Annotated in this window: 49 protein-coding genes (2 of these 49 only partly in view); 12 read left to right on the forward strand and 37 right to left on the reverse strand. The window is 47.1% G+C overall.

Features of this window, described 5'->3' with window-relative positions:
• Window positions 1–24, forward strand: partial view of a winged helix-turn-helix transcriptional regulator gene (locus LLH06_RS14250; protein ID WP_228169962.1) — the 3' end only. The gene continues 354 nt to the left of window position 1, outside the view; the window shows 24 of its 378 coding nt (coding positions 355–378); its start codon lies off the left edge, out of view; its stop codon occupies window positions 22–24.
• Window positions 25–176: 152 nt separating this feature from the next.
• On the opposite strand, the gene LLH06_RS14255 is transcribed toward LLH06_RS14250, so the two are convergent.
• The 5 genes from LLH06_RS14255 to LLH06_RS14275 form a co-directional block, all read right to left on the reverse strand.
• A complete protein-coding gene (locus LLH06_RS14255; protein WP_228169963.1) occupies window positions 177–1,211 on the reverse strand; it encodes an LLM class flavin-dependent oxidoreductase in 1,035 nt (344 codons plus the stop codon).
• Window positions 1,212–1,221: 10 nt separating this feature from the next.
• Window positions 1,222–2,199: an ATP-grasp domain-containing protein gene (locus tag LLH06_RS14260; RefSeq protein ID WP_228169964.1), complete on the reverse strand. Its 978-nt coding sequence runs from the start codon at window positions 2,197–2,199 to the stop codon at window positions 1,222–1,224.
• A gap of 235 nt (window positions 2,200–2,434) precedes the next feature.
• Window positions 2,435–5,128, reverse strand: coding sequence for a M14 family zinc carboxypeptidase (locus LLH06_RS14265; protein ID WP_228169965.1), 2,694 nt, complete (start codon window positions 5,126–5,128; stop codon window positions 2,435–2,437).
• Between the two features lie 21 nt (window positions 5,129–5,149).
• The gene (locus tag LLH06_RS14270) at window positions 5,150–6,487 is read right to left on the reverse strand and encodes a RagB/SusD family nutrient uptake outer membrane protein (RefSeq protein ID WP_228169966.1); all 1,338 of its coding nucleotides are present in this window, start codon (window positions 6,485–6,487) and stop codon (window positions 5,150–5,152) included.
• A gap of 17 nt (window positions 6,488–6,504) precedes the next feature.
• Window positions 6,505–9,576, reverse strand: a complete 3,072-nt coding sequence (locus LLH06_RS14275) for a SusC/RagA family TonB-linked outer membrane protein (RefSeq protein WP_228169967.1) — start codon at window positions 9,574–9,576, stop codon at window positions 6,505–6,507.
• A gap of 10 nt (window positions 9,577–9,586) precedes the next feature.
• On the opposite strand from LLH06_RS14275, the gene LLH06_RS14280 reads away from it, so the two are divergent.
• The 3 genes from LLH06_RS14280 to LLH06_RS14290 all read left to right on the forward strand — a co-directional run bounded on the left by LLH06_RS14280 (window position 9,587) and on the right by LLH06_RS14290 (window position 11,864).
• Entirely contained in the window at window positions 9,587–9,877 is a 291-nt protein-coding gene (locus LLH06_RS14280) for a hypothetical protein (protein WP_228169968.1), read from the forward strand.
• A 311-nt stretch (window positions 9,878–10,188) separates the two neighbouring features.
• Entirely contained in the window at window positions 10,189–10,929 is a 741-nt protein-coding gene (locus tag LLH06_RS14285) for an SDR family oxidoreductase (RefSeq protein ID WP_228169969.1), read from the forward strand.
• Window positions 10,930–10,958: 29 nt separating this feature from the next.
• Complete coding sequence (locus LLH06_RS14290) at window positions 10,959–11,864, forward strand: helix-turn-helix domain-containing protein (RefSeq protein WP_228169970.1); 906 nt, start codon at window positions 10,959–10,961, stop codon at window positions 11,862–11,864.
• 24 nt (window positions 11,865–11,888) lie between these two features.
• Here the strand turns inward: LLH06_RS14290 and LLH06_RS14295 are convergent, their stop codons facing one another.
• The 5 genes from LLH06_RS14295 to LLH06_RS14315 all read right to left on the reverse strand — a co-directional run bounded on the left by LLH06_RS14295 (window position 11,889) and on the right by LLH06_RS14315 (window position 15,066).
• Window positions 11,889–12,464 carry a Crp/Fnr family transcriptional regulator gene (locus LLH06_RS14295; RefSeq protein WP_228169971.1) on the reverse strand — a complete coding sequence of 192 codons (576 nt, stop codon included), beginning with the start codon at window positions 12,462–12,464 and terminating at the stop codon, window positions 11,889–11,891.
• A gap of 12 nt (window positions 12,465–12,476) precedes the next feature.
• Window positions 12,477–12,833, reverse strand: a complete 357-nt coding sequence (locus LLH06_RS14300; RefSeq protein WP_228169972.1) for a DUF1330 domain-containing protein — start codon at window positions 12,831–12,833, stop codon at window positions 12,477–12,479.
• Between the two features lie 75 nt (window positions 12,834–12,908).
• Window positions 12,909–13,817 (reverse strand): helix-turn-helix domain-containing protein, encoded by a 909-nt coding sequence (locus tag LLH06_RS14305; RefSeq protein WP_228169973.1) that lies wholly within the window; start codon window positions 13,815–13,817, stop codon window positions 12,909–12,911.
• A 13-nt stretch (window positions 13,818–13,830) separates the two neighbouring features.
• Complete coding sequence (locus LLH06_RS14310; RefSeq protein WP_228169974.1) at window positions 13,831–14,184, reverse strand: hypothetical protein; 354 nt, start codon at window positions 14,182–14,184, stop codon at window positions 13,831–13,833.
• Between the two features lie 78 nt (window positions 14,185–14,262).
• A complete protein-coding gene (locus tag LLH06_RS14315) occupies window positions 14,263–15,066 on the reverse strand; it encodes an SDR family oxidoreductase (protein WP_228169975.1) in 804 nt (267 codons plus the stop codon).
• A 164-nt stretch (window positions 15,067–15,230) separates the two neighbouring features.
• On the opposite strand from LLH06_RS14315, the gene LLH06_RS14320 reads away from it, so the two are divergent.
• Together LLH06_RS14320 and LLH06_RS14325 are read left to right on the forward strand one after the other, a co-directional pair.
• Window positions 15,231–16,235, forward strand: coding sequence for an aldo/keto reductase (locus tag LLH06_RS14320; protein ID WP_228169976.1), 1,005 nt, complete (start codon window positions 15,231–15,233; stop codon window positions 16,233–16,235).
• Between the two features lie 8 nt (window positions 16,236–16,243).
• Window positions 16,244–17,131, forward strand: a complete 888-nt coding sequence (locus LLH06_RS14325; protein WP_228169977.1) for a helix-turn-helix domain-containing protein — start codon at window positions 16,244–16,246, stop codon at window positions 17,129–17,131.
• Window positions 17,132–17,260: 129 nt separating this feature from the next.
• On the opposite strand, the gene LLH06_RS14330 is transcribed toward LLH06_RS14325, so the two are convergent.
• Entirely contained in the window at window positions 17,261–18,037 is a 777-nt protein-coding gene (locus tag LLH06_RS14330) for an SDR family oxidoreductase (RefSeq protein WP_228169978.1), read from the reverse strand.
• Between the two features lie 52 nt (window positions 18,038–18,089).
• On the reverse strand, window positions 18,090–18,668 hold the full coding sequence (locus tag LLH06_RS14335) for a TetR/AcrR family transcriptional regulator (RefSeq protein ID WP_228169979.1): 579 nt from the start codon (window positions 18,666–18,668) through the stop codon (window positions 18,090–18,092).
• A 118-nt stretch (window positions 18,669–18,786) separates the two neighbouring features.
• Between LLH06_RS14335 and LLH06_RS14340 the strand changes: the two genes are divergently transcribed.
• On the forward strand, window positions 18,787–19,185 hold the full coding sequence (locus tag LLH06_RS14340; protein ID WP_228169980.1) for a VOC family protein: 399 nt from the start codon (window positions 18,787–18,789) through the stop codon (window positions 19,183–19,185).
• A 107-nt stretch (window positions 19,186–19,292) separates the two neighbouring features.
• Here LLH06_RS14340 and LLH06_RS14345 read toward each other — a convergent pair whose 3' ends face one another.
• The 3 genes from LLH06_RS14345 to LLH06_RS14355 are packed head-to-tail and all read right to left on the reverse strand — an operon-like array spanning window position 19,293 to window position 23,064.
• A complete protein-coding gene (locus LLH06_RS14345; protein ID WP_228169981.1) occupies window positions 19,293–21,539 on the reverse strand; it encodes a xanthine dehydrogenase family protein molybdopterin-binding subunit in 2,247 nt (748 codons plus the stop codon).
• Window positions 21,540–21,554: 15 nt separating this feature from the next.
• Window positions 21,555–22,574 carry an FAD binding domain-containing protein gene (locus tag LLH06_RS14350; RefSeq protein WP_228169982.1) on the reverse strand — a complete coding sequence of 340 codons (1,020 nt, stop codon included), beginning with the start codon at window positions 22,572–22,574 and terminating at the stop codon, window positions 21,555–21,557.
• Window positions 22,567–23,064, reverse strand: coding sequence for a (2Fe-2S)-binding protein (locus tag LLH06_RS14355; protein ID WP_228169983.1), 498 nt, complete (start codon window positions 23,062–23,064; stop codon window positions 22,567–22,569). Before LLH06_RS14355 ends, LLH06_RS14350 begins: the two co-directional genes overlap by 8 nt.
• 218 nt (window positions 23,065–23,282) lie before the next feature.
• Between LLH06_RS14355 and LLH06_RS14360 the strand changes: the two genes are divergently transcribed.
• Both LLH06_RS14360 and LLH06_RS14365 read left to right on the forward strand, forming a co-directional pair.
• Window positions 23,283–23,849 carry a Crp/Fnr family transcriptional regulator gene (locus LLH06_RS14360; RefSeq protein WP_228169984.1) on the forward strand — a complete coding sequence of 189 codons (567 nt, stop codon included), beginning with the start codon at window positions 23,283–23,285 and terminating at the stop codon, window positions 23,847–23,849.
• Between the two features lie 104 nt (window positions 23,850–23,953).
• A complete protein-coding gene (locus LLH06_RS14365) occupies window positions 23,954–25,021 on the forward strand; it encodes an SDR family oxidoreductase (protein WP_228169985.1) in 1,068 nt (355 codons plus the stop codon).
• 150 nt (window positions 25,022–25,171) lie between these two features.
• Here the strand turns inward: LLH06_RS14365 and LLH06_RS14370 are convergent, their stop codons facing one another.
• From LLH06_RS14370 to LLH06_RS14410, 9 genes are all read right to left on the reverse strand, one after another.
• Window positions 25,172–25,477: a hypothetical protein gene (locus LLH06_RS14370; protein WP_228169986.1), complete on the reverse strand. Its 306-nt coding sequence runs from the start codon at window positions 25,475–25,477 to the stop codon at window positions 25,172–25,174.
• Between the two features lie 309 nt (window positions 25,478–25,786).
• Window positions 25,787–26,311 carry a DUF3347 domain-containing protein gene (locus tag LLH06_RS14375; protein ID WP_228169987.1) on the reverse strand — a complete coding sequence of 175 codons (525 nt, stop codon included), beginning with the start codon at window positions 26,309–26,311 and terminating at the stop codon, window positions 25,787–25,789.
• 12 nt (window positions 26,312–26,323) lie between these two features.
• Complete coding sequence (locus LLH06_RS14380; protein ID WP_228169988.1) at window positions 26,324–28,789, reverse strand: zinc-dependent metalloprotease; 2,466 nt, start codon at window positions 28,787–28,789, stop codon at window positions 26,324–26,326.
• A gap of 3 nt (window positions 28,790–28,792) precedes the next feature.
• Window positions 28,793–30,226: a RagB/SusD family nutrient uptake outer membrane protein gene (locus tag LLH06_RS14385; RefSeq protein WP_228169989.1), complete on the reverse strand. Its 1,434-nt coding sequence runs from the start codon at window positions 30,224–30,226 to the stop codon at window positions 28,793–28,795.
• Between the two features lie 13 nt (window positions 30,227–30,239).
• Window positions 30,240–33,851: a SusC/RagA family TonB-linked outer membrane protein gene (locus tag LLH06_RS14390; protein ID WP_228169990.1), complete on the reverse strand. Its 3,612-nt coding sequence runs from the start codon at window positions 33,849–33,851 to the stop codon at window positions 30,240–30,242.
• A 59-nt stretch (window positions 33,852–33,910) separates the two neighbouring features.
• Window positions 33,911–35,071 carry a FecR family protein gene (locus tag LLH06_RS14395; protein ID WP_228169991.1) on the reverse strand — a complete coding sequence of 387 codons (1,161 nt, stop codon included), beginning with the start codon at window positions 35,069–35,071 and terminating at the stop codon, window positions 33,911–33,913.
• Between the two features lie 84 nt (window positions 35,072–35,155).
• A complete protein-coding gene (locus LLH06_RS14400; RefSeq protein ID WP_228169992.1) occupies window positions 35,156–35,737 on the reverse strand; it encodes an RNA polymerase sigma factor in 582 nt (193 codons plus the stop codon).
• Window positions 35,738–35,961: 224 nt separating this feature from the next.
• On the reverse strand, window positions 35,962–36,549 hold the full coding sequence (locus LLH06_RS14405) for a PAS domain-containing protein (protein WP_228169993.1): 588 nt from the start codon (window positions 36,547–36,549) through the stop codon (window positions 35,962–35,964).
• A 221-nt stretch (window positions 36,550–36,770) separates the two neighbouring features.
• Complete coding sequence (locus LLH06_RS14410) at window positions 36,771–38,045, reverse strand: hypothetical protein (RefSeq protein WP_228169994.1); 1,275 nt, start codon at window positions 38,043–38,045, stop codon at window positions 36,771–36,773.
• A 433-nt stretch (window positions 38,046–38,478) separates the two neighbouring features.
• Here LLH06_RS14410 and LLH06_RS14415 point away from each other — a divergent pair, with 433 nt between their 5' ends.
• Complete coding sequence (locus LLH06_RS14415; RefSeq protein WP_228169995.1) at window positions 38,479–38,724, forward strand: hypothetical protein; 246 nt, start codon at window positions 38,479–38,481, stop codon at window positions 38,722–38,724.
• A gap of 344 nt (window positions 38,725–39,068) precedes the next feature.
• A complete protein-coding gene (locus tag LLH06_RS14420; protein WP_228169996.1) occupies window positions 39,069–41,069 on the forward strand; it encodes a right-handed parallel beta-helix repeat-containing protein in 2,001 nt (666 codons plus the stop codon).
• 20 nt (window positions 41,070–41,089) lie between these two features.
• Here the strand turns inward: LLH06_RS14420 and LLH06_RS14425 are convergent, their stop codons facing one another.
• From LLH06_RS14425 to LLH06_RS14470, 10 genes are all read right to left on the reverse strand, one after another.
• Window positions 41,090–41,695, reverse strand: coding sequence for a WecB/TagA/CpsF family glycosyltransferase (locus LLH06_RS14425; RefSeq protein WP_262909342.1), 606 nt, complete (start codon window positions 41,693–41,695; stop codon window positions 41,090–41,092).
• A 436-nt stretch (window positions 41,696–42,131) separates the two neighbouring features.
• The gene (locus LLH06_RS14430; protein ID WP_228169998.1) at window positions 42,132–42,683 is read right to left on the reverse strand and encodes an acyltransferase; all 552 of its coding nucleotides are present in this window, start codon (window positions 42,681–42,683) and stop codon (window positions 42,132–42,134) included.
• A complete protein-coding gene (locus tag LLH06_RS14435; RefSeq protein WP_228169999.1) occupies window positions 42,680–43,789 on the reverse strand; it encodes a glycosyltransferase family 4 protein in 1,110 nt (369 codons plus the stop codon). The genes LLH06_RS14430 and LLH06_RS14435 overlap by 4 nt, the downstream gene beginning before the upstream one ends.
• Window positions 43,764–44,336, reverse strand: a complete 573-nt coding sequence (locus tag LLH06_RS14440; RefSeq protein WP_228170000.1) for a serine acetyltransferase — start codon at window positions 44,334–44,336, stop codon at window positions 43,764–43,766. Before LLH06_RS14440 ends, LLH06_RS14435 begins: the two co-directional genes overlap by 26 nt.
• Window positions 44,314–45,360, reverse strand: coding sequence for an acyltransferase (locus LLH06_RS14445; protein ID WP_228170001.1), 1,047 nt, complete (start codon window positions 45,358–45,360; stop codon window positions 44,314–44,316). The genes LLH06_RS14440 and LLH06_RS14445 overlap by 23 nt, the downstream gene beginning before the upstream one ends.
• Window position 45,361: 1 nt before the next feature.
• Window positions 45,362–46,546, reverse strand: coding sequence for a glycosyltransferase family 4 protein (locus LLH06_RS14450; protein ID WP_228170002.1), 1,185 nt, complete (start codon window positions 46,544–46,546; stop codon window positions 45,362–45,364).
• 14 nt (window positions 46,547–46,560) lie between these two features.
• A complete protein-coding gene (locus LLH06_RS14455) occupies window positions 46,561–48,009 on the reverse strand; it encodes an oligosaccharide flippase family protein (protein WP_228170003.1) in 1,449 nt (482 codons plus the stop codon).
• Entirely contained in the window at window positions 47,969–49,300 is a 1,332-nt protein-coding gene (locus LLH06_RS14460) for an O-antigen ligase family protein (RefSeq protein ID WP_228170004.1), read from the reverse strand. The genes LLH06_RS14455 and LLH06_RS14460 overlap by 41 nt, the downstream gene beginning before the upstream one ends.
• Window positions 49,301–49,355: 55 nt before the next feature.
• Window positions 49,356–51,764 (reverse strand): exopolysaccharide transport family protein, encoded by a 2,409-nt coding sequence (locus LLH06_RS14465; protein ID WP_228170005.1) that lies wholly within the window; start codon window positions 51,762–51,764, stop codon window positions 49,356–49,358.
• Window positions 51,765–51,766: 2 nt separating this feature from the next.
• Window positions 51,767–52,561, reverse strand: coding sequence for a polysaccharide biosynthesis/export family protein (locus tag LLH06_RS14470; RefSeq protein WP_228170006.1), 795 nt, complete (start codon window positions 52,559–52,561; stop codon window positions 51,767–51,769).
• Between the two features lie 391 nt (window positions 52,562–52,952).
• Here LLH06_RS14470 and LLH06_RS14475 point away from each other — a divergent pair, with 391 nt between their 5' ends.
• Window positions 52,953–54,236, forward strand: coding sequence for a right-handed parallel beta-helix repeat-containing protein (locus LLH06_RS14475; protein ID WP_228170007.1), 1,284 nt, complete (start codon window positions 52,953–52,955; stop codon window positions 54,234–54,236).
• Window positions 54,237–54,311: 75 nt separating this feature from the next.
• Here the strand turns inward: LLH06_RS14475 and LLH06_RS14480 are convergent, their stop codons facing one another.
• The 3 genes from LLH06_RS14480 to LLH06_RS14490 all read right to left on the reverse strand — a co-directional run.
• The gene (locus tag LLH06_RS14480) at window positions 54,312–55,880 is read right to left on the reverse strand and encodes a family 43 glycosylhydrolase (RefSeq protein WP_228170008.1); all 1,569 of its coding nucleotides are present in this window, start codon (window positions 55,878–55,880) and stop codon (window positions 54,312–54,314) included.
• Between the two features lie 309 nt (window positions 55,881–56,189).
• Complete coding sequence (locus tag LLH06_RS14485; RefSeq protein ID WP_228170009.1) at window positions 56,190–57,449, reverse strand: M14 family metallopeptidase; 1,260 nt, start codon at window positions 57,447–57,449, stop codon at window positions 56,190–56,192.
• Between the two features lie 8 nt (window positions 57,450–57,457).
• Window positions 57,458–57,671, reverse strand: the final stretch of a protein-coding gene (locus LLH06_RS14490; protein ID WP_228170010.1) for a RagB/SusD family nutrient uptake outer membrane protein. 1,286 nt of this gene lie beyond the right edge of the window; only the last 214 of its 1,500 coding nucleotides appear in the window; the start codon falls outside the window, past its right edge; it ends in the stop codon at window positions 57,458–57,460.

Below are 57,671 nucleotides of genomic sequence, written 5' to 3' on the forward strand. Positions count from 1 at the left end.
GAATTTGTACAGGCAGATAGGTAGCTAAGTATTCGACACCTGAATGCTTAAACAAGAGGAAGAAGCCGATCTCTGGAGGTAAAGACTATGCTTTGTCGAGCATGTTCAATAAGCTATCTTATGTTCATGGTTAACTTTTAAACTGATTTTGAACCCGGCTAGATCTTTGGCCTTTGTCAGGCATTGGCTATTGTGGTGATGACCTCTTCCGCGAATCGTTCCATCTCCTCTAATTGAGGGCTGCATTGCAGCAGAAAAAAGTCAACGCCTATCTTTTCGAACTCTGCTATGCGATCCTGTACCTGCCATGGTGTACCAATCAGGCCCGAACGCAATCCCCTGTTGGATACAGAGTAATCCTGCAAGGATACCTGTTGTTCGAGCTGTGTGCCTGACAACCATTGTTGATAGTTCTTGTATCCTGATGACCCCTCCTTAACGTTTGTGATCCGTTCCAATTCTTGCTTCACCTCTACGTCGCTGTTGCGTATAATGCTGTAGGCCGCCACGCCGAATTTCATTGGCGGTAAGCCTTTTCTATCGCGTCGTTCACGCAGGTCATTGATCCGCCGTGCGATGAGTTCAGGCGAATCACCGTGCATCACATAGCCGTCGCAAGTGGCTGATATCAGCTCCTTAGCGGCCTCTGACTCGCCACCGGCATATATATTAGGGCGCGAACGGTTAGCGACCGGTTTGGGTTGAAGCACATTGTCTTTAACATTATAGTAGCTGCCGTTAAAGCTGAAATGATCCTGCTTCCATACATTGTCCACCACCTTGAGCCACTCGGCAGTGCGGGCATAGCGATCATCATGCTGCTTGAATGAAATACCGTATTTTTCGGCTTCGTCCTTCCACCATGATGAAACCACATTTAGCGATAACCGGCCACCACTGATGTGATCGATGTTGGCGGCTTGCTTTGCCAACAAGGCTGGGTTATGAAAAGTAGGCCTAACGGCTACCATCAACTCCTGCTTTTGTGTAACGGCCGCTAAAGCAGCAGCTGTGGACCAAGCATCCAACGAAGGTGCTTCTTCACCTTTTATATCGTTCAAATATAATTCGGCAATAAGGGCAAGATCAAAACCGATCTCTTCACTCCTTACAGCCAACTTCTTTACGTATTCCCAGCTGGGCGCCATGCCCTCGTCCTCAACATTACGCAGCCAACCACCAAAAATGGGCAACCAATATCCGTATCGCATATCGTTATATTTATTGTGCTACCGCTTCGTCAACGGTCGAGCGTACCGCTTCCTGTTCTAAATAATCTACCAATCGCTCGTGTGGGTTAAAGCCGATCACGTTCACTGCATCGGCTACGAAATTCGATAGCGCATTTACATCATAATAAAGCACCTCTCCGTCGCGGTCATCAATAATATATTCGATACCGCCTACATCGATACCACTCTGTTGTACAATGGTCTCTATATTTTGGATAACATCAGCCTGAGGTGTATCGGCTTCCACTTTTAAGCCGTTCTTGGGAGCGTCCACCGCACAGGCGTTACGTACCAGGTCCTGCCCCGTTGTGGTTTGGCATATATCTGCCGGGCACAAGTTGAAACTTTCGCCTGATGTGTACACCTTAATAGCATATAAATATTTGCCTCCTAGTGTCTCCACCCGGGTGATGTGACCGCCACGGGCAGGAATAAATTCCTGCACCAACGCCGTATGATCGATACCAAGATCGATCTGTCCGTTTTTGACCGCCTCGCGGACCTCTTCGATGTCATTGAATTTTTCGATACCTGCACCGCTACCGCCAATATTGGCTTTGACCACGATCGGAAATCGTAACCCCTCCGTAGCCGCCTCCAACTGCGACGCATGGTTGATCACTCTTGACTTAGGATATTTGATGCCAAGCTTTTGCAGCAATTGTAATTGTAACGCTTTCGAGGTCTCATATACAAAGGCCTTGTATCCATTGATCACCCTAACACCATTCTCTTCTAAATGCTTCAGGTAATTTAAGGTGTAAAAGGTGCCTTGTACGCCACCACGTAGATAAGCCGACGGGCTCATTCGGTTAAAAAATAACGATATGCCACCCGCGCTCTCTTCGATCGCGTAATGATGCTGGGTGGGATCCGCGGTCTCGTAGCTCAGCCCTCTTTTTTCCAGTTCAGCGAACAAAGGTTTGAACCAATCAGGATGTTCATGTGAAATAACGATATTGCTCATGATCTATAAATTCTATTTATTTAGTAGACATTGCAAATGTATACGTTTTGAGCTTGATCAGATCAACTTAGTTCGTTGTATTTATTTTTTTACAAAAGGCTTTATCAGTTCAGACCTGGATGTAACAGGAAGCGTTGAAACATTTGTATACAACTTTCATTCCTCTGCCTGATTAATTGACCTTGCCGCCTTTAAAAGCTGCACCTGAGGCGAACAGGTGCAGCTTGGATATCGGTCACTCCGCACCGAAGCCTCCCCCACCGTTAAGCAGGTTGGCAAAGAAAATAGCGTTGAGGAACAAACGGTTAGTTCCCAACCAGTAACCCCGGTAAGTAGGGTCATCAGCAAATAGCACCACCTCGCCATTACCGCTTGCGGCAGCAATGATCGCGGCGGAATTAGCCACTCTGTCAATATTCAATTTGGATGAATAGCCATTAATGAACGGCTTGCTGTTATACTGTGCCACCGTTGCGTATTTGTTAGCGCTCGGTACCAATATGGTAGGCCCATTCTTGTTTATGAATAATTTACGGCTCGTAACACCAAAAGCTATCGGGTGTGTGATATCCAGATCGGCCTGAAAGATGGCACCGTTGATCCTTCGCGAACCTTCCACATCCTCCTGCCGGGCGTAGTTCAATCTTTGCTGTTTTTCTTTCTTAGGTTCTTCATTCCCTATAGGCCTTGACGAGTTAGCAGCACGTGTCGTGCCAGGGCCAGTGGCCGCATCTTTGGCATCTTTTGGTGCTGGTGGAGGAATGTCGCCGCGGCCGCCCCGGTTAGCGAAGTCAGCTTCTACCAGTTTCTCTTTTACCAGGCCTTGCTGCACCGCCCACGCTGTAGCGGTTTGAAAAGTGATCAGCGTGCCTCCATCATTCACCCAATTCTTCAACTTCTCAATAATGGTGTTATCCCAGGCGCTGTAGTTGCCAGCAGGTAATACCAATACATTGTATCGTTTCAACGATGCCCTCGCAAAGCTGCTCAGGTCGATCTTGGTGACCGGCAGGTCCAATTGCTGGTTCAGCAAGAACCACACCTGACCCGCCTCTGATGCCGTTACGCCCTGACCGAACGCCAGCGCTACTTCCGGTTTTCGTACCGCTTTGATGTTGCTGCTTCCCAGGTCGATACCTTCGGCGCTAAAACCGCCATTTACAGCCAACACGTTGATATGAGTCTCTGCAGCTACATCGCTGACAGCTTTATGCAAAGAATCGGCTGATATGGTTTGCCCTGCTACAGGTATCACTAACGATCCGGGTGCAAAGCTACGCTTGCCACTACCTGCATTCACAACGAAAGACTTGAAGGCCGTTTTCACCAGCACGTTCCTGATCAGCAGTTTATATAAAGCTTTACTTGCATTGTAATCACTATAGTTGAGCAAGTAAGCATAACTCGCGCGATCGCCCTCGATTAGGCCTTTAGCAAGGCTTACATTGCCGACCTCCGATCCCTTTGCTATGACTGTTGGCACCTTCGCATATTTTAGCCCGTACGCATGAATGATGCTCCAGCCGGTGTTATCATAATAGATACTGTCGCGCAAGATGTTCTCCTCAAAGATAGAGTGTACTAGTAAGAAGTTCGGCTGGGCCGAAGGCACCACAAAGGCTTTTCCCTTTTCAAAGGTTTTACCATCCTGGCTGTAATTGTCGGTGAGCCCGTAAACCTTTATGCGGTGTTGTAGTAACAGTCCTAAAAACTTTTGCGTAAGGTTCACGTCCTTACTATCGCCAAATATATAGGACTTGGCTGTGTTCTTTTGACCTTGCTCCAAGGCATATTTAAAGAAGTCTTTTTGTACTTTGAACAGACCGGTCTTTTCGGCCACCGCGCCACGTATGGTAGAAAAGCTGGTGGCTAAATGGTTACGGATAGTGAACGCAAAAGTGACCAGACCATTGCTCGATTCCTGTTGAATACCGCGTGAACTAGCCTGCTCGAACGTGGCCGCTACCGACCCAAAGAACTTAGGATAAGTAGAACCATAGATCGGCGACAGGTTATCGTAATTTTCCTTAGTAAAATAGAATGAGCCGATATCATCCAGCGCTTTTGCATGGTATTTGGCCAATATAGCTTGGTACTCATACAAAAACTGTGGTATAACCGGGCTCTCATGCCTTTTTGGTGTAGGCTCAAAATAGTAAGTGGCATTGGTACCCTGCTCGTGGAAATCGATCTGCACGTTAGGATACCATTTGTGAAAGAACTCGATGCGGTTGCGGCTTTCCACCTGCACTAAATTTAACCAATCGCGGTTAAGGTCGGTAAAGTAATGATTGGTGCGACCAGCCGGCCAGCCTTCAACGTGTTCCTTATCAATGGGGTCACCCACCGGCGGGAAAGAATGATAAGCATTATGCCAATTGGCCGCGCGGTCGCGGCCATCAGGATTTAGTGCTGGGTCAATGAAGATCACCGACTCGTTCAACCATTTCTGTGTCTCGGCATCATTGCTGGCTGCCAGGTAATACCCGGTAAGTAAGCTCACCTCGGTACTCGATGTCTCATTGCCGTGCACACCGTAGCCCAAATGGACAATGATCGGGGCATTGCTGCTTAGTACCGGTTTGGCCGGATCGGTCTGATTCAGGTGTTCCTGGCGTATCTGTTCCAGTTTGTTATAGTTAGATGGCGACGTAATGGTCACGATGATCTGCTCACGCTGCTCGTAGGTCTTTCCTATGGTTTGAACATGCACCCGGTCACTTACGCGGGCAAGCTCTCTAAAGTATGCATTCACCTGCTCTATACGCGTGAAATACGAACCTATGGGATATCCTAAAAATTGTTCAGGAGTTGGGATCTTGCTATCTAACGCGGTAGCTTTCGGGAAATAGTAACTATTCTGCGCCTTGATCTGTTGCGCAGGTGCGGCTAATGCGGCCAATAACAGTATTTTGTATAAGGTCTTCATCTATGTAATATTTAAATTCAATTAATAACCTGGATTCTGTGTAACGTCGGGGTCTGATAGGATATCGGAGTAAGGTATAGGGAACAACCAGTAATTGCGGTTGGTTAATCCTAATACTGCCCCGGCACGCTCTGTGCGGGTAAGGTCGAACCAGCGATGAGCCTCGAACGCGAACTCTACCCCGTTCTCATCCTCGATGGCCTGCATTAGCTGGGCTTGCGTAGTGGCGGTTGTCGCTGCCACATCTGCTCTAGCGCGAATGATGTTCAGATCTGCGGCTGCATCTGCCAGCTTACCTTGCTGGGCACGTGCCTCGGCACGGATCAGGTACAATTCGGCTATGCGGATCAGGTATGAGGGGTCGACGCTGGTAGATGTGGTATTGTATAAAACGCCATATACCGAACTTCCAGTGCCAGCAATTAAAGTATTCCGGCTGCCACCAATAGCAGGATTATTCAACTTGGCCACCAAAGCATCAGAAGGCTTTAAAGTGTATTGACCACCGGCCGAACTTGGATACCACAGATTCCAATAGGTGTTGCGATCGTTGACCGAGTAAGCCAGTTCGAACACCGACTCGGAAGTTTGAAAAGGGGCGGTAAAGAAACTTTTGTAAGGTTTTACCAATGCATATTTGGTATTGCTGATCACCTGAGTGGCATAGTTCTCGGCATCGGCCCATTGCTTACGATACAAATGCAGCCTTGCCCTTAAAGCCCGGGCTGCGCTTTTTTGTGCCCTGTTACGTGTCGTAGCATCTTCGGGGAGCAACTGTTCGGCCTGAACCAGGTCAGCCTGCACCTGGTCATACGTTTGATCAAGTGTACTGCGCTTGATGCCTTTCAACACCGAAAGGTCAGTGGTCGGCTTAAGTTGTAGTTGTACACCGCCCCAACCTCGGGCAAGGTCAAAATATCCCAATGCCCTGATAAAATAAGCCTCGCCCAGTATCTTATTTCGTTCAGTATTGGTCAGTTGAGCGTCCTGAACACCCGGCACATAGGCTATCACGCTGTTAGCTGAGTTAATAGCACGATAAATGCTTTGATAGGCCGATACGGTGATCACATTATCGGTCGGTACGGCGTTCTGGTCTAGTTGAAGGTATTCGCTCAGGGTACCGTTAAATATCACGTTATCGGTAGTGATGGTGCCCAGGGTCGGGTAGCTTGAAGCATAATATCCCTGTACCCGGTCATAGGCTCCAATGATGGCTGCACGAGCGGTGCCAGCGTCAGTAATGGCGCTCTCCGTTGGTAAGGCGTTGTTAGGAACGACCTCCAGATATTTCTTGCATGATGTGGCCACTAATAAAGCAGCGATCAGGAGTGTATTTTTAAGATATGCAGTTTTCATGATGTCCATTTTACTTGTTAGAAGGTTACGTTAGCGCCGATCTGGAAGGTCTTAGGCTGCGGAACGGTCGCCCAATCATATCCTGCGGTGTTCTGGTTGCTGCTTTGCGAGCTTACCTCAGGGTCGAGGCCTCCATAACGGGTGAAGGTGAGCAGGTTGGTAGCTTGTGCATAAAGCCGGATCTTGTTCACTTTGATCTTTTGTAAAAATGCCGATGGTAGATTGTAGCCCAAGGTCAGTGTCTTTAACCGGATGAACGACCCATCTTCCAGATAGCGTGAGCTTAGATTGGCTACATTGCCACCATAGTTGTTGGCAGCACCTCCATTCACTGCCGGATTGCGGCTGTCGGTGGTCAAGCGCGGTATGTCGGTCTGATCACCCGGCTTTTGCCACCGTTCCAATTGCCGTGGCAGGAAACCGATGTTAGCTTGTAAGCCACCATGCACCATGAAGAAATCGTTCATGTTCATGATCTTGTTACCCTGCTGAAAGTAAAAGAAGAAGCTAAGGTCAACATTTTTATAGCTGAGGTTGTTAGTGAAGCCACCGGTGAACTTCGGTAGAGCATTGCCTACGATCTGGCGATCGGCCGAGGTGATCTGACCATCCTTGTTCACATCTTCATATACAGCGTTACCGGTTTGCGGGTCCACATAAAGCTGTTTGTATAATTGGAACGAGTTGACCGCAAAGCCCTGCCTTAAAATGGAAATGTTACGGCCCGAAGCGCCCAAGGCTATATCTGATGCTAATTTCTCGATCTTGTTGTTATTGAAAGAGATATTGAAGTTAGTGTTCCATTTAAAGTTGGCCGACCTAACGTTGGTCGAATTGATGTTCAACTCTACACCCTTGTTACGCACTGCACCATAGTTTTGAAGGTAAGAAGTGAAACCTGAGCGGTAAGGCACCGGGACGTTCAGCAAAAGGTCGTAAGTATATTTGTTGTAGTAATCCACTACAAAGGTCAACCTGTTCTTTAAGATACCGAACTCCGCCCCCACATCGACCTGGCGGGTGGTCTCCCAGCCAAGATCAGGGTTGGCCAATTGCGAAGGTGCAGTACCCGGTTGCTCGAGGTAATTGGCTCCTGAAGACCATTGCCCTTGGGCGGCGTATGACCCGATACCGTTTTGATTACCCGAAAGCCCGATACTGGCCCGGATCTTTAACTCATCAAAAATATTGAGCTTTTTAATGAATTCTTCCTGACCGGCACGCCACGCAAACCCACCTGAAGGAAAGTATCCCCAACGGTTGTTCACCCCGAACTTGGTCGAGCCATCGGCACGTATGCTTCCATCTATTGTGTATTTGTTATCATACGTATAACTCACCTTGCTGAAAAAGGAAAGTAACTTTGACTCAGCCTTTGATGAAGAGCCAGAACGGGTAGCTGCCACAGCAACTGACTTTAAGCTGTTAGCAGCGAACCCTGTCCCGGTAGCTGTGGTGTTTTGAGAGAGCACGGTATTAATGGTATTACCAATGAGCGCATTGATATTATGCTTACCGTTCGGGCCGAACGTCTTAATATAGTTCAGAACCTGTTCGTTGGTCAGCACCAAATTCTTGTTCTCGTATGATGCGGCTGATCCATTCGTCGCTATACCTGCGCTGATCAGCGTATTTGAGTAATTATTTTCATATTCGGAGCCGTTGTCAAGGCTCCAGCTACTGCGCAGCTTCAATCCTGGTATAATGGTATACTCGCCATATATATTACCAATCGTGCGCCATCCCACGGCATCATTGTCCAGGTTCTCGATCAGTGCGATGTGGTTGTCAAAACTACCGTACCGGGCATAGGTGCCGTCGGGGTTGTAAATAGGTAAGTATGAACGGGGAAATAACGCCGAATTGATAACACCGGTAGGATTGTTGTCGCTACCGCTGATCTTTCGTCGTGACCGGGTGAGGTTGATGCTGGTCCCTACTTTGAATCTGTCGATCAGGTAAGTATCGTAGTTCAACCTTGCCGTATAGCGGGTATAGTCAGATGGTCGTACCACCGATTCCTGGTTCAAATAGCCCAGACCTATGTAATAGTTACTCCTTTCGGTACCCCCCTGCGTAGCCAGCTCATAATTTTGGGTACGCGCGGTACGGAAAAGATCGGCAAAGCGATCATACGTGGGTTGCCCTTCCGCGTTAGCGATCAATGTTGGTGCGGGCAGGGCAGGATTATCCTTCACGGTATTCACGCGCGCCTCATTGGTCAATATGGCGGTCTCAGGTCCGGTAGCTACTTTGAATTTTTTAATGGCGGTAGACCAGCCCTGATAAGTGTTCAGGCTAATGCGAGCCGCTGTATTACGCTTGCCCCGCTTGGTGGTCACGATCACCACACCGTTAGCGCCTAATGAACCATAAATAGCCGTAGCGTTCGCATCTTTAAGTATCTGTATATCCTCGATATCGTTGGGATTGATATCTGCCAATGGATTAGAACCTTGTTGGTTACCCAAGCCGGTCTGGATCGGATCAGTGTTGCTTACAAAAACCCCATCAATGATATATAGCGGGTCTACAGAGGCATTGATCGAGTTATTACCTCTCACTCGGAACGTGATGCCACCACCCGGCACGCCATTGCTGGCCAGCACCTGCACACCAGTGGCCTTACCTTGTAGCAATTGGTTGAAACCTGCCACCGGCTGGTCTTTGATCACATCACCTTTAACGCTGGTGATGGAGCTGGCCACATACTTTCGTTCTTGCACAGTATAGCCGGTAATGACCACATCATTCAGTTGACTAACGTTCTCTTTGAGTTGGATCTCCACCGGGCTCCCATCAACTTTGGTCTCCTGCTGAATGTACCCAATAAAGCTTACGACCAATGTATACGGAAAACTTTGACCAGTTACGAATGAGAACTTACCGTCGGCATCGGTAGCGACCGCATGCGTGGTCCCTTTGATCTTGACCACAGCACCGGCGATAGGTTGTTTATTATTAGCATCGACGACGGTGCCTAATAGTTTGGATTTGATGGTGGGCTGGCCACCTTGTTGCGCCATAGCAATGTGAGTCACCAAGACCCATAGCAATGCCAGGACACTGTTTTTGTAAAAGTGTTTCATGTTGAAAAGTATGTTATTGAAAGATCGGCCGGACCTCACAGATGTTAAATATGCCAGCCTTAGGAGACTTACTGAAAAAGCATCAGGGCTGATGCGCTCAGCAACAACAGTGGAATTGCATTACTTTGGTGTTGGTCAGGCTATTCAGCACACGTTGTGGATCAACGGCGCGCTCAGCCAGCCCCCATCGTTCGAAGATGCTGTTGGGTTGCAAAAGGTCGTGCTTCATGGATTATTCTATAATATCTATCGATTTAGTAGACAAATAAAGCGATTTAAATCTTTCCTTGCAAATTTTTAGCACATTCATAAAAATTAAGACCTTTTGCAATGAGCGCCATATCCTTTTGATCACTTTATCCGCCTATTCTACTCAAGCGAGGATGTGAACATTCAAGCCTCTCCCACTTCCGTTCATCATTAGGATATTTATTATGACTGAGATATCAAGTGCTCGACACTGCACGCTATGTGGTGATAACAGCTCGTATCTCGTGCAGCACTTACAACCAATTTATTGTTTCAGAACCTGCTAAAACGGCTACTCATTTGACCAAAACGGCTACATTCAAGCTATCAGATCTTATGAGATTTGCTTCCTAATCAATAGATATGAATAGCGAGATAGCAGGAAAAGTAGTAGTGATCACAGGTGCCAGTAGTGGCATCGGCAAAGCAACAGCCGAATTATTAGCCGCTCAAGGTGCAAAGGTGGTGTTAGGTGCACGTCGAATTGAACAATTGGAGAGTATAGTGGATGCGATCCGGCAAAATGGAGGTCAGGCGGCATATACACAGACAGATGTGACCCAACGTCAGGATTTGGAAGCATTGGTGGCCCTTGCCGTAAAACATTTTGGCCGTCTGGACGTGATGGTGAACAATGCGGGTATCGCACAGTTATATCGTATGGAAGAAACGGACGTAGAAGGCTGGGAACAAATGATAGATGTGAACATCAAGGGTACGCTTTACGGCATCGCCGCTGCTATGCCTGAGTTTCTGAAGAACGGTTCAGGGCACTTTGTGAATATTATCTCTACCGCTGGTATTGCGATCGTGCCCACCATGGGCGTTTACGCAGGAACCAAGAACGCGGTACGTACGATCAGCGAAGCGCTTCGTCAAGAGTCGGAAGGACGATGGAGGGTAACGGGCATCTCCCCAGGGTACGTGGCCACCGAATTTGTAAGTAATATCAAGAATGAGGCCATACGGTCGGCCAGCCAGGCAACAGCTGATCGGATATCGATACCTCCCGAAGCAATCGCGCAGGCGGTGGCGTATGCTATCGGTCAGCCGCAAAATGTGGATGTAGGTGATATCGTTATCCGGCCGTCGGTTCAAGGTTGAATAAGTAAAATTACCTAAATACAGATCATGTGAACACAATTAGATTTGAAACGATAACTGATCTGATCCGCCGCCTGGGGCTTGAGGCACCTGCTCATCCATTGATCACACTGGTCAATTATGATGAGGTAACGGTGGATCTGCGTGATGCGGGTAATTGGATCGTGCTCGACTTTTATAAGGTCACTTTCAAGAAAGATTTTACTGGCAGCGTGAAATATGGGCCAGGCACTTATGATTACCAAGAGGGCGGCATGGCTTTCTTGGCTCCCGGCCAGGCTGTTCAACTAACGGCCGAACTTGACAATTTTAACGGCTATGCCCTATACTTTCACCCTGATCTACTGACCGGCCACTCCCTTGCACAAGGCATCCATCACTATGGTTTTTTTGACTACTCGGTGGCAGAAGCATTATTCCTCTCATCGAAAGAGAAGTCGACGATGGAAGGGCTTTTTCAAGCCATCCATACAGAACTTGAAAATAAAATCGATCAGTTCAGCCATCAGGTACTGCTGTCTCAATTGGATCTGTTGCTCAATCATAGTGATCGCTTCTATAACCGGCAGTTTCAGACCAGGAAGAACATCCACCACGAGCTTATCTTGAAAATGGATAAGTGGTTGGCCGACCGCTTTAACAACGCGATCGTTAGCGGGCCGCCTTCGCCCAAAGACATCGCTGCTCATTTGAATGTATCACAACGTTACCTATCGGATATGCTCAGGTCAATTACCGGAAAGACCACTCAACAGCATATTCACCTCGCGTTGATAGAGAGAGCTAAATCGTTATTGGATCAAACCGACCTCACCACTGCAGAGATAGCTTACCAACTGGGATTCGAGCATCCTCAGTCTTTTAATAAGCTATTCAAGCAACGCACCAATATGTCTCCTGTAAGATACCGGCGTGACCAGTTGCGTGAGAACTGATCACGCCGGTGTTATTTGTGCCCTCTAAAGGTCTTTTTGTTTGCGTAGCATGCTCAAAAAGGCTGCGGTGATCCCCAGGTAGCTGGCGATCTGCTTTTGATCGATGCGCTGCTCAAGACCCGGGTAATGCTGTCGGAATTCCAGATACCGCTGTTCTGCAGTTAGCGAGAGATTGGACGTTACCCGGCGCTGAAACATGTCAAAACCGTTTTGGATCAGTATCCGGAAAAATCGCTCCAGTTTAGGGATACGGGCGAACAATTCTTCCAGATCTAGCAAGGTAAAGTAACTGACCTCCGTATCTTCAAGCGCTTGTATGGTATGCGTAGCAGGCTTCCTCTTAAAGAACGATACGTTATCGCATGCCCACCAATTCTCGGGGTAAAAACATAGGTTATGTTCCTGTCCGTCCGTATCAGTATGGAACATTCGCAAACATCCTTGCTCAACGAAGTAAATATGCCGTTCAACTTCCCCCGGCCCGATCAACACTGACCTCTTCTTTACGCGTTTCCGGCCCATTACAGCCAGTATCTGCTCCTCTTCGTCAGAGGCAAGTGCAACGTGAAGAGCAAAATTCCGCAGGATCAGGTGAGACATGATACAAGTATATTAAATGTCGATCTGCCGGGTCATGATCAGTTTAAGTTCGGCGGTACCCGCAATGCGAAGCGGGTTGGCGATCGTTTGGTATACTTCACTTTGAGGAATGGTCATGAACGCTTCGGCACTGGGGTACTCTACAAGTACCACCTCGTCCCATTGTTCCTGCCCATCTGCAACAATATTCGCTACCACTTCGCTCACGAACCTTACTTTAACGCCTTCGATGCCTAACTGCTTAACGACCTGGCCGAAGGCAGGGATATACTCGTCAAAATAGACCTTCTTGTCTTTGAACCTTATCAGGTTCAGCATCACCACAGGTCCCTGACCTGGCTCGATATCGGGAAATTTGATCTCTTCCATAGCACAAAGGTCGCAGTGGTTCGCCGTAAAAAAGTTCAAGTAGTTGAAGAGTTAAAAAACACCGTGCACCGACCTTTAGTTGAAAGAGGCCCTGAACTCCAGCGGCGACCGCTTGGTTTTGCTTTTGAACAACTTACTGAATGACTGTGAATGTTCAAAACCCAGGCTGTAAGCGATCTCGCTTACAGAAAGCGTGGTGGTGGATAATTGCTCTTTAGCCTTTTCGATCATTTTTTCGTGGATGATGTGCTGGGTCGTTTGACCGGTCAGCTGTTTTAAAAGGCTGCTCAGATATTTGGACGACATGTTCAGCGTGTCGGCAAGATACTGAACGGTAGGTGCGCTTTTGGAAAGCAATGCTTCATCATTAAGATACTCGTTTAAAATTATTTCCAACCGTTCCAATATCTTATGGTTGGTTATCTTACGCGTAATAAATTGGCGCTGATAAAAACGCTCGGCATAGTTGAGCAAGGTTTCCAGGTTGGCAATGATGATATCCTGGCTAAACCTATCGATATTAGCATTATACTCATTCCTGATGTTTCTGATGATATCGTTAATAACGGTCTCTTCCTTGTCAGACATGAAAAGCGCTTCGTGGGTAGCATAACCGAAGAACTCATATCTCTTGATCTTAGCAGCGAGCGAGGTGTTCCATAAAAGGTCCGGATGGATGAAGAGCATCCACCCCTCCAGGTTGGCGGGTATACCGTTCTCATCTCCTCGTAAGATCTGACCGGGCGATAAGAAGGCCAACAGGCCTTCATCAAAATCGTATTTTTGCTGGCCGTATACCAGGTTATCACAACCCCTCTTCATCGAGATAACGTACATATCAAATACCACCGCGTCGATGTCATGGTCATTCTTTAAGCCTTTCAGGTCAACGATACTGATCAGCGGATGGTGCGGCTTGGGCAGCGCCATCAGGCGATGTATCTCTGTCACCGAGCTGATGCGGTATGGCTTTGCTTTTTGCATAACACAAGATAAGTTAATTTTTGAACGGATATTTTAACCAGATCATTAATAACGGCATGATCAGGAACGGTACCTCGATCAGGGTCACTTTGACATTACCGGCCCTTAGCGCCAACCCCATGATCAATACTATAGTCATCGCATTGATCATGTTACCCAAGAAGAACGTTCTGGGGATCAATATAAGAACGCCGGTCAGCAAGGCCAACCCTACCATTACCGGGATCATAGACCTGTTGATACCCAAGCTCTCCATCATAGTAAACGATTTGGGGTTATTTTGGTAATGCGCGGTATCCCACGCATGCTTGAAGCTGAGCGATACAGACACAATGAGCAATGTTAAAGAGATGAAATTTTTGATCATGATGAATTAATCTATAGTATTAACTGAAGAGGCGGCCGAAAGCTATTATACACGTGCTATGGTATCGGAGCCTTTAATTTATCTTGTTGAGTTGTTGGCCTTAGCGTTCAATTGCTTGAACCGTTCAAATTCTTTGTGTCCGAAGTTAATGAGCGCACCTGGAACGATCCTGCTTGCCCATTTGATTACACTGATCAGGGTCGGATTGAGTTCGGGTTCGTCGCGCTGCAATCCCTTAATGGCAACCTTGACCATTTTGCCGACATCCATGGAGAGGGATGAATTGGTATCCGTTGGCAATATCCAGTCCTTTTGCAGGTTGGTTCTCACTCCGGGAGGTATCATTTCAAATACCTTGACACTGGTCCCCTTCAACTGTAAACGTAAGGCCTGAGTGTAAGCACGTACCCCTGCTTTGGATGCACTGTACACGGGTGCCACAGAGAATGGCATGAACGCGATACCCGAAGATACGTTCACGACGGCAGATGATGTTTGTCGAAGCAATATCGGCAGGAACTGATGTGTCATTTGTATGGTCCCTGAAAGGTTGATGTCGATCTCTCGGGTCATATCTTCAAGATTCGGCACATTGTCTTGCAGATCAAGCAAGCGCATCTCCCCCGCATTATTAATGAGCATGTTAAGCTCTGGGAACTGCCGCGACACGGTATCATAAAGCTTCCGGATGCTATCCGGATCACTCACATCGCTTTGGAAAGCATGAACCTTAGGAAACACGGCTCGTGTTTCATTCAATTTATTCAGGTCGCGACCGGTGATTATGATAGTAGCTCCGATCTGCGTAAGCTGTTTCACCAGTTCCAAGCCTATACCACTTGTTCCGCCGGTGATCAGTATAGTGCTATGTTGTAGGTCCATATTGCTAATGTTTTAATAAAGCAAATTTGCATGGTGCAAGGCAGCAGAATGTGTGCAAAAGTCGCAGGCTTGTAGCCATTTGTCATCACGTTCATCCGTGATTTGCTTACGAACTTCAGGGATTTGCTTAAATGGGCGACGTTTGGCCTACCGATCTTTGTGTCATGGAGATCAAACACATCACATTAGGCAGCGAGGGACTCGTGGTGCCGAGTATAGGCCTGGGTTGTATGGGCATGACAGGCTTTGAAGAAGGACACATGTACGGCCCGGCGGACGAGCAGGAAGCCATTGCCACCATTTATCGTTCATTAGAATTAGGCGGTAATTTTTTAGACACTGCCGACCTTTACGGGCCGTTGAAGAACGAGCAACTTATCGCTAAAGCGATCAGCGGCAAGCGCGACCTGTACATTCTGGCCACCAAATTTGGCTGGGAGATCGATGACAACAATAAAGTGACCTGGGCCATCAACGGTAAAAAGGAATATGTAAAAAGGGCATTGGAACGTTCGCTCAAGAACCTGAACACCGATCACATTGACCTGTATTACTTGCACCGCCTGGATAAGAGCACTCCCATTGAGGAAACGGTAAGTGCTATGGCCGAGTTGGTAAAAGAAGGGAAAATTAACTATATAGGCCTGTCAGAGGTTTCGTCAGAAACGGTTAAACGAGCGCATGCCGTACACCCGATCACTGCCGTACAAAGTGAATACTCGTTGTTTGAGCGAACTGTAGAAGAACGCGGTGTGCTGGCGACCTTGAAAGAGTTGGGGATAGGCTTTGTCGCTTATTCGCCCTTAGGCCGAGGATTTTTATCAGGCCATATTAAAAGTTTGGACGACCTGCCGGAGAATGACTTTCGCAGAGCGATCCCGCGTTTCCAAGGGGACATGTTCCAAAAGAATATTGAATTGGTCAAGGCCATAGAAGCTATGGCCGAAGCAAAGCAGGTCACCTCCTCACAGTTGGCATTGGCATGGATCATTAGCAAAGGCATAATGCCCATACCAGGAACTAAACGCAGAAAGTACTTGGAACAGAATATTGCGGCCGCCGCCATCAAACTTACAGACGCCGACATCACTCAACTGGAAAGCATCGTTCCGTTGGGTACTGATACCGGTGCCCCTTATGACGAGTTCAGTATGGGCTTAATTGATTAAATTTGAGCATGAACGCGATCAACTCAATATCCCAATTCCATCGTTTGTTGTCGTTACCTGAGCCGCGGCACCCACTCGTTAGCGTGATCGACCTGGCCGAAAGTGTCTTCCTGGATGACGAGATCTGGAAAGGATTCATTAACCGTTTTTACTGCGTGGCGCTCAAACGTGAGGCTAAGGGAAAGATCAAGTACGGCCAACAACATTACGATTATGATAAAGGAGTGTTGAGTTTTACAGCGCCTAACCAGGTCCAGCAACTTGACCTGCAGAATATGGAATGCGGGTCGGGCTATCTACTGATATTTCACCCCGACCTATTGTTACAGCACTCACTGGCCAACAGCATCCATCAGTATGGCTTTTTTGATTACGCGGTCAACGAAGCGCTACATCTATCGGCCGAAGAAGAAGAGGACCTGATCACCATTCTGAATAAGATCGATAAAGAGTGCCGACATATAGACAAGTATACTCAAGAGATCGTCCTGACCCATATAGAGAGCCTGCTAAAGTATTCGAACCGATTCTATGAACGTCAGTTCCTGACGCGTAAGAACAACAACTCAGCACTACTGACCCGGTTCGAACAGTTGATCGATGACCACTTTGATGGCGATGTACAGGGACTGCTTACGGTACAAGACATCGCTACCCGAATGAACCTATCGCCCAACTACCTGAGCGACCTGCTACGGATACATACCGGGCAAAACACCCAGCAACACATTCATGAAAAGCTGATCTCAAAAGCTAAGGAGAAACTATCGACCACCGGTCTTTCGGTAAGTGAGATCGCCTACGCCTTAGGATTTGAACATGCACAGTCGTTCAGCACACTTTTTAAAAAGAAGACCAACCTGTCTCCGCTGGAATTCAGACAGACGTTCAACTGATATAGAAGTTCTGACAGGCGAGATGGGCGACAAGTGTTGTTCGCGTTCAGCACCGACCATGATCATAAAACGGCCCGATCAAGTTGACCGGGCCGTTTTATTTATCATCTACTGCGAATGATCGCTGAGTTACGCTACCACTGGTAAAGAACCACCATCTATAGCGTAGATGGTACCGGTAAGGTAGGCTGCCGATGGCGAAACCAAAAAATGAACCAACTGGGCCACCTCTTTTGGCTCGGCCATACGGCCCATCGGGATACCACCGGTTTGGGCCATCAATTGTTTCATACCTTCTTCCGGGCTTATGCCTGCCGATGTTGCATAATCATTCAGGAACTTTACCATCGGATCTGTTTTTGTGGCACCCGGCGCAACGGTCAGTACACGAACGCCTTTATCCGCCAATTCTGTAGACAGGGCTTTGCTATAACTGTTCAATGCGGCTTTAGAAACAGCATAAGCCATGTTCAAATTCCATAAAGCTTGTTTACCAGAAACAGAAGAGATATGGATGATCACGCCACTTTGTTTAGCAAGCATTTGCGGCAGTAATATCCTGTCAAGGCGGATGGCTGAAATGAGGTTCAGGTCCAACTCCTGTTGCCAAAGGGCATCTGTCAGCGTGCTGTGACCGCCGCCCGGAGTGGTGAGTCCGCCAACGTTATTGATCAGTATATCGATACCTCCAAAAGTATCCTCTATCTCCTGCGCAAGTGCAGCTACCTGATCAGCATCGGTAAGGTCCGCTTTAATAAAATGATGAGCGGTCTCCTCGGGCCTTGTTCTGGCACTTACGATCACCTGTGCACCAGCGGCAGCCAACTCATCGGCGATCGCCTTGCCAATACCTTTGGTGCCACCGGTCACCAATGCTCTTTTTCCGTTAAGATCTTTCATTTCCATGTTGTTGTAATTTAATATTCTGAAACATTTGTTTCAAAATTGGTCAAAAAATTTATTTGGTTAATTGTTTAATAAAATATTCAGCCATACGCTTGATCTTTACGGCGTCGCGGTGTAGGATGAATGACTCATACCACCCCGTCCAGGTGCTGTTAAAATAATCGGCCAGTAGTGCGGGGTCTTCATCATCACGGATCTCGCCATTGTCCATAGCTTTTTTGATCAGGTCATGTAAGAACTGGTACGACCGCCGGTCGTCCGCAGCCAGTATCTGCTTTATCCGGTCATCATTGGTCGCCACCTCAAAGGCGCTTTTTACCGCCATGCAGCTATCCTCACCGTTGATGATGATCTTGACCGCTTCATGGATGTAGTCCACCAGAACGGATAACGGTGACCTTTCGCTGCCCAAGCGTTCTTCCCAGTCCTTCTTCCGGATATCTGTATAATGCTGCACACACCTCACGAACAGTTCCTGCTTATCACCAATGGTATTGTACAAACTGCTGCTGTTGATCTGCATGGCATCAGTCAGGTCGCGAAGCGTAGTTGCGTTGTAGCCCTTCTTCCAAAAGACCTCCATCGCTTTTTGAATAGCTTCTGCTTCGTTAAATTCTACATTCCTGGCCATGACGATGCAAAGGTAGGCAAATTTGAAACACTTGTTTCAGATATAAGTCATTTTGTGATCAGATAAGTCTAAAGAATGTTTAACATCATACTGTTATATTGCAATTCTACAGATCAAAATGCACCAATACATCGCTCATATCGCACTGACCGTTCTTGACTACGACGAGGCGATCCGCTTTTACACTGAGATCTTAAATTTCAAGCTGGTTGAGGACACTCCTCTCAGTGATACCAAAAGATGGGTGTTGCTATTGCCTCCGGGTGCCAAGGAATGTCACTTACTGCTGGCATTGGCCACTGATGAGCGCCAGCGGAACAGCGTAGGCAACCAGACGGGTGGACGGGTCTTTCTTTTTCTCTATACCGATGATCTGGTACGCGATATTAAAGCGATGACCGCTAAAGGCGTTAAGTTTATTGGCGAACCACGAAAAGAGACCTATGGATCCGTAGCAGTATTTGAGGATCTGTATGGGAACAAATGGGACCTATTGCAACCGACGCACTTTAAATAAAGTCTGTGACAAACGTATCTATGTTAGCCTAAGCTGCTATCGATGGTCAATCTGCTAATCCTATTGCGGAACCTTCAACCTTACTAATATACCTGTCAATATTATGATCAGTTGTCGTCAAGCAACTCATCAAAATGGATCGGTAGCTTATTGATGCGTTTACCCGTAGCATGAAATATAGCATTAGCGATGGCCGCAGGCATGCCGACCAACCCTATCTCCCCTACCCCTTTGATGCCCAATTCGTTGATCATTTCGTCTTTTTCATCGGCGAAGATCACTTCCAATTGGCCGATGTCGGCATGTGTAGGTATATGGTATTCACCCAAATTGGTGTTCATATACTTACCTAAATTGGGATCGGTAATGGTCTCCTCGTGCAGTGCTTTACTGATACCCCATACCATAGAACCGCTTATTTGACTGGTCGCTGTTTTAGGATTAACGATGGTGCCCGCAGCCACCGCTGTGACCGCTCGCTTCACGGTGATCACCTTAAGCTCCTTATCCACTTCAACCTCAACGAATGAAGCACTATGGGTCATTTTACTGTACTTGCGCAGCTTCAGCATATGAGGACGGCCCATATTGGTGGTACTGATCGGTCTGCCTTTATTTGAGGCCACCAACGATACAAAACTGATGAACACTGACGGTTCATTCACCAGTGAGATACCACCGTTACGAAACACCAGATCAGCTACATCCGCTTTGGAGAACGGTGAGCCATCTAAACCCTTGGCGATCTTCAATAGCTTCTTCTTCAACGCATTGGCTGCCATCACGATAGCCACGCCGGTAGACGAGGTCGTTGATGACCCGCCCTGGAACATGGAGAATGGCTTTTTGCTATCGCCATAAGCAAAGGTCACGTCTTCCAACGACAGGCCAAGTTCATCAGCTGCGATCTGGGTCATTACGGTCAAAGTTCCCGTCCCTATATCGGTCACGGCGTTATCAATGATCAGCTTTCCCTCCGCTGTGATCGTTGCCTTCACCCTTGATGGGAACTGATAGGCATCCCAAATACCAGTGGCCATTCCGTAACCCACTAATTTATTGCCGCGGGTCATGCTGCCAGGTCGGGGATCACGTTCCGACCAGCCGAAACGTTCAGCTGCGGATAGGTAACACTCGCGCAGTGCTTTACTTGTAAATGGATTCCCGGTCGATGAATCGATATCTGCGTAATTTCGCAAACGTAGCTCCAACGGGTCCACATTCAGCGCGTAAGCCAGCTGATCCATGGTGCACTCTATAGCATGCAGCGCGGTAGAGCCGCCGGGGGCACGCATATCTATCGGTGTAGGCGTGTCAAGCGGAACGACGTTATATTGGAACAGAGTATTGGGCGACGGGTAGAGCTTATGGCTCCAACCTGAGATGACCTCAGTATAATCCTCATAATTCGAGGTCTCCACAAAAGCTGAATGCGCTGTGGCACTTAATTTTCCGCTCTCATCAGTGGCAAAACGCAGTTGCTGCAGATTTTGCGGCCGATGCCCAAGCGCGAACATTTGCTGACGGTCAAGGGTAAGTCTCACATTTCGCTTCAAATGCAGTGCAGCCATTACGCAAAGGAACAGCTGATACTGAGGTCGCAACCCTAAACCGAACGCCCCGCCAACGTAAGGCGCCAGCACCCTTACATCCTTATAACTCAGTCCAAACACGTTGGCCACAAAGAGCTGGTTATTGATCGTGCCCTGGGTCTTGTCATATATCGTGAGCTTACCATCGCCCTCATGAACGGTCGTGGTAGCGAACATTTCCATAGGGTTATGGTGTTCGGTACCGTGTTGATAGGTGGCATCCACTTTAAACGGTGCTTTAGCATAAGCATCCACAAAATCGCCGACCGGAGCGGGTGGCGGTGGTTTTAACGCCGTGGCCATCCCTTTTTTTGCCGGTCTTGCCTCTTTAAGGTTGTCTGTCAAATTGGTAGCGTAAGCGTCCTTCTCATATTCAACCTTGACCAGCGTGGCTGCATAGCGGGCGGTCTCCAAATCATTGGCCACCACTAACGCTACGGGTTGCCCGTAGAACTTGACATCAGTGTCATGCAATGGCTTCAGAACGGTACCCGGCGGCGCATCCATATCCGCATATTGCAGATCGAACCACGCTAATTTAGGTCGATTGTCGTGCGTGAGTATATCCACTACTCCGTTTATCGCCTTGGCTACATCCGTATCAATACTCAGGATCTTACCTTTAGTGATGGTGCTGTTCACCACGTAGGCATAAAGCAGCCCCGGTACGTTATACTCGGCTGCATATTTTGCAGTTCCTGTTACCTTGGCTTTACCTTCTAAACGGCTTACCGGCTGCCCAACTTGCTTTTGTATCCCCATGATATTGTTGTAGTATTAAAGTGAAGGTTGTGCGCCTGGTCTTTGTGAGGATGGGTCCAATGCCATTATCCCGTTTCGAACGATGGCTCTTTTGGCCAACTCGATCTTGAATCGATTATGCTCGTAACCTCTGGCATCTGCCAGGATGATGTTCGCGGCACCTTCAAAACTTTCGGCCGTTGCAGGTTTACCTTTAAGGAATTCTTCCGCTTCGGGCGAACGCCATGGCTTGTGGGCTACCCCGCCCAACGCAATGCGGACCTCATCAATGATACCATCCTTCAATTTAAGACCTGTTGCCACAGAGACAAGTGCAAAGGCGTAAGAATGCCTGTCGCGCAATTTGAGATATGAATAATGCTGTTCAAAACCCTCGGCAGGAAGGTCGATGCTTGTGATCAATTCGCCGCTTTGCAACGCGTTATCCTTTTCAGGCTTCGCCGCTGGTAAACGATGAAAATCGTGAAAAGCGATCTGCCGGTCACCGTTCGGGCCCGTAATATTGACCACTGCATCCAGCGCTGATAAGGCTACGCACATGTCGGACGGAAAAACAGCGATACACTGTTCGCTTGCACCCAGTATCGCATGGATACGGTTATATCCATTGATAGCCGGGCAACCGGAACCTGGTACCCGTTTATTACAAGGCGAAGCCGCATCATAAAAGTAGTAGCAACGCGTACGCTGTAGCAAGTTACCTCCATTAGTGGCCATGTTTCGTATCTGTGCTGATGCGCCGGCAAGTATCGCTTTGGAAAGCAATGGATACCTATTTTCCACCTCCGGGTGATAAGCCGTGTCGGCATTAGTGACCAGTGCCCCTAATCGCAGTCCGCCGTTGGCGTTGTTAGTTATTTGCTTTAGCTCATTGAGTTTACTAATGTCGATCAATAATTCAGGATGGGTCAGGTCATACTTCCACAGATCGACCAGGTTGGTGCCGCCACCCAAATAGGCAGCATCAGGCGACTCGCCAGTGGCCCGTAGCGCCTCGCTCACGTTTGAGGCAGTTAGATACTCGAAACTATTCATTGATACCTGCCTCCTTCACTTCCATGATCGCGTTAATGATACCGATATTAGCTCCGCACCTGCAAAGGTTGCCGCTCATCAACTCCTGTACTTCTTCTCTGGTATGTGCCTTACCTTCTTTTAGCAAACCGATGGCACTGCAGATCTGCCCGGGAGTACAATAACCGCATTGAAAAGCATCATGATCAATGAAGGCCTGCTGCAATGGATGCAGGTCATCTCCATTGGCTATCCCCTCGATCGTGGTGATCGATGCACCATTTTTTGAAACGGCCAGCGTAAGGCAGCTTAGTACCCGTTTACCGTCACATAACACGGTGCACGCACCGCACTGACCATGATCACATCCTTTTTTTGTTCCGGTCAGGTCAAGTCTTTCACGTAATGCGTCCAACAAGCTTACCCAAGGTAGGATGCTTAATTGATATGGATGTCCGTTCACATCAAGATGGATGTCGTGACGGCCTTGTGGCAAGCTGCTCTCATTCATGTAGTGCGGGATTTAAAAAGGCAACAATGTACATCCCTTAATGTTGTGCGTGAGATGTTAATATATCTTCCAATCATTACAACGTGATGCCGTTTTTAAATTGTTTAATGTCTGTTCAACTTAGGCAAGATCTTAAACAGCGAGCTGGATCTTTGGTCCAGGTAATAATGACCTGCCCCGCAAACAAAGTTTCACTGACAGTTGCTTAGCTTTGCCGCATGGCAGAGTTACTCCGGCAGCAAATAGAAAAGATAGTAGAGTTGACCGACGATGAATTTGAGTTCTTATTGTCGCATTTCACTGCCCGCACCTACCGTAAACATCAATATGTGGTACAGGCCGGAGATCCCGCTCCCAATGATCACTTTGTGCTGAAAGGCCTGCTCAGATCATTCTATATCAACGAGGCAGGCAAAACGCATATCCTGCAATTTGCCATGGAAGACTGGTGGATATCTGACCCGCAAGCTTTCCATAACCGAAGCGTCGCGACCCTGAACATCGACTGCATAGAAGATACCGAGGTGTTATACCTATCGCTCGATATGCGTGAAAAGCTTTGCGCTGATCTCCAAAAAATGGAATACTTCTTTCTGAAAAAGACCGCAGCAGGCTATGTTGCGCTGCAAAAGCGCATACTTTCGCTTCTTGACCAAAACGCGGAGGACCGGTACGATCAGTTCGTGCGATCGTATCCGACATTGGTCCAGCGTTTACCCAAAGCGCTTATCGCATCTTACCTGGGAGTATCCAGAGAGACCCTGAGCCGCCTATCAGCCACATGATGTGACGTACCTCACACTAAATTTGTGCGGTAGCTCCTATAGTATTTTAACACCACTACTGACCTTTGCCTGTATACATAAAGTCAAAGTAGAGATCATTGGAAATGGAAAAGATAGCATTAGTGGTGGGTGCAAGTGGCATCACCGGAAGCAACCTGGCCGAAAAGCTCATATCAGAAGGCTGGACCACCTACGGTTTGGCTCGTGGTCCAAAAACAGATATACAAGGCTTGCGACCAGTAGCCGCAGATTTGCTTGACACTCAAAGTTTGAAAGTTGCCCTGGCGCATATAGCCCCAACGCACGTCTTCATCACCAGTTGGATGAGGAATGATACCGAGGCGGAAAATATCAGGGTAAATGGTATGATGGTTCGAAACCTGTTGGACACTTTATCACCTAAAAGTTCGGTACAGCACGTTGCACTGGTGACCGGCCTCAAGCATTATCTTGGCCCGTTCGATGCCTATGCAAAGTCTGGAACGCTCCCCGAAACGCCAGTTCGCGAAGAACATCCGCGACTGCCGATCGAGAACTTTTATTACGCACAGGAAGACGAAGTATACGCTGCCTCCGAACGTGACGAATTCACCTGGAGCATTCATCGCCCACATACGGTGATCGGCAAAGCGGTTGGTAATGCCATGAATATGGGCACTACGCTGGCCGTTTACGCAAGTATCTGTAAGGAAACCGGCAGACCTTTTCAGTTCCCGGGTTCAGAAGCGCAATGGAACGGACTATCAGATGTAACGGATGCCCGCATATTGGCCGAACACCTGATCTGGGCCTCTACCACCGAGGCAGCTAAGAACCAAGCGTTCAACATCACCAATGGCGAAGTTTTTCGTTGGAAGTGGTTATGGTCACAACTTGCCGACCGTTTCGGCATCGAAGCTAAAGGCTTTGATGGAACAATACATCCGCTGGAGGCAGAGTTGGCGGGCGACGAACAATTATGGAGAGACATAGCATCCAGATATCAATTGAAAGAGCCGGAACTGAACAGGCTTGCTTCAGCTTGGCACACGGACCTCGACCTGGGTCGCCCCATTGAGGTAATGACCGATATGTCCAAAAGTCGCAAACTCGGCTTCACCCTCTATCAGGATACGCGTGATTCGTTCTTCGACCTGTTCGAACAATTGAAAGCAGAAAAGCTTATCCCATAAGTATGATAGCGCGTTGAGTTAGGTAGATGTGGGATGTTCATATCCATATCGAGAATATACTTAGCATACAAAAAGGGGCTTATGATGTACATCATAGGCCCCTTTTCGTATTGATGATCAAAAGCTGAATGCGCAGTGCTCAATAAAGGATCAGGCGTTCTGCTTTTTCTTGATCTCGATGAGTTTGGTTAAGAGTACGGCTTTATGTTCTACAGCAAGCGACACGAATTTTTCCTCTTTAACGGCCATACGCACCATCATGGGCAGCAATGGGTAAACCTTGCGGGCAAGTTCTTTAACGTTCTCATCCACCTGGATAGCCGCGATGACCTTGTCGGCGTACGGCTCTATCGTAGGCCAGTTCTCGGTCAGCACGGGTTCAAGGGTGCCCATTACCCTGGCGGTGATGTCGTTGTTCTCAGTATTATTGTCTTTACCTTGGAAGAATGATAGCATATTAATAGATATTTTGTGTACGGTCAAATCATGAACAGATCGCATTCAGTTCGGTTTCAGTGGCGGCATAACACCATATAATAAATGATGCGAAACATTGGCTAACAGCACCATCAGCTCATTGGATCTCTTAAGTCGGTCCATTCACGATCTCTGCTCAAAATAAAAATGCCTGCAAGCTTTCGCTAACAGACATTTGCTTTCGTTAGGTAACACAAGGCATTCTCTTCAATGAAATGCCTTGTATAATTTCAATTAACTAAACTCAAATAAAGAACGTTGAAGATGTGTAACGGCTAATAAATGATCTTACAACTGCGCTTTTACTTCTCCGCAGGTCAGCATATTCTTGGGGTAATACGGATTCTTGATATCCTTGCTGGTGCTCACCCAGGTCACGCCGGTCATGGGGCATTGCTGATAGTAGATCTTAGCTTCTTTAATGAAGCGATATTTTTGAGCCAATTCCCAAAAATCTTTAGACACGGTAGCAAAATGCTTACGCTGAACGTTGATATCAGTGGTAGCAGCGATGGCCTTGGCCTCATCTATAGCTTCAGCACGAAGTTTCTTGAGTGTCATCAGATTATTGAGTTCGTGCGAACGCAACCTCACCTTAATAAACTCGTTAGCAAATATTTGCGCTGATGATGCGGCCTTTTTTGCATCAGAAACTAACAAGGCATCCTTCAGCGCGAGGTAAGCCGGCAAGGCAGTATCATTACGGCGTGAGATCACAGAGTCACGTTGGGTCAGGGTGCTATCGGTCTGAGCGAAAGCCTGAAAGGTGGTGACCATCAATAGCACGAAGGTCAAAATTTGCAGCATTTTCATGGTTTTTGTATGTTAAAGTTTGCTTTGTTCATGTAATATCTTGTTGATCTGATGTACGATGTCCTGGTAGTGGACAGCGTTCCACGGATCTTTAGCAGCCATAGTCTTGACTTCGGCCAGCAGGTTGCGGGTGTGTTGGATCACTACCAATCGGGTATCATCGCGTTGTGCGTTCGACCTTACCCAGCCTTCCTTCACCTGCTTGGGGTTGATGATGAAATCAAGCTTCTCCACATATGACCGCTCCAAGCTGCGCCTGAAACTATTGGTCAGTTCATTCTTACCTAAAGGCTTCCAAACCTCGCGCTTGATATCATTCAGGTATTCGGCAACGGGATAGTCCTTACGGATGGTCAACTCCATGTTATGCAGATTATAGAGATACGTAGGCGCGATGAGCGTGTTCATGAAGCGGTTCTGCTGGTCCAGGATATCATCGGCCACTTTGGTGCCTAACTTGTTGGTGATCGATTCAGGGTACAACCACATCGGGGCCTCGAACAGGTTGCGGCCAATAAAGTGGATAGCTTCCTTGGTGCGCTGCTTAGGTATCGGTGTATACACCGCCCCGTTCTGTTCTACACTTTTAACAGTAATGTAGCGGCCCACGATGTTTTTGACCACGTGATCGAGATATCGGCTGTATTGACCGATAGCGGCCTTATGCAACTCTTTCAGATTGTCATACTGGTCACCTTCCTCACGGGTCCATAGCGGTAAGGCGGCCACTACCCTTTTCAGGTTCTTCATGCCGTATTCATTGGCACGGGTCACGTTGTCGCTCAGATCCTCAGCCTGGCTGCGTGGGTCCTCGTTCTTGCCTTCACCACCGAACCACAAACGTGGGTTGCGAGCCAAGCTATCAACGATCATTTTATTCAATACTTTGCTCTCCTGCTCCTCGCTTTGATCGCCGGGTAATAAGCGGTAGCCCCACTGTATGGCCCATTTATCATAAGCGCCAATACGCGGGTATATCCCCTCTTTACTGATATGATCTTCAGGTTGAGCCACGTAGTTAAAGCGAGCATAATCCATGATGGACACTGTATGACCGTTGGCCTCTACCCATTTCTTTTCGCGCAGTTTTTCGACAGGTGTTTGGCTGCTGGCACCCATGTTGTGCCTAAGGCCAATGGTGTGGCCCACTTCGTGCGATGATACAAAACGGATCAATTCGCCCATTAGCTGGTCATCAAATTCCATTTTGCGGGCACGCGGATCAATAGCTCCGGCCTGGATCATATACCAGTTATGCACCAACTTCATCACGTTATGGTACCATACCACGTGGCTTTCCATGATCTCCCCGCTTCGTGGATCGCTTATACGCGGCCCGTATGCATTAGGCGTTTCGGAGGCCATATAACGGATAACCGAATAACGGGCATCCTCCAGGCTCATGGTGGTATCGTTCTCAGGCCATTCTTTAGCCATGATCGCATTCTTGAAACCTGCCTTTTCAAAGGCCTTTTGCCAATCGTTCACACCGGCGATCAGGTACGGGCGCCACTTTTTTGGCGTAGCTGGGTCCAGATAAAAAACGATCGGTTTGGCCGGCTCTACCAGGATGCCCTTGTTGTACTTATCCATATACTCGGGCTTAGGTTCGAGCCTGAAGCGTTGGATATAGTCTTGCGTACGGGTTCGCTGGCTGTTCTCATTGAACAGGGTATATCTGTTGGCAAAATACCCTACCCGCTCATCAAAAAAGCGTTTCTTCATGGGCACTTTTGGTAATAACACCATTGATACATTGAAGCTATAAGTGATCGCACCGGCCACCTGCGCCGCATAAAGTGACCCAGAGGTAGATGTGTATGTTTTGGTGGTGCGCGCCTCTATGTTCAACGGGTATGCCGATATCTTTTCGATGAACGAGCGATCGTCGGCTATGCTGCCCACTTTAGCTATTCCCTTGTCCTTTGAGCTGATGCTCATTACCGGGTTATCCTTTTTGAACAGATCGGTCACATCGATCACCGTGCTTTTACCAGCAGCATTAACAGCCTTGATATCGAACGCTGCTGCGATGGGGTTAACGTTAGATACCTTGAGCGAACGATAGATCGCTTGCGTGCTATCGGCACTATCATTACGGTATACCACGCCACGCATGAACACCTTATTGCCGGGCGCTTTCTCAAAGTATACGGTCTGCTCGTTGGTCTCTTCGCCGCCCATGCTCACATTGCCCGAGGGGGTGCCTGTGTAACGGGTCACTACCAAAAAGTAGCGTCCCATCAAGCTATCAGGTATCTCAAAGAACCATTTGCTCTCGGTATTTACCACTGTGAACACACCCTTTTGCTTACGGGCACTTGCCGGTATCACTTTGCTGTAGGGTTGCACAGCGACTGGCTTTTTCACACTATCGGCCTTGGCGGGTGTTTCGGGTGCCTTTTGGGCACTCGAAGCAAGACCGCACAACACAAGGCCGCACATCATCACATATCTCATATTTAAAACAAAGTTCATCGGTTATCTGAACGGTACGGTCTCGTCGGTATTCAAGGTGAGCAATGGGTTGAGCTTGAGCACATCCTGCGCGAACGGTACGATGTACATGCGCGAGTTAGGCTTTAACGTATAGGTCACCTGTGGTACGGTCTTATTCACGATCGGGAAAGTATGCACAAGTGTTTTGGCGTAGTCAGGCTCCAGGTTAAAGCGCTTAAGGTCAAAAAAGCGATTAACCCCGAACATCAACTCTTTACGGCGCTCCTGGATGATGATGTCCATAGTTGCCTTGGTGGTGGTCGGTACGGCTAACTGAGCTTGCGCCGCGTTGGTGATGCGTTTAGCACGCAGGTCGTTGATGATCCTCATGGCGTCAGCGTAATTACCTTCACGTGCAAAACATTCGGCCAGCATCAGGTATACCTCAGTGGTCTTCATACCCACAGTAGAGTAAAAGAATTTGGTGTACGGCACGTTCCAGAACGCAGTACCTGCACCGGCATCCAGGTACGGGCTCGGGCCAGTGGTGAAGAACAGGTTGTAACGGGCATCAGTAGTATTGAACAAGCCTTTCAACTCTGGGCTCATCAGGTAAGTGTAGGCGAAATTGAGCTCGTTGTAACCGGTCATGTAGGCATAGTTCAACACCTCCGGGTTATCGGCTGCGGTCACCGCTAACGAATTAGGGCCACCCTGGCTGGTGTATTTCACCAGGTCAAATATCTGACCATTATAGGTCAACGACCGTTGAGCAGCAGCCTTAGCTTGAGCATACTCACGCTTGAACAAGTGCACCTTGCTTTTCAAAGCATAGGCGAACGCCAGCGAAGGATGATAAACGTCCAGCGGTTTTTCCTGCAGGTAAGGCAAGGCCTCATCAAGGTCCTGTTGAATGAACTTGTAAACCTCCGCTACGGTCGACTTAGCTTTTTTGGCCTCCAGGTCATATTTATCCATAATGATCACGCCGCCATCATTGGCTGCCGTTGCCGGGTCATACGACTTGGAGTAAACGTTGATCAGCATGAAGTAATCGAATGCTCTTAGCACTTTGGCTTCGGCCTTGGCCAGCGTTTTGATCGATGAGCTGCCGTCCGTATCGTCGATCAGCGAGATGACCATGTTCCAACGGTTAATGTAGCTGTAGGCCTGATTATAATAGTTACTGGCGGTCAGGTAATCAGGGCGGTTGGCCGTTTCATCAAAAGTGAAGTTGATGATGTCCATGCTCTTCGGCAAACCGATTACGTATGATTCTTTGATCCAAAGGTCATCAGAAAGGTAGGTGAAGTTGCCCGTATAGTAGCCCCGGTTAGGGAGCGATACCATTTTATAGAAATCATCGGTGGTAGATATCACCGTTTTGCCTTTAGGCACTACATCCAAATACTTGTTGCATGCAGGCAAGGTAAATATGCTCAGTAAAGCGAGCGTTAAGTATGATCTGAATCTCATGTTGTACTGCATTTTAAAATCCGACACTTAAACCAAATAAGAACGACTTAGGGACAGGCAATGAGCGTGTGCCACTATTAAGACTGTATGCCTCGGGATCGATGTCCTTTCCGGCCGCGCTCCAATACCACAGGTTATTTACCTGAGCGGTCAACCGAAGGTTGGTCATGTGAATGCGTTTCAGGAAATTATTGTGTATAGCGTAAGACAGCGACACGTTGCGCAGCTTGATGTAGTCGGCGCTCAGGATCTGGTTGTCGCCATATCTCCATAGATCGCTCAGTGTACTGGTGTAGTTCTTGATCGCGTTAGGGTACTCAAAGTACAAACGTGGCATATCTGTATAACCGTTGGTGTACAGTTGGCCTATACCCTCATTATAAGTATTGCTGGTGATCGCCGATAAGGGCACCACCTCTTTACGCAGGTTATTACCTCCTGAGTATACGAATAACACGTTCAATTGAAGATCCTTATAGCGTATGCGTTGAGAGAACGAGCCATTGAACGAAGGCAGTAATTTACCTACAGGCACTATGGCAGCAGGCGAATTGATGCTGGTCACACTGGTCGGTGTTCCGTTGGCATCAAAGGTCACGTTAGACTTACCGTTCTGATCCAGGAAGTAAGGATAGCCGTTCACCATACCGCCGTATTTATAGGCATACATGGTTTGGAACGAGGTATTGGCAAAATAATAGTCCGTTGGCGATGAGATGTACGAGAATGCACTGGAGGCACTGTAATTCACATCAATGATGGTGTTCTTGTTGTAAGCGTATACCACGGTAGAACCCAAGGTCAGGTCCTTGCTTTGGAACCAGTCAGATCCTAAGCTCACCTCTATACCACGGTTACGCATGTTGCCGTTGTTGATCACACGACTTTTCAGTCCAACCGTTGGGTCAAGATCGTTATTGACAAGCAGGTCAGAGCTGTAACGGTTGTACAGGTCGAGGCTACCTTTGATGCGGCTGCCGAACATTGAAAAGTCGACGCCAAAGTTGGTGGTCGTTACTTTTTCCCAACGCAGTTTAGGGTTAGGGAAACTGCTCAGGTTGGTATAGATGAGGCTTGGGTAAAGCACATCATTACGATAGGTAGCTACGGCGTATGGTGATGAGGTAAGATCCGAGTTACCGTTGATACCATAAGTGACACGGGCTTTCAGGTAATCAACCCAATTCACTTGTTTCATGAACTCCTCGTTACTCACGTTCCAGCCACCACCTACCGACCATATCGGTTTCCAGCGGTACTCAGGGTCGAGGCCAAAGAAGCTGGCTTGATCAACCCTTACGCTACCGGTAAGGTTATAACGATCGTTAAGTGTGTAAGCCGCGTTACCGTAGAACGACACATAACGGTTCAATGGATTTGACAGCGTACCGTTGTTTCCGCTCATGGTGCGGCGGCCATATAGGTAACTGGTGATACCGGTCGTGCTCAAGGTCTTGAAATCCATAGGCTGCGATGAAAGCAACTGCGGATCGTAGCTATACCGCACATCTGAAAGATACAGCGGTGTTTCATTTTGACGGGCCTCGAAACCACCGATGGCCACGATGTTGTGCTGCAGATCACCCGTCTTGAACGTACGGTCGAAATTCAGTTGCTGCCTGAAAGTGTAATTGTAAGAGCGCAAGTTCTCTTGCTTGAACCGCCCACCAGTAGTGATCACATTGTGCTCGAACTTGTTAGTGGTGGTATTAAGTGAGGTCATGCCGTTGTACAGGAACCGCATTTTGTATGAGTTTGGGTCATAATACTGCTCCCTGTTGGTATTAGAGGTCTCGTACTGGAACGACACCTCATAGTTCAGTCCCTTCATCAACGTGGCACGCAGGCTGGTGAATGCACGCAGGTTGAGCGCTTTTGAATTGGTGACCCCATACTGCAATTCATCCATCACATTGAACTTAAATGATTTGAAGTCGGCGTTGCCCAGCATTCTGGAGGCTACTTGACCATTGATCGCACCACCGCTTCCGCTCGAAAAACCATCGTTGAAATTAGCATAATCAGACAGCACGGGATTACCGTTCTCGTCGACGATGCGCACGTAACGCTCTTGAATGTCGTAATTACCGTAGTCGGTATCGGTAGCGTTAGAATTGGTGTAACGGCCGTTCAATCCTACAGTGGCCGTAAGCCACTTGTTAAAGTCGAACGTAGATTTGAAATACATGGTAAGGGCTTTGCTGTCATTGCCTTTCACACGCATGGCGTTCTCGTCATAATTCAACGATACGAAGCTATTGCTTTTGGCCGAACCTGAACTTAGTGCAAGGTTGTAACGGTTGCGAGCCTCGTTACGCCAAATGTTATTGGTGTAATCCCTGATATAGTCGTTATTACGCCAGTTATTCAGTGTTGTATTTACCTGATCGGCGGTCAACTTACCTTCGTATTGCGAGCGGTATAATTGGTAAAGGGGCGAATAATACCTGATGGAACCAACGCCCACATCACCGTAGTAAGCGAACATGGCACCTGCGTTGGCATAGTTCAACACCTCACTTTTATACTTTGCGGTCTCGTAATCAATGATCTGGCTGGTAGATGCATAGTGCATCTTATTCAGATCAGGCTTGGTGGTCACAAAATAGTCGGCGTTGCCTGTCACACTTACGCTGCCTTTAGCACCTGTACGGGTGGTAAGCACGATCACCCCATTGGCCGACTTGGATCCATATATCGACGCTGCAGCGGCATCTTTCAATACATACATCGAGGCGATATCGTAAGGGTTGATCTCATCTATACGTGAGTTAGTGGGCAAACCATCGATCACTACCAATGGGTAAGTTGCCAATTCGGTTGGCCGTAAGGTGGACGGACCACGTAATTGTATGTCGTTGCCTCGCGGATCCTTCCTTAAACCGGCTACCCTCCCCTCGATCGCCGAAGCCAGATCAGGGTTTAGTTGCTGGTTCAGCAAAGCCGAATCCACCTTTACGATGGCAGCCGTACTGCGCTCTTTAGATATCGACTGATAGCCGGTAACTACCACCTCTTTTAAGTTGGCGTTACTGGCCAGCATCACAATGGTCACATAAGCGCCTGCACGTACGTTGGCCAAAGGCGTCTCTTTCAAGGCGTAGCCCATACTATGCGCCACGATCACCGGCGACGAGTTGGAGGTAGATATGGTGAACGAGCCATCAAGGCCCGTTTTGGTCACTGCCGTTTCGCCTTTTACCTGCACATCTATACCGGGTAGCGGTGTGCCGAGCGTATCGATCACCTTACCATTGATCTGCACAGGCACAGCTAACTGTGGCCTTGCTTTGATAATGATCGTTTTTTTCTTGACCTCGTAAGTAAAGGGCTGCCCCTGAAACAAGCGCGGTATCAGATCAGAAAGCTCAGTGTTGCTGGCGCTCAGCGTTACCGGCGAAGCGTTTTTCAGAAAGCTGGCATCGTACACGAACTGGTAGCCGCTCTTTTTTGAAAGATCGGCCATGGCCTTGGCAAATGGCGTGTTCTTGTACTCGACCGTTATCTTTTGTGCCGATGCCTGCATGGAGAACAGCATCACCAGACACAGTAAAAATGTATACAGTTTGCTTTTTTCGGGACATAGTAAGCCTACACCCCTCTGTTTTTGGGTAAAAAGAACCATAGTAAATTATTAGGTGATTAATAGTGTATAAGGAGAGTAAAGTTGAACGGAGCAGCACGTTACATGACCGTTACCCTCCTTTCGTCGATCTTGAATTTGACACCGCTGGTGGTGGTGATCATGCTAAGAACCTCTGACAGGTTGACCTGCCTGCTGATCCGCATGTACAGGTTCTTTTGTGGAAGCTTGCTATGATCGATCTCGAAGTTATACCACCTCGATAGTTTGTACATGATAACATCCAACGGCACGTTCTCGAAAACGAAGTCGCCGTCCTTCCAGGCGCTATACAGATCCGCATCCACGTCGTTGACCGTGATGCCTGTTGCTGTTGCATGGCTCTGTTGGCCTGGCTTCAACATGGCCGTGGCATTATGACTAGTCACCTTCACGCTACCCTCGGTAAGTGTGGTTACCGGACCGCCATCCTCAGGCTGATCGCTGATGTTGAACTGGGTGCCTAATACCTGCACCTTTTGACCACCTGTTGCTACGATGAAAGGCTTTTCTTTATTCTTTGCTACCTTAAAGTACGCCTCGCCGGTCAGTTTCACCACGCGTTGGTTGCCCGTGAAACCTACCGGGAATTCCAGTTTAGAGCAAGCATTAACTACCACCTCGGTACCATCGCTCAGGCGTACATGATATTGCCCGCCGCAAGGCGTGATGAGCGTGTTGATCCGCGCCAGTGCTGCGGTATCGGTTCCGTAGGCGGTGTAGGTGATCACGCCATTGGCTGTTTTAGCTATATTCACCCCCGCCGACCGCTGGATAATTTTGCCAGGCTTGGCCATGTTGAGGTCTACCGTATCAGTACCACCTATAGAAAGCATGGCAAAATTGCCGCCCGGCTTAAGGTCGGTGGTGTGAGGCTTATTAGCGTGCTTGTTCAGGAACAAGGCTCCGGCAACGCTGATCATCACTAACACACTTGCTGCGTAGTACCAAACCGCACGCGAACGGGATCTCATCGTTATAACAGGAGTTGCATCCCGCCCGGCATGCTGCATGATGCGGCTGCGAACGTTTTGGAGCAACGCCTGATCAGGTATCCTCTGATCACCAACATTGGTGTTCCTTAAAGCCTCTGCAAGTAACTGCTTAAGCTCACTTTCGCCGCCCTTTTCCAGGAAGCGAAAGAGTTCGTCAAGCTCTTGCCGGGTGGCCACATTGTTCAGGAACTTCTGATAAATGTCAGCTATTTGTTCGTTCTTATTCATATAACACTTGCTAATACGCTCAACTTTTCAAAACACACTATCCGAAAGCAAGAAAATTTGAAAAAAAATGAAACAATTTCGAGATCAGCGATTCAATACCCAAGAAATGAGCAATAATGTTAGCGTTTTTGAATTAAAGATATATTCTTTGACAGACCGGGTGGCCTGAACCAACTGATTACTGACCGTTGATGCACTTATACCAAGCTCTTGAGCAGCTTCCTGGTAACTTTTTCCTTGCAAACGACATAATTTGAATATAGCGAGCCGCTGAGGTGGCAGTTTTTCGAGCGCTTCGTTCAGTAATTGACGCCTTTTTTCAAAAATTTGATCATCATTAACATCAGAATTATATATATCTGCGAAATGACCAATCATCTCTTGCTGCATACGGGCATCACGCGACAACTTGCGGTAATGGTCATATACCACATTCACTGCTATCGCATATAACCACGACCGGAACGAGCGCTCCAGGTCGATCTTTTCACGGTTATTCCAAACTTTCAAGAAGACATCTTGCAATAGTTCCTCGGCGGCACCATCATCTTTTACCATGCTTAAGATCTTGGCCAAAAGTGGTGCACTGTACCGGTCATATACCTGCCCAAAGGCCTGGACGTCTCCCTGCTTTAATAAAATAATGTGTTCATGCCCGGCTTCCAAACCAACACAAGTAATGAAGTTGCTAAAAAAAGAATGTCAAGTTAATCTAACAGAGAAGCCTGCCCTCCCTGCTTAATTAGCTAAGTTAAAAATTCTTTGGAAATAAGCGAGCATTTGGGTGCAAGACCAGCACTTATGGTTTATAGCGAGCAATACCCTTACGAATCAATGATGAGGCGAGAAGGAAATACGGACTTCAGAGAAAGCAGTGGCGCTCGGTAAGATCAGCTTGCCTTGTTGGATATTTGATGGATGATGTTATCTAACTCGTCGGCGCTTTGAGTAAGCATCTGGGTGAGCATGGGTATCTCCGAAGCGTCCTGTACCCCACTTAGGATCTGGGTGATGCCCATGATGTTGGCCAGAGGACGGCGCACGCCATGTGATTGAATAAAGCTGATCTCATCTAACTGTGAAGAAGCCTCATCAAGCTTGGTCTGCGTGTCAACGAATTCGGTGATGTTATACCCCACGCAAAAGATACCCTGCGGTAATCCGTCATCATCTAACATACCCTGCATTTCCCATTGAGTGATCACATAACCACCTTTACCATCGTGCTTACGTAATGTTACAGGGAACAAGCTGGCGGGATCTGCAAAGCATTTGGGCCCAGCCTCTTCGCAAAGGCGTATATCTTCGGGGTGTAAGGTCACCGAAAAATGCTGACCGAGCAGGCTGCCTTTACCGAAACTAAAATTACGGTCGTAGTTAGGGCTCACATAGCTATACCGGCTGTCCATCCCGATGGCGATAGTATAAAAGAATAAAGAAGACTCTAAAAAATTATTGATATGGGTATATCTTACCATTGTGGATGTTTCCTTGGCCGCCAAAGATCGTTTTAAAATGTAGTATCGGAAGCATTATCGAAACTTTTAGGAAGCGGCTTGAATGTTAACAAGATACCACATCCCTTCAAATTAGCACAATACTGCGCCTGATCAACCTAATTGTTACATATTGAGGCACCTGAACGCCTTCTAATAACCATTGAGTGCACTTTGATGATATATACGTGAACTGAATGACGTCAGTTCAGCGGCAAGGCCCCATTTTGATAATAGGCTTTGATCCCTTTACGTAAAAATCCACCATCATCGTCAGCAGTTTCGTTGCTGGCGGTGGAGCCGTTACCCTTCAGGTCATAATAACTGGTACAACTGGATTCGCCCCTACCGAACAAGAAGGCGATCACCCCGGCCTTTTGGTAAGCCGACAAATTAGCGGTGTTGGTATCGTTCATTACAGGCTGCAAAAAGTACTCGGCGCGGTTATCCTTGTAATGACCTGGGGTATTGTTACAGGTATTGGTGATACTGTTACCGATCGGGATCTGCCATAAAATGATCTTTTGACCGGTAATTTGATTAAGTTTTTTCAGGAAACGTTGAAAACGGTCAAAATCGCTCAGGTTATGATTGGCTTCCTCGGCCTTTACCGACCAAAGCGCATCGGCCTTATTTCTCACGAGCATATCGTAACCCGCATCGCGATCCGCAAACTCAGAAAAGATCATATCGAATTTGGCATTCAGCGAATGGTACCAGGCAGCCGTCTCGGCGGCGGCCTTTTCGGGGTCATGCTTGCCTTTGATCACATCCATACCAGTGGACCATTGCGATGCATGCCACGCCAGGATCACATTTGGAGCATACTTGTTACGCATGCTTACGATAGCCTGCGCCAATCCCTTGGCATCATTACTAAAGGAAAGCACATCGGCTTGTTTGCTTGCCCCTACCTTGACCGTGTTGCGGGTAGCGTCGTTCCTATACATTTGCAAATAGCCGAACAGATCAGGCTCATAATGGATGATAACGGTCTTGCCGTAATTCTTACAGATCTGGAGCAGCAATTTCCAATCGTCAAAATAATGGTTCATTACCTCAACATCGTTCAGGTTGGTGGTAGCCGGTTCCTCGTAACGATGCTTGGCAGGTACTATATTATAGTAGGTAAATACAGGCATCTTGCCCATCTTACCGATCTGATCCAAAAAATTACGGGCGAATTGACCATTGGGCGAGTTCCAGGTGGCCCAGCCATTAGAGAAGATATCACCGGCCAGATACTGATACTGATAGTCACATTGCGGAATGTATTTGTCGCTTACCGATATATCACCCTCGGTACCAAAGGCTAACCGGCTTGGCAGGCCAGACGGCAACCTTGCGGTATCAGTGTTAGAAAGATCAGGACCTGTAGCTTTATAGGCCGCATCGCTAAGCGGTGCTAAGCCTTTTTTGATACAGCCCGTTACCAGTAGTAAAAAGCAAACTAAGATCAATAGACTCGAACGCTGCATAAACTAATTAGGGGAAAAAGTTTTCTACGAGTTTACAAGTAACTATGTTACAGCAATAAATTTAACAGAAACTTTCTATTTTTCTTCTCAAAACATTTTATTTCTTTTTTTCTTTCCATTGATCGTTCAAACACTCACTTAAAGATCCCAGGCTTAACACCTCATTACCATGCAGTTTGGCCCCCATCAGTTTAATCATCAGCTTTAAAAATATTGGCTTGATCCATTTTTTTAACTAAAGGTTTTAATTGTGAAAGACTTGATAACCACTTGCCTGAATGACCATTTTAATTTTTATACTTGTTTAAATTTTATCACAATAAGTTATAAACCTTCCAATTTGATGTAACTAAAGATACCAAGGCTCGTATAAGCCAAAATGAGGCTTGTTGAACTTGGACGTACAGTGAGAAGACGATTGGAACTCAATTTCATGAATAGTAAGGTGAAGGCAAAGAAGATCAATGACAACAAAATGCTGGAATTAGCAGGTCGGCTTAAGACCGAACTGCCTGATTGTGGCTTTGCATTGCTTGCCTTCGATATCGAGAACGGAGAGACCTGCTCGAATTACGTATCGAACCTTACCGACGAATTTATGATCAAAGCTTTGGAGGTTCAATTGAACATCTTAAAAAGCCGCAACAACATTCCGTTGGTGCTGGAAGTTAAACCCTGATCACTGCCTCACACACCTTTTAAGGTCGTTACTTTTTTACTGTTAATTCTCCTCTTTGCCCTTTTTCTGGGGGGCTTATATACTTTTTGGTATATATTATACGTATGTATCTAATTAACCTCTACAATATATATTGTTACTGTACTTTAAATAATACACACGTGTTTAATTTTAAATACAAATTTTTTATTTTTTAGTGTAACAAATTATGTACCTTAGCGTAAACAGTTGATTAAAAGGCCAAACTTACCGTGCCAACTTTCTTTGAAAGTAATTTTGTTCGAAATTATGATCACTGTTTAGGACACTTTTAAGATCGGTCTCATATAATAAGAACTGTTATTATGAAAAAGGTACTTCAAAAACTGGTGTTATTTAGCTTATTTGCCGTATCAAGTGGTGCATCTTACGCCACTACTTATTATTTCTCCAGCACATCAGGTAATGATGCCCGCAGCAGCATGGAAGCAAGGAACCCTGCTACTCCATGGAGGTCCATCGAAAAATTGAATACCTTTTTTAAAGATCTTAACCCTGGCGACTCGGTGATGTTCAAACGCGGTGAAGTTTTTACCGGTGCTATCAAAGCCACTCGCTCAGGTGGTGTCTTTGCTCCTATCTATTTTGGTGCGTATGGTAAAGGCGCCCGCCCCGAGATCACTACCCTAACCAAGCTTACTAACTGGAAAGCAGTTGGCAACGGTATCTATGAAGCTCCCTGCACCGCAGGCGGCGACATGCTGATCATGAACGGCAAACAACAAGCCCTGGGCCGCTACCCTAACAAAGGTTACCTGACCGTACGTTCGCATAGTGGAAACAACTCGATCACCGATCAGGAGCTGCGGAACACCGCCCCATGGACGAGTGGCGAACTGGCGATCCGTAAGAACAGGTGGATCATTGACCGTAACAAGATACTATCACAAACCGGTGGCACGATCAACTACGAGGCCGGCTCGACCACTTATGAGCCTACTAACGGTTACGGTTACTTCATCCAAAACAACCCTAAAACGCTTGACCTTTTAGGCGAGTGGTACATGGATGCCGCACGTAATACCATGATGGTTTACTTTGGCAATAAAACTCCTGGCAATTACAACATTACTACTAACACTGCCGACAACCTTGTGGATGTTCAGCGCTGCAATTACCTTACCTTCGATAACATTAAATTCAGCGGTGCAGGCAAGAACGCCTTCAACCTGGTGCAGTCAAAAAAGATAACCATTAACGATTGCCATATCGATATGACCGGCGCCGTTGCCGTATTGGCAAATTACTCTCCGCTGCTTACCGTTACGAATACCACTATAAGCAATTCATTAAGCGGTGGCATCAACCTGGATGCTGGCTGCGCTAACGCCATGATCTCTGGTAACAGCATCTCTAACACTGGCCTTATAGCCGGTATGGGCAAAAGCAATTCAGGTACCTATGAGGCCATCACCTCGTTCGGCGACAATACCAAGATCGAGCGTAACAAGATCGATAGTGTAGGTTATAATGGTATCTACTTTGGTGGCAATACCTCATCGGCCAAGAACAACTGCATCAGCTATTTTTGCCTAACCAAAGATGACGGTGCAGGTATCTACATTGGCGATTGGTCAAAGACCGTTAACAAAAAGGTGACCAGCAACATCGTGTTGCACGGTATAGGCAACAGCGAAGGTGCGCTTTATACCAACTCCTTACAGGCTGAAGGTATCTACATCGATGATAACAGCGAGAGCGTGACCATCACGAATAATACGGTATCAAAGTGCGCTAACAATGGCATTAAGGTACACAACGCCAAGAACATCAACATTTTTAACAATATAGTTTTTGATAATGGTGTGCAGCTGAGAATGGAACAGGATCATTACATCCCAACCAGCAGCTATATCAGGAATAACAACGTACGCAACAACACGTTCTTTTCAAGCTCTGAACGTCAGCCGGTAGCTAAGTTCTCGACCCACCTGGACGACATCGACGCTTTTGGTCACATCGACAGTAATTTTTATAACAAGGGTAATAATGATGCCAGCAGCATCAAGGCCAGCCGAGTAAAAAATGGTAAGAATGTGAATTCGAATTATTCGCTTTCAAGCTGGAAAGCTACTTCTGGAAAAGACCATTCATCGGTGGCCACCACTTCCGACGACGTATTGTTCGAGTATAATGCGAGCGGAAAAGCCAAGACCTTGGTGTTAAAGCAACCTTATGTTGATGTCCATCAAAAAAGGTATGTGAATAAGATCATTATCGACTCATATTCATCAGTGTTGTTGATCGCCGCTAATAATCCATCATCGATCAAACACTCCTCAGCCATAACAGCTTCTCTCAGATGAGGGAAGCTGTAAGCGTTCAGTTACATGGCATGGCCAAGAGAACGTCTGAATAAAGCTTTTTTTGCGAACTCTTTACCGATCAGCCAAACGAATACCGGGCCGTAAACAAGGTAACGTTTCCATAAGCGCTTAGGCTCGTTGATCAGTCGGCCCAACCACTCTAGACCCAGATCAACCATAATGTGGTTAGGACGTTTAACGGTACCTGCATAAAAATCGAACACTGCGCCCACAGTACAGATCATTTTGCTATTGATCCTTTTTTTGTTGGCATAAGCCCATTTCTCTTGTTTAGGAGCGGTCATACCAATAAATAGCACATCTGGTTCAAAGGCATTGATCGCGTCAATGATCGCGTCATTCTCCTCTACGGTGAACTCCTTTTTAAATGGTGGCGAATAAGTACCTACACGAACGTTAGGGTATTCCTTGGCCATTTTATCTTTTATCTTGTCAAGGGTTTGCTCTGACGAACCCAGGTAAAAGCAGCTTCCGCCTTTAACGTTGAGATCTTTTAGTAGGTGTTGGTGCAGGTCAGCTCCTGATATTTTTTTGATCACCTTGCCGGTCAGCATATATTCGGCTGCAACCACCGAGATACCGTCTGGTAGGAGAACGTCAGACATTTTTAATGATTCCCGGAAACCAAGGTCTTCATTAGCCATGCAAAATGAATATTGATTGATGGTGTTTACCAGAAGCGAAGACCTTAACGGTAGATCGTTAAGTGATTTGGTGAAAAGTGGATAGTCAAGAAATTTTTCTTCAGTTTCTGTAGGTATCATTTTTTTCGTCTCCTTCATTTTGATCTTCGGTGCTGACATTCACTTACTTAGCCCCATCCGGCATACGAACAATTATTCTCTTATTTGGAAATTAATTGAACAAATCGAAAGTCGCTTTAACCGATATGATCGGTGTTTCAAATCTAAGTTAATTATCGGATGTAAATACTATCATTACATCATTTTCATTAAAGTAGACAAATTTGTTGCCATTGCGGCTAAAGACATATTTTTGATACACATATTAACCATAGAGAAACTTTTACCCCTTTATAAGTTAATATTTAGAAGATTTTTTTAGAGCTGTAAGGTGTTGTTGTAATTCTTGTTGACTATTGAAACGATCTTTGACCTTTTTTGCGGGCACTCCTGCATAGATCGAGTAGCTTTCTACGTCCTTTGTGACCACCGATCCGGCCGCGATGATACTGCCCGTCTTGATCGTAACGCCACTCATAATTACCGATCCGTATCCTATCCAAACATCATCCTCGATCACGGTAAGGCTATTTAGGCCATGCCAGTTGTAATCATGATCACGGATCTGAGAGGCTAAACGGATAGGCATGCCGATCTGCTGATAGTGGTGATCGTACCGGCCAACTATAGCGGTACGGTTGGCCATGATCACATTATCACCGATCACGGCGTCACTCTCGATGAATGAATCACGGCCGATATAAAAATTTTCGCCAATGACGATCTTCTGCTTTCCCCAAATGCGAACCCTGATACCGCTATGAAAATTTTTACCGATCTGATAATGGCGATATTTTACCTTCCGCAAGAACTCGTTGCGGAGCTTTTTCAATACTTGGGTCAAGCTCATTGCTGATCTATTATGGTACGTAAGGTCTCCGCCAATTCGGCCGATACTTTTTCTTTGCTAAAAGAAATGCCTTTGGCCTTATTATGTTGGCGCATATGAGCTAAAAGCTCTGGTCGCTGCAACAGGGTCGATACAGCTTTGTATACACTATCTACATCCTTGGGGTTCACCCAAAGGCAATTTTCTGGATCGGTCAAATGATCGGTGGCCGCCCTGGTAGGCGTTGTAACGATGCCCATCCCCGCGGCCACCGAGTTGAAAAGTCCCATGGGAAATCCCTCAGGAAAGTAAGTTGGGAACACCAAGATATCGCAATTGGCATAATAAGCTACCACATCTTGCTCCGGGATAAAACCGGTAAATACTACCCGTTGCTGGAGCTGCAGATCATTGCTTAATTGCCTTAACGCTGGCATGCTGCTACCATCCCCTACAACGATGAGCGTGACATCAGCCCTTTCCTTTGCGATCATCCCGAACGCCCGCATCACCTCGAATACTCCTTTTTCTTCTATGGTCCTCCCTACAAAGAGCAGGGTAACATGATCATCAGGAATATTGTGCTTGCTTTTGAAATTGAATGAAGGTTCGAACTGATCGTTCCTGACTATATTTTTGGTAACGAAAATGCGTTGTGCAGGCAAATAGCCTGTAGCGATCACTTTGCTTTGCTCCTCGGCCGATAAGAATAGCCATCCTGAAACATGGCGTTTTAAATATGGCATGATCACTTTACCCCACACACCACGCGTTTGCTCAAGTACCTCGATATCTGATCCATGAGACTTGATCACGAACTTTACCTTGCCTTTGTAAAAGGTGCGGCAAATAGCGATAGTGATCATATCCCGCACACCGGCAAGTTTCTCTAGCCGGGAATTGAAGTAGATCACATCGGGCTTGAAACGACGGGCGGTCTTGACCAGCCCCATAGCATTTTGAAAAATGACCGACATACGGCCTGCTTTGGATACCACGCCCTCTTTTGCAGCGTAGTTGAATCCTTCGCATAAGAAGCCCAATTCACGCATTCCTTCCAATTCATCTAAAGCGATCTCGACGTGGTGTCTGGTCGGTATACTAAATAATATCTTTGGTCGGTCCATCTGTAATATCGAAATTTTGAAGGTCCTTACGCGGACGTTCTACTCCTGGGTTACCGGTCACCACGCTATAAGGTGATGCGTTCTTGACCACCACTGCACCACTACCGATCTTCACATGATCACCGATGGTAACTGCACCAATGATGCAAACATTACTGCCAATGTCAACGTGATCACCAATAACCGGTGAGTTGCTAAAACCATCAGCAGTTTGGCGGTTGCCTATGGTGGTACTTTGCCTTAAGGTACAATCATGCCCGATCACAACCTGGTCCGTCATCACCAAAGCCTGCCCATGATAAACACGTAGATTCCTGCCGATCCTGGTGCGCCATGGGATCTCGATGCTGAAGAACCACTCCACCAATATGCGGTAAAAAAGTAGGTGTATAAAACCGATATAGTAGTATATTTTGCGGCGGGTACAAAAGTTAGCTATGCGAAAAAGCACTAAAATGATACGTCCTTTGGCGTTACCTTTATTCACCCGCCAGTCCTGGAAAACGAACTGGAAAAAGTTCATTTTATCCTGAGATATATCTTCCATAAGGCAATTTATTGATAATATAAACGATCGCCGCGCTGATCACTAAACAGATGACCGAGGTAAGCGGGATACCGACCACAGGTGTGATCAAGCTGTAATTGATGCCGAAATGTGCCAGAATACTGAGTACCAGAAGATGTGAAAGATAGATGCCGTATCCATAGCGCCCGATGAATTTGCTTACGGCCCCAGGTGCGTTATTCAATGAGCGGCCCGTGCCAATGGCCTTGAACAAAATGAATATCCCTACCGATGCCAGAACCACGTTGACCGTCAGGTACTCATAATATTCATGGGAGATGGCGCCTTTTTGAGCTGTACTGATGTAGGTTCCCCAGGCGGTCACCACGGCGCCAGTGATGAACAGCAACATAGCGCCCCACAGTACGGTTGACCTGACCACTGCACGATGAGCTACAAAATAACCAAGTATTAAATATCCTACATAACCGCTGAAATACCTGATATCTAAAGGGCTATTTATTTTGACCACCTCTTGCTGACCGAACATGACGGTCAAGAACCAGATCAGCAAAAAGAACAATATGGTTTTGTTACTTGCATTGGCCACCCATGGTTGAATGATGGGGATAAACAAGTAAAGACCGGTCAGCATATAAACGTACCATAAATGAGGGGCCGCGCCCTCGGCCAGGTGCCTGAACAACCAGCTGCCCAAGTTAGGCAGTGCATCATGTTGATCCCTCACCTTTAGTACCAGGTCGAACATAATATACACCATGCTCCAAAATAAAAATGGAAGTAAAATTCGGTTCAAACGCTTTTGAAGGAACTGACCCAAACTCATGCCTTGGGGTAACAACAATGCCCCGCTGATCATAACAAAAACGGGAACACAAAAACGGCAAAATGAGTCGTAAACGTTACCCACCCACCAGGCCGAATTATTCACGTTATATTGAGTGAACACGCTCTGCGTGGCCACATGGATCACAATAACGGCCAAAGTGGCCACTACCCTGATGTCATCTATCCATACTGATCGGTCGTCAACGTGTTTCAAATCACTTCTCTCCTATGGTGGATATAAAATATCGATCGAGCAATTGCTGAAAGCTTTTTTCCCAGGTGTCTCCCGCTGTATCGAGCACTACATTGGCTTCCAGCTCCCGATAATGATCACCGGTCAACGCCTGCTGAATAGCTTGCGCCAGCGCCGTATGATCAGCTGGAGGTACCAGCAATCCGTTTTGACCCTGAACAATGAACTCAGGAAAAGAACCCACCTCGGTCGCGATCACTGTCCTGTTCAACGCAAATGCGGTCATTAGTACACCGCTTTGGGTGGCATCCAAATAAGGGCACACCACGAACTTGGCTTTGGTGATCAGGTCCACCAGCTCATCGTTATCTATATAACGATCAAGCACGGTAATGTTCTGTTCATGTTTTGAAAGTAACGCCTGATCGATCACATAGTCGTTAGCACGCTTCCCAGCGATAACTAGCCGCTGACCAGGAAAGCGAGCCAGAACTTGAGGCATCGCTTTCAGCAATACATCAATACCTTTGTATGAAGATATGCGCCCAAAGAATAAGATGTGCTCACGAGGCCCGTCATGCTGTTTTGCCCGGTGCTTAAAATACGAGTAAGGCCTCATCCTTATCACCTCCCGTTCACCTTTCACTTGCGGGTAGTTATCGTTAAATAGCTTTTTGGCGAACTCAGAATAAAAGATGAAGCACTTTTTGAATGGAAAATTAAAGAATAGCAAGTTAGGCAACCCGATCTTCCAGCTACCCTCTCCGGTATGGGGAACAGGGTCATGAATAGCTAAAAATGCTTTTTTAAAACGGAGCAGGTAAGGCAATAGTCCTACTGTTCTCAGGGTGTAACCTTCAAAATAAATATAAGACGGCTTATAGTTTTTTACCTGGGCAAGCACAGCTAACGATGCCTTAATGGTTGACCATGAAACCCCGCTTGGATGCTTATGGATAACGAACTGTGTACTGGCCGTACCTTCAAAGTATGGCGAGAGCGTATCACAGCATGATGGCGTCAGCACTTCTTCAGGCTTGGCCAGGTATCGTCCATCCGGTAATTCTTTGATATCTGCCACGGTGGCCGTTCTGGATGCTGAGGTAACTTCGATGAACACGTGTACATCAGCATGCTGCTTCAGTACGCTGATCACATCGAGCGACAAGTCCAGAAAGAAGGTGGATGTGTAGTAAACTATCGTCATGCCTATCCGTGATCTTAAGTGGTCAATGGCTTACGCAGAAAGAAGAAAGCCGCCGCTCCTCCCGCAAAGACCAGCGCACCGGCGAATAACACAAAACTATTTATATATGGGGCCGACCGCATACACAATAGAACGGTGCCGATCATTGCGGTGTAAAATGCTACACAATGGCCCACTGTCATAAATTTTCTCTGGATCAGCGATACATCCTGTAAAACATGAAAGATCAGGAACGATGCGAACACCGAGTAGTTGACCATAGCCAGTTCCTTGTAAAAGTACAGCCCGGCAAAGCAGCCGGCCACATTGATCACCAAGCTGGCAATGTTGAACCACATATCCAGTTTTTCCTGGCCAATGGCTACCAATAAGTTGGCTTGCAACAGCACGGTGGGCAACACCAAAAAGGTCAGGAACATTTCCTGCAAACAGGCAATGGCCCCCGGGTAGCCGTTACCGAACGCCAATGGAATGATCAGCCCGGCAAATGCGTACATAAAAACGTAAGTAAGCAAAGCGAACAAAGTATAACCGATGAAGATGTTCTTGTACAACTGCCTCAGCTTGTCTGTATCGCCGTCATTATAGTATTTAATGAATTGCGGATAGATCGTGGTGGAGGCGATGACCGGCATGATCTGCAAAACCGAGAAGATGCGAAAAGCTACCTCATAATCGGCGACATCGGTAAGGGTCAGCATTTTAGAAATGATGATATTGCCGATCTTCCAGTAAATTATGGAGATACTGCCGATCACAATGAACTGCCAGTTGCGGGCGATCAGGTCTTTCAAGTCGGCATAGCTTACGGCTGCGTTCCACAGAGAGCGAAGCGACAAACTGTTAGTGGAGCCAAGCTTAATGAACAAGCCCAGCGTGAACAAACGGATCAGAATGGTGGCCAAGGCCAGCACAGTGATCGGGAAAGGTGTTATGAACAACACGCATCCTACCAAAAGTCTCAAAAAACCATCGATCACCAATATGACAGCCGTTTTGCGCTGTTCATTTTGTACGATGTTAAGGCTTTTGATCGCGTTAATAAAGTTGTCGAATATAATATTGGTTCCCAGCAGGATGCACAGCAAGCGTATTTGTGGGTTAGGATAAAGGATGTACGCTATGATGATGTTGATCAGGTAAAAGGCAACACCTAACCCGAATTGGGTCTTAATAAATTTAGCGGTGAAGCCTACAGTATCCTTCTCCAACACATACTGCCTGATGAACCATTGCCCGAGTCCCATGGACGAGAAGGCAGCTACCAACTGGTAAACCGTGGTCGAGATCAGGAACTGCGCGAATATCTCGGCACTGTAACGACGTGCCACGATAGCGAAGAACAAAAAGACAAAAAGTATTTGCAGGATGTTGGCCACAACACCCCAAATGCTGTTCTTGACCAACGCCGAACGGGTCGGGTCAAGCTTCTGCTTCCGGGATATATTCAACATCATCTTCATATACTGGGTAGCAAATGATCAGGATGAGCATACTCACTGCCATGATCAATATCCGATAGTCATATATGGAGTATACCGTATTAAAGGCCACCGCCCAGCTGATCAGTGATGCGATAAAGAAGGCCACCTTACGGTCGTAAATGCCTTTGAAGTAGTAGATCAGTCCCTTGAACAAAGGTATAAGCAGGAACAGCACGAAAATACCGAATCCGATAAAGCCTGTTTCAGACATGATCTTCAGGTAACCATTCTCAGGCTGGTCAAAGTAAACCAGCTGACCATCGGCCACTTCAAGGTACTGGCCTTGTGCATGCCTGATCACGTAGTTCTGGTAATTGCCCGAACCGATACCCAGCCAAGGGTGTTTCTTTGATATCTCGAAAGCCTCTTTCCATATGCTTTGACGGAAGATAAGGTCCTCAGATATATTCTTGGTACGATCGAACACCCCTGTTTGAACCGAGATGAACGTGAAGATCAGGTAACCGGCAATGGCGGCCACCACGCCATGTACGCGGTAGCGTTTAGCGGCCATAAAGAATACGATGACCACACCCAGTGCAAAACCACCGAATGCTGCCCGGCTACCAGCCAAACTGATACCTACGATAGCCAGCACAAATACCAGATAATTGAGCAGATATTCACGACGTGAGGCATTGCTCTCTACATACAGGAACAGGAAGCTCCCTAAAGCCAGATACTGACCACTGGCTTGCGAATCGTAGAACACGCCCGGGTAGCGGTTGATCTTAAAAATAGGGTCAACCGTGTTAGGACTCAGTTGCGGATACCAGGTGAATTTCAAACCAACGATAGCTTGTATAAGCACGAAGGAAAGCGAGAACAGGTAGGCAACTTTTAATGCTTTGATAGACCGGCCAAAAAAGGTCGGGTCTTTATAACACTCCGTTAAATAAAAACGGGCAAAAATGAATATGGGTAATACCTTAAAAAAGTTCAGGTATGCCCTTGAAGGAAAATCTGACGCAAGCCCGCCCAACAATACGATGGATGCAAAGCATACGAACAGGAAGAAGTAGAAACCATTAGGGTTATCATGGTTAATGACGGTGAATTCTTTTAATAAGAATATAAGTGCATAAACACTCACTACGTCAAAAACCTTGATACCTCCCCACGCCTCATTAGTTACCTTCAGGTCCATAAAGGGTAAAAAGAAAAGTACGAAAAGTACAAAGGAGCTTACAGAGTTCCCTTTAAAATAAATGTAAAAGGCAAAAAGCAATAAAGCTACACCCGGTAAAATATAGATCAGCTTATCGAGCATTGATCAATCGCTTGTTAGGAAAAGTGATGAAAGGAAGAAGAAAGGGCTAAGCAGATCAGAATCTGCTTAGCAACCCTTTCCAAAAACGTTTGAACGAAGTACCTCTTGATTGAGGATTGTAGTAACTGTTATCGTAGTTGTAACCGTAACCGTATTTATTCTTTTTGATACCGTTAAAAACGATATTCAAGTTAGGCAAATACTCGTTCTCAACTACGTTACCTAAAAAGTTAAGCTCATCGCGGCTGGTGTAGCCCTGCCTGATCACGTATAAGCAAACATCAGCCTGTTTGGCAATGATCATGGCGTCGGTGACCAGGTGTAATGGCGCGGTGTCAATAACCACGTCGTCGTAGTTGTTCCTCAACTCATTGATGAAGGTCGATAAACTGCCCTTTTCCAACAACTCCGAAGGGTCTAGCGGTATCTGCCCTACCCCGACCACATCAAGACCAGGATTATTTGGCGTAGCCTGAATGATGCTCTGTAAAGATGCATTACCGTTCAGATATTCGCTGATGCCCGGGTGGTTCGATGGCAGGTCATAGATCCTGGTCACTTTCGGTTTACGCAGGTCCATTTCCAAAAGAACCGTTTTACGGCCCGATGCTGCCAATGATGCTGCCAGGTTGGTGCTCACAAAGCTTTTACCTTCTTTTGATACACTCGATGTCAGCATGGTCACCCTGCCTTTTGGCTGACCGTAACCGCGGTCATCGTAATGCTCGCCTGCAGGCACAGCGGTTCTGGCTTCAACATTTTGGTGCAGATAATTCAGGTTGGTACGTAACGTACGGAACTGCTCACCTACCAAATGATGCTTGGTATTCACCACAATGGCCTCATTGTCCAGGTCATTGTATGATAGTTCAGCAATGATCGGCACGTTCAGGTTGGTCTCAATGTCGCGACGACCAGTGATCCTGCCGTTGAATGCCTGCCTGAAGTAAATGATCAGGAATGGCAGCCCTAAGCCGATCAGCAGTGCTAAAGCCATGACCAGTGGTGGCTTAGGCCATTTTTTGTCGCCAATGTTAGCCTTGTCCACAATACGTGCATCAACAAAGGTAGAAGCGTAGCTCAACGCCAATTCCTCACGTTTTTGCAACAAATACACATACAGGTTCTCTTTGATCGATTGCTGGCGTTTCATACCAACGAACTGACGCTCCTGTACCGGTATGTCCTTGATCGATGATTCGGTCTTGTTACTTACGGCCAGCAACTCACGTTTAGAGTTCAATAAAGACGCCTTGATACCGCTCACCGTCTCACGGATAGCCGTTTTGGTCAACGCGATCTGTTTGTTGATCGGCTCAAATAACGGGTTGTTCTCAGGCGTGGTGGCCAGCAAGGCACTTTTTTTCAGTTGTAACTCGGTCAGTTTCTCAACTTGGCCGTTCAATGTAGGATCTGATATACCTATCGTTGCCGGCGCACTTACACTGTTAGATGAAGAGTTAACATAGCGCTCGATACCATCGATCACGTTCAATTGAACGTTCACTTCATTGAGTTTACTATCATTAGCCTGTACGTTCTCCAGGTAAGCCTTAGCCTGCGAATTGATATCGGTCAACCCTTGGCTACTGCGGTAACCCTCAACTTGCTTTTCGGCACTGCTTAGCTCTCCGGTGAGTGAGGCTAAACGGCGATCGATAAAGTCGATAGTACTTTTGGTGGTGCGTTTCTGTTCATCTGATGCCGCATCGTTATACGCAGTGATCAGACTATTTAAAAAGTCAAGACCACGTTGAGGCACTTCGTCAGTGATGAACAGACCTATAGTTGGTGCAAGTTTATCGAGCAAATGCGCATCCAGCGCTTTGATGTAGTCGTTGCTTACTACTTCAGGGTCGTTCACGTTAACAGTGACCACTGAACCAACGTATTGATCAAGCGAAGCGGTAGGTTTTAACACCCAGGTACCACCGCTATTTTTAAATGATTCGTTGAAAGCTATGCTGCGTTTCTTCTCGTCCTCCTCTACCTCAAAGTGTTTGGCATCTTTGATGGTCACATCAAGTTCGGCATTGCTGACCCTTCCCTTTTTCAAAAGAACCAGTTTGAACGGAGGATCTTCGTAAAGATCTTCCGTTTTTAGTCCTTTTTTCAATTTATAGGTGGTCCACAGTTGCAGGTCATTTACCACCTTGCTCACCAACTTCTTCGACCGCAAGATCTCGATCTCCGATTCTGCGTTCTTTGGCGAGCTGGATTGCTCCAGTTCAGGTAACGCAGCTTTGTCTTGCGGCGATTTCTTCTCGTCCTTCACTAATATGGTGGCACTTACTTCGTACGATGGATTCGCATTTTGTAAGTAAAGGTAAGCGCCCGCAAATGCTAAGGCCAGGCATAGCAAAAAGAGCGGCCAATGATAGAAATACTTACCCAACACCGTTTTCATATCAGAAAACTGATGTTTATTGGCTTTGGGATTGTTTGACGCCTGCCTTGTGTTCATGATCAATTAGTGAATAATGAGATAGCGATGGCCACTAATGTTAAGGCCGAGATGATCAAGCTGGCATTGCGGTAACCGGTATCAACAGTAGCCAGTTTTGATTTGCTTGGTTGTACGAATAAAAGGTCGTTAGATTTCATGTAGAAATACGGCGACTGAAAAAGGTTCTTTGAGGTAAGGTCAAGAGGGATGTAAGTTCTTTTACCGTCGATCTCCCTTACTAAAGTGATATCGTCACGTTTTGCAGTGATGTTCAGGTCACCGGCTAAACTCAACGCTTCAGTAACGGTCAGCCTGTCGCTGGTGCTGCGGTAGATGTTCGGACGCATCACATCACCCAGAACGGCAACTTTGAAGCTTACGATCTTAACGGCAACGGTAGGTTTGCTCAGGTAAGCGGTAAGTTGTTGTTGTAATTTGGTAGCCAATTCAGAGCTTGACAAGCCACTTACTTTAACCACACCTAATAAAGGCAGGGTCACTTCGCCGTTAGCGTTCACAGTATAACCATAAACCGGGTTCAAAGCATCAGTACCGGCATTGATGATATTGTTGGTGAATACGTTGGCAGCATCCTGGTTCAAGCTGGTCACGCTGATAGACAGCTGATCATCAGGTTGAATGGTTAATGACGACATGTTGGTGATGGCCTCAGAGGTCACTTTTGAACGGTCAAGATCCTGGAAGTAAGGGATCTTTTTGTAAGAAGTACAGGAAGATAACGCGGCAGTTATTCCCAATACTACGACCAAATTCTTGAATAGCTTAGCTGTTCTAGTACTCGTTCTTGATTTCATAGATAGATAGTTATATGGTTATTAAATTATACTTGACGTGTGATAATACTTGAACATACGGCAGAACGATATATGGATATATGTTTTATAGCGTATGTGTGTATGTCGTGATAGCTACTAAATGAAATTTTTTGCCTTTGGTTTGCGTAAACGTCATTTAGTTATAAACTATTTTTTGCACAGGCCTGCGATCGATATCATATTAGCGGGCTTTAAGAACCATTTATCTGCCCAAGCGTATTCGAAAAAGCATTTTTTCTCTGCTCACCGGCCATTAACAGCACGAATCATTTTTAAACACAATAAAATTTAAATTTTGTTAACACATCACGGTACTAATTACCGATTCAATATGAGGTCAATATATTTTTTGATAATATTGTTTTTAACTGTGCAAAGTACTTCTGCAAAAAGTATATATGTAAGCTCAAGTAACGGCAATGACAAGTACGATGGCTCAAGCACCGGCCGCGCTAAAAAGACACTTCAGAAGGCTGCAGACATGACATCACCGGGCGATACCGTTTTTGTGATGCAGGGCACCTACACTAATGATTGTAGCGTTTGCAACGTGGTGAACATCACCCGAAGCGGTAAAAAGGACCGGTATATCACGTACATCAACTACCCCGGCCAACATCCAGTGATCCGGTTCAATGGCTGGGCGGGCATCTCGCTCACTAAAGGTGTAAGCTATGTCAGAGTTGAGGGTATGGAGGTGGTAGGTTATAATGCCAAGCTTACGCTGGCCAATGCGCTTAAACAACCTCAAAGCTGCGCAAATAAAAAAGGCGAGATCGATCCAAGATACAATGGTAACGGCATCGTGATCGAAAGTTATAAGCGCAAACGTTCGCATCACATCGCTATTGTGCGCAACACTGTTCATGATTGTGGCGGCGGGGGCATCGGTGCATCGCAATGCGACTACATCAACGTGGAAGAGAACGTGGTTTACAATAACAGTTTATACAGCCTTTTCGGTACCAGCGGTATCGCCTTTTATCAATTCTATAACTATGATACTGCACCCGGCTATCACAATGTGATCCGCAGGAACAAGTGCTACAACAACCGCTCGTTAGTGCCTTGGATCAAGATGTGTAAGATCTACGACGGCAATGGCATTATCATCGATGATTTCAGGAACAAACAGAACGGTTCAAAACAGGGCGATTACAAAAGCCGCACACTGATCGAGAACAATATCTGCTGGTTCAATGGCGGTACGGGCATACACGCCTTTCAAAGCGACCATGTGGATATTATTAACAACACGGCCTATTGTAACTCGCGAAGCCCGGAGTTCAACCCTGGGCAGATCCTCACCGGTGTGAGTAACGATGTACGCATCGTCAATAATATTTTGGTGGCCGATAACGCCTCGGTGATCAACTCCAATTATCAGAATACCCGTTTGATCTATGAGAATAATTTGCATTACAATGTGACAGACCCCTCTAAAGCGGTGATCAACGTGACCAGTGGCTCATGTATCAACGGCAAAGATCCAGGCTTCGTGAACGCATCGAATAGCCTGAACGCCAATTTTGATATCAAAAAGAGCAGTCCTTGTGTGGGTAAAGGCCATCCGCGTATGTACAGCACAACTGATTTTACAGGTGCTGAACGCAGCAAAACTTCTACAGCCAGCATCGGTGCATTCGAGCCGTGATCAGTGTACAAATACCAGCCATAAACAACAAAAGGCGACCATATGGTCGCCTTTTGTTGTTTATGGCATGAATAGTTATTCGCCAATGGGCACACCCAACTTGGTGCTGCTTGAAGCAGGGGTACCAAAGTTTGGTGACCCATCGCTATTCCAGGTCAGCTTTTGCATACGAGGCGGACGGCCGCCGTTAGGTGTACTGGCCACAGTGCGGGCATGGTAAATGAACCAGTTCTCGGTACGTGACACGCCATTGGGGTCGGTATAACTGCTGGTGAAGAAGCCATTATGCCCCGGGCCATATACCTGGGCTGCATCGCTCTTTACAAATACCTGCTTTTTGTTGATCCAATTAGCGGCAACCATTGGATCGGCCCCGGTGCTCAGCTGTATCTGGGCCAGGCAATAGTTGTCGCTACCATAACGGCTGCCCGAGTAGATAATAAATACAGGACTGCTGGCATCCTTTTGCAGCGCGATAGGTCCTTCATTCACCCCTGCTCCCAACGAGCCGCTTGGCTCATAACGCTCCCAGTTGTTGGTAGGCGATGATATGCGTACTCGTGCACCGCTCACCGTCCATGGGTTGGTCATTGGGGCTATGTACAGGTATTGTTTGTACTTGCTGGCATTGCTATCCCAACCTGACCATACAAAGTAGTTGCTGGTGCCAATGGTGAGCACGGTACCATCAATGGCCCACTGATCGGTAGTATCAGTGATCTTGCCCTTAAAGGTCCATGTGCCGGTGGTAGGGTCGCTGTTGGCGTTCTCGAGTACATACATGCGGTGGCTATCAGGCACGGTAGAGCTTTCGGCAGCAAAATAGATGTACCATTTGCCTGATAAGAAATAAAGCTCAGGCGCCCACAGGTTGGCCGAATACTCCGTACCTGATGGCGGTGTCCAAACGGTGGTCTCAGGCGCTACCGCCAGTAATGACATATCCTGCGTTTTGGTGATCGATATGCGGTTGCCCTTGGTAGAAAGGAAATAGTAATATCCATCCTTTTGCGCCACATATGGGTCAGGCCTGCTGTTATTATTCACCGGATTTTGGAACTCCAGGTTATGGAACTCGAAACGGTCTTGCGTACCGGTAGCGGTGCTCTTTTGCCTGATCTTGGCACCAGCGGTGTTGGTCTCAGGGTCGATCACCATTTTGAGGCCGGTGGCTTTGTTGGTGAGCGCGAATACGTTGCCACTGCCCGTATAGGTGATCGTCCAGCGTTGGCTGTCGGTACCGTCATCTGTGCCTTGAAGCAATATATCGCCCGAGGTGGCTGATGGCGACTTCAAGCACTTGCTGCTGGTCAGGTTCACCAGCTTGTAATAAGTAGCGTCGGTTTTGATCACGCGCCATTTTTGCCCATTGTTAGGGAACCAGCCCCACTGCTGGATCTGCTGACCATCGGCCGTAGAGTTTCCGGTAACCTCCATCACCGGGCCATTGGGTAACGATGATACCCCCCTGATGCGGTAAACGCCGCTATCGATGATGGTACCCAGCGCCGGGGCCGCCAGCGTTTGGATGTTGCCGGCCGCAGGCCCGGCTACAGTAGGATCATCGACCACATTGCTCTTGGTACATGACACGGCCATACATGCCACGCCCGCAATGAAAGCAGTAAACACTTTGTTTCTCATAAAATGTACATTTAGGTTATTGAATTGGTGAATAAATTGGCTGGTGCTGATCAATAGTTTGCTATGGCTCTCCAATGGTCGCTTCTCACTTCGACCAAAAGGCACATTACCGAAAGCCACCGTAGGGAACGCTGGCTTTCAGGCTTTTACCAAAGGAAATCATAAACCGCATGCGATCCGTCTCAAACTTTTGTCGGTTCGTATCAATGCGTGATCAGAGCCTGCTAAAGGGTAGAAAAAGAAATAGCCCGATGATCCGTTAATATCGGACCATCGGGCTGTTGTACCAAAGCAAGATCAATGGGTATTCTATTTCTGCTGGAGTAAAAGCTTCATCATCTCTTCGGCGGCCACACGGCCCTTTTGTAGCAGTTGCGGCCGGGCGGTGTTATCGCCTACCTCGTAAGTAAGCGCCTCGGCACCCAGTACCCGGCTAAACCAGCTTTTGGATACATTACCGCCATTGCCTGAAGGTTTGATGTTGGGATTGAAACCTTGTATAGCATTTTTCATAGCACCTAACCATTTAAGTGTGAAGCCCGGCGCATTGGAAGATGCCGGATCAGCCAGTTGGTTGATGTAAAAAATATCATAATAGGTGGAATGGAAATCGAGCGCAAAGTAGACACGTGCATTTTGCTGATCGATCATGCGGGTCATGGCCTGCTTTACAGACTGGGTCTCCGGTTGTTCAAAATTTTCCCAGTCGCGGTTCAGGTCAACACCGGCAGCGCTGTGGCGCCAGTTGCCTTCATCCACCCCGTCGGGGTTAAGCATCGGGAACAATACCAATTCATACTGCTGCCTGAAGCTTTCCGCCAATGCTGAGTTCCCTGTCACCGTGCGCACGAACTCTTGCATGGCCATATAACCGGTCACCTCAGGTGGGTGTTGGCGACTTAATACCACTACCAGCTTCTTACCGTCGCTGCCTTTAGTGGTCAGCATATAGATCGGTTTGCCCATGAGGCTCGTACCAACTCTTTGCCTGGTGATAGAGGCATTGGCGCTGGCCAAGCTATCCATCCAGGCGTAACTCATGGCCGAGCTGATCACCTCTTGTGCAGCAAGGGTGAGCGTGTCGCGCCCCACGGTAACCTTAAAGCTGGCCTGGTGTTCGTTGGTGCTTATCGTGACCGGCAGATCCTGCCAGTGCTTTCCATCAGCACTTTGTTTGGGGTTGTAACGATGCTTGGTGGTCGGATAATTTAGGGTGAAGTAAATGTTACGACTCGTTGCCGACCATACCTTGAACGCATACCACGGGCTCGGGTTCACCGGCTCATTCTCGGGTAATACATCTACCTTAAAGGTACTGTCGTTCACCTGCGATACGTCGTTTGCCCGGGCCGATGCAAAGCGGTTGTTGATCTTGATCCGGCCGTTATTAAAAGTCCACTCCTGCCGCTTTTGCAAGCTGATCTTGACCTTAGCATTATCAGCCGTCGAGGCCACTCCTACCTTAGCTGTATGGCAGCCGGTCTGTGTAGCCACCGCCAGCCATAAAAGTCCTAATAATCTAAAGGACCGCCCATTGAGCGGTCCTTTACTATGAACTAAATACAACATGGAAAAATTTACGGGTTTTGGTCACCAGGTTCGATAGCCGGGTTAGAGTTGATCTCGTCTTGCGGGATGAGCCATTGCCATGACGGGTCGCCAGCGGCCACGAACAGGATGTTGGCCACATCTACTTTGTGGTTGGCATTACGGCGGTCAAGATCAGCGTTTGTACGTTTCAGATCCAAAAAGCGGAAACCTTCGCCCCAAAGCTCAATGCGGCGTTGAACC

Origin of the sequence: Mucilaginibacter daejeonensis (assembly GCF_020783335.1) — a bacterium.
Taxonomy (GTDB): domain Bacteria; phylum Bacteroidota; class Bacteroidia; order Sphingobacteriales; family Sphingobacteriaceae; genus Mucilaginibacter; species Mucilaginibacter daejeonensis.

What these genes read in the sequence shown, in the direction of transcription:
- LLH06_RS14255 (WP_228169963.1), bottom strand. Translation starts at nt 1,211, where the DNA reads ATGCGATACGGATATTGGTTGCCCATTTTTGGTGGTTGGCTGCGTAAT.
- LLH06_RS14260 (WP_228169964.1), bottom strand. Translation starts at nt 2,199, where the DNA reads ATGAGCAATATCGTTATTTCACATGAACATCCTGATTGGTTCAAACCT.
- LLH06_RS14265 (WP_228169965.1), bottom strand. Translation starts at nt 5,128, where the DNA reads ATGAAGACCTTATACAAAATACTGTTATTGGCCGCATTAGCCGCACCT.
- LLH06_RS14270 (WP_228169966.1), bottom strand. Translation starts at nt 6,487, where the DNA reads ATGAAAACTGCATATCTTAAAAATACACTCCTGATCGCTGCTTTATTA.
- LLH06_RS14275 (WP_228169967.1), bottom strand. Translation starts at nt 9,576, where the DNA reads ATGAAACACTTTTACAAAAACAGTGTCCTGGCATTGCTATGGGTCTTG.
- LLH06_RS14280 (WP_228169968.1), top strand. Translation starts at nt 9,587, where the DNA reads ATGTTATTGAAAGATCGGCCGGACCTCACAGATGTTAAATATGCCAGC.
- LLH06_RS14285 (WP_228169969.1), top strand. Translation starts at nt 10,189, where the DNA reads ATGAATAGCGAGATAGCAGGAAAAGTAGTAGTGATCACAGGTGCCAGT.
- LLH06_RS14295 (WP_228169971.1), bottom strand. Translation starts at nt 12,464, where the DNA reads ATGTCTCACCTGATCCTGCGGAATTTTGCTCTTCACGTTGCACTTGCC.
- LLH06_RS14300 (WP_228169972.1), bottom strand. Translation starts at nt 12,833, where the DNA reads ATGGAAGAGATCAAATTTCCCGATATCGAGCCAGGTCAGGGACCTGTG.
- LLH06_RS14305 (WP_228169973.1), bottom strand. Translation starts at nt 13,817, where the DNA reads ATGCAAAAAGCAAAGCCATACCGCATCAGCTCGGTGACAGAGATACAT.
- LLH06_RS14310 (WP_228169974.1), bottom strand. Translation starts at nt 14,184, where the DNA reads ATGATCAAAAATTTCATCTCTTTAACATTGCTCATTGTGTCTGTATCG.
- LLH06_RS14315 (WP_228169975.1), bottom strand. Translation starts at nt 15,066, where the DNA reads ATGGACCTACAACATAGCACTATACTGATCACCGGCGGAACAAGTGGT.
- LLH06_RS14320 (WP_228169976.1), top strand. Translation starts at nt 15,231, where the DNA reads ATGGAGATCAAACACATCACATTAGGCAGCGAGGGACTCGTGGTGCCG.
- LLH06_RS14325 (WP_228169977.1), top strand. Translation starts at nt 16,244, where the DNA reads ATGAACGCGATCAACTCAATATCCCAATTCCATCGTTTGTTGTCGTTA.
- LLH06_RS14330 (WP_228169978.1), bottom strand. Translation starts at nt 18,037, where the DNA reads ATGGAAATGAAAGATCTTAACGGAAAAAGAGCATTGGTGACCGGTGGC.
- LLH06_RS14335 (WP_228169979.1), bottom strand. Translation starts at nt 18,668, where the DNA reads ATGGCCAGGAATGTAGAATTTAACGAAGCAGAAGCTATTCAAAAAGCG.
- LLH06_RS14340 (WP_228169980.1), top strand. Translation starts at nt 18,787, where the DNA reads ATGCACCAATACATCGCTCATATCGCACTGACCGTTCTTGACTACGAC.
- LLH06_RS14345 (WP_228169981.1), bottom strand. Translation starts at nt 21,539, where the DNA reads ATGGGGATACAAAAGCAAGTTGGGCAGCCGGTAAGCCGTTTAGAAGGT.
- LLH06_RS14350 (WP_228169982.1), bottom strand. Translation starts at nt 22,574, where the DNA reads ATGAATAGTTTCGAGTATCTAACTGCCTCAAACGTGAGCGAGGCGCTA.
- LLH06_RS14355 (WP_228169983.1), bottom strand. Translation starts at nt 23,064, where the DNA reads ATGAATGAGAGCAGCTTGCCACAAGGCCGTCACGACATCCATCTTGAT.
- LLH06_RS14360 (WP_228169984.1), top strand. Translation starts at nt 23,283, where the DNA reads ATGGCAGAGTTACTCCGGCAGCAAATAGAAAAGATAGTAGAGTTGACC.
- LLH06_RS14365 (WP_228169985.1), top strand. Translation starts at nt 23,954, where the DNA reads ATGGAAAAGATAGCATTAGTGGTGGGTGCAAGTGGCATCACCGGAAGC.
- LLH06_RS14370 (WP_228169986.1), bottom strand. Translation starts at nt 25,477, where the DNA reads ATGCTATCATTCTTCCAAGGTAAAGACAATAATACTGAGAACAACGAC.
- LLH06_RS14375 (WP_228169987.1), bottom strand. Translation starts at nt 26,311, where the DNA reads ATGAAAATGCTGCAAATTTTGACCTTCGTGCTATTGATGGTCACCACC.
- LLH06_RS14380 (WP_228169988.1), bottom strand. Translation starts at nt 28,789, where the DNA reads ATGAACTTTGTTTTAAATATGAGATATGTGATGATGTGCGGCCTTGTG.
- LLH06_RS14385 (WP_228169989.1), bottom strand. Translation starts at nt 30,226, where the DNA reads ATGAGATTCAGATCATACTTAACGCTCGCTTTACTGAGCATATTTACC.
- LLH06_RS14390 (WP_228169990.1), bottom strand. Translation starts at nt 33,851, where the DNA reads ATGGTTCTTTTTACCCAAAAACAGAGGGGTGTAGGCTTACTATGTCCC.
- LLH06_RS14395 (WP_228169991.1), bottom strand. Translation starts at nt 35,071, where the DNA reads ATGAATAAGAACGAACAAATAGCTGACATTTATCAGAAGTTCCTGAAC.
- LLH06_RS14405 (WP_228169993.1), bottom strand. Translation starts at nt 36,549, where the DNA reads ATGGTAAGATATACCCATATCAATAATTTTTTAGAGTCTTCTTTATTC.
- LLH06_RS14410 (WP_228169994.1), bottom strand. Translation starts at nt 38,045, where the DNA reads ATGCAGCGTTCGAGTCTATTGATCTTAGTTTGCTTTTTACTACTGGTA.
- LLH06_RS14415 (WP_228169995.1), top strand. Translation starts at nt 38,479, where the DNA reads ATGAATAGTAAGGTGAAGGCAAAGAAGATCAATGACAACAAAATGCTG.
- LLH06_RS14420 (WP_228169996.1), top strand. Translation starts at nt 39,069, where the DNA reads ATGAAAAAGGTACTTCAAAAACTGGTGTTATTTAGCTTATTTGCCGTA.
- LLH06_RS14425 (WP_262909342.1), bottom strand. Translation starts at nt 41,695, where the DNA reads ATGTCTGACGTTCTCCTACCAGACGGTATCTCGGTGGTTGCAGCCGAA.
- LLH06_RS14430 (WP_228169998.1), bottom strand. Translation starts at nt 42,683, where the DNA reads ATGAGCTTGACCCAAGTATTGAAAAAGCTCCGCAACGAGTTCTTGCGG.
- LLH06_RS14435 (WP_228169999.1), bottom strand. Translation starts at nt 43,789, where the DNA reads ATGGACCGACCAAAGATATTATTTAGTATACCGACCAGACACCACGTC.
- LLH06_RS14440 (WP_228170000.1), bottom strand. Translation starts at nt 44,336, where the DNA reads ATGGAAGATATATCTCAGGATAAAATGAACTTTTTCCAGTTCGTTTTC.
- LLH06_RS14450 (WP_228170002.1), bottom strand. Translation starts at nt 46,546, where the DNA reads ATGACGATAGTTTACTACACATCCACCTTCTTTCTGGACTTGTCGCTC.
- LLH06_RS14455 (WP_228170003.1), bottom strand. Translation starts at nt 48,009, where the DNA reads ATGAAGATGATGTTGAATATATCCCGGAAGCAGAAGCTTGACCCGACC.
- LLH06_RS14460 (WP_228170004.1), bottom strand. Translation starts at nt 49,300, where the DNA reads ATGCTCGATAAGCTGATCTATATTTTACCGGGTGTAGCTTTATTGCTT.
- LLH06_RS14465 (WP_228170005.1), bottom strand. Translation starts at nt 51,764, where the DNA reads ATGAACACAAGGCAGGCGTCAAACAATCCCAAAGCCAATAAACATCAG.
- LLH06_RS14470 (WP_228170006.1), bottom strand. Translation starts at nt 52,561, where the DNA reads ATGAAATCAAGAACGAGTACTAGAACAGCTAAGCTATTCAAGAATTTG.
- LLH06_RS14480 (WP_228170008.1), bottom strand. Translation starts at nt 55,880, where the DNA reads ATGAGAAACAAAGTGTTTACTGCTTTCATTGCGGGCGTGGCATGTATG.
- LLH06_RS14485 (WP_228170009.1), bottom strand. Translation starts at nt 57,449, where the DNA reads ATGTTGTATTTAGTTCATAGTAAAGGACCGCTCAATGGGCGGTCCTTT.